Source organism: Sphingomonas sp. Sphisp66, from assembly GCF_047324325.1.
Lineage (GTDB): Bacteria > Pseudomonadota > Alphaproteobacteria > Sphingomonadales > Sphingomonadaceae > Sphingomonas.
In genome coordinates this window covers 2,501-58,048 of the sequence record NZ_CP168508.1, presented here as the reverse complement: position 1 = coordinate 58,048, position 55,548 = coordinate 2,501, and the positions used below count along the sequence as shown (strand labels likewise).

At 66.1% G+C, this 55,548-nt stretch carries 51 protein-coding genes, 1 tRNA gene and 2 rRNA genes (1 of these 54 running past the window's edge); 22 read left to right on the top strand and 32 right to left on the bottom strand.

The window, feature by feature from the left end:
- The 4 genes in view from ACEN8G_RS00285 to ACEN8G_RS00270 are tightly spaced (at most 48 nt apart) and all read left to right on the top strand, a layout consistent with a single transcriptional unit that may run on beyond the window.
- Window positions 1-268: the 3' portion of an NAD(P)H-dependent flavin oxidoreductase gene (locus tag ACEN8G_RS00285; RefSeq protein WP_413415691.1), read on the top strand. It extends 767 nt beyond the left edge of the window; only the last 268 of its 1,035 coding nucleotides appear in the window; its start codon lies beyond the left edge, outside the window; the stop codon is at window positions 266-268.
- Window positions 269-277: 9 nt separating this feature from the next.
- The gene (gene gloB, locus ACEN8G_RS00280; RefSeq protein ID WP_413415692.1) at window positions 278-1,000 is read left to right on the top strand and encodes a hydroxyacylglutathione hydrolase; all 723 of its coding nucleotides are present in this window, start codon (window positions 278-280) and stop codon (window positions 998-1,000) included.
- Window positions 1,001-1,048: 48 nt separating this feature from the next.
- A complete protein-coding gene (locus tag ACEN8G_RS00275) occupies window positions 1,049-1,447 on the top strand; it encodes a hypothetical protein (RefSeq protein ID WP_413415693.1) in 399 nt (132 codons plus the stop codon).
- Between the two features lie 11 nt (window positions 1,448-1,458).
- Window positions 1,459-1,866, top strand: coding sequence for a DUF6491 family protein (locus ACEN8G_RS00270; RefSeq protein WP_413415694.1), 408 nt, complete (start codon window positions 1,459-1,461; stop codon window positions 1,864-1,866).
- A gap of 93 nt (window positions 1,867-1,959) precedes the next feature.
- Here ACEN8G_RS00270 and hslU read toward each other — a convergent pair whose 3' ends face one another.
- From hslU to hslV, 4 genes are all read right to left on the bottom strand, one after another.
- Window positions 1,960-3,252: an ATP-dependent protease ATPase subunit HslU gene (hslU, locus tag ACEN8G_RS00265; protein ID WP_413415695.1), complete on the bottom strand. Its 1,293-nt coding sequence runs from the start codon at window positions 3,250-3,252 to the stop codon at window positions 1,960-1,962.
- A 61-nt stretch (window positions 3,253-3,313) separates the two neighbouring features.
- On the bottom strand, window positions 3,314-4,426 hold the full coding sequence (locus ACEN8G_RS00260) for an FAD-dependent oxidoreductase (protein ID WP_413415696.1): 1,113 nt from the start codon (window positions 4,424-4,426) through the stop codon (window positions 3,314-3,316).
- A gap of 259 nt (window positions 4,427-4,685) precedes the next feature.
- On the bottom strand, window positions 4,686-5,054 hold the full coding sequence (locus ACEN8G_RS00255) for a hypothetical protein (protein WP_413418009.1): 369 nt from the start codon (window positions 5,052-5,054) through the stop codon (window positions 4,686-4,688).
- A 19-nt stretch (window positions 5,055-5,073) separates the two neighbouring features.
- The gene (gene hslV, locus ACEN8G_RS00250; protein WP_307119656.1) at window positions 5,074-5,625 is read right to left on the bottom strand and encodes an ATP-dependent protease subunit HslV; all 552 of its coding nucleotides are present in this window, start codon (window positions 5,623-5,625) and stop codon (window positions 5,074-5,076) included.
- Between the two features lie 259 nt (window positions 5,626-5,884).
- Here hslV and ACEN8G_RS00245 point away from each other — a divergent pair, with 259 nt between their 5' ends.
- On the top strand, window positions 5,885-8,842 hold the full coding sequence (locus tag ACEN8G_RS00245; protein ID WP_413418011.1) for a TonB-dependent receptor domain-containing protein: 2,958 nt from the start codon (window positions 5,885-5,887) through the stop codon (window positions 8,840-8,842).
- Between the two features lie 77 nt (window positions 8,843-8,919).
- Window positions 8,920-10,728, top strand: a complete 1,809-nt coding sequence (locus tag ACEN8G_RS00240; protein ID WP_413418013.1) for a family 43 glycosylhydrolase — start codon at window positions 8,920-8,922, stop codon at window positions 10,726-10,728.
- An 18-nt stretch (window positions 10,729-10,746) separates the two neighbouring features.
- Here ACEN8G_RS00240 and ACEN8G_RS00235 read toward each other — a convergent pair whose 3' ends face one another.
- The gene (locus tag ACEN8G_RS00235; RefSeq protein WP_413418023.1) at window positions 10,747-11,640 is read right to left on the bottom strand and encodes a neutral zinc metallopeptidase; all 894 of its coding nucleotides are present in this window, start codon (window positions 11,638-11,640) and stop codon (window positions 10,747-10,749) included.
- Between the two features lie 116 nt (window positions 11,641-11,756).
- Here ACEN8G_RS00235 and ACEN8G_RS00230 point away from each other — a divergent pair, with 116 nt between their 5' ends.
- The 3 genes from ACEN8G_RS00230 to ACEN8G_RS00220 are packed head-to-tail and all read left to right on the top strand — an operon-like array spanning window position 11,757 to window position 14,352.
- Window positions 11,757-12,896 (top strand): patatin-like phospholipase family protein, encoded by a 1,140-nt coding sequence (locus tag ACEN8G_RS00230; RefSeq protein WP_413418015.1) that lies wholly within the window; start codon window positions 11,757-11,759, stop codon window positions 12,894-12,896.
- A gap of 9 nt (window positions 12,897-12,905) precedes the next feature.
- A complete protein-coding gene (locus tag ACEN8G_RS00225) occupies window positions 12,906-13,691 on the top strand; it encodes a 3-hydroxybutyrate dehydrogenase (RefSeq protein WP_413418017.1) in 786 nt (261 codons plus the stop codon).
- Window positions 13,692-13,725: 34 nt separating this feature from the next.
- Window positions 13,726-14,352 (top strand): DUF4893 domain-containing protein, encoded by a 627-nt coding sequence (locus ACEN8G_RS00220; RefSeq protein WP_413418019.1) that lies wholly within the window; start codon window positions 13,726-13,728, stop codon window positions 14,350-14,352.
- Window positions 14,353-14,414: 62 nt separating this feature from the next.
- Here ACEN8G_RS00220 and ACEN8G_RS00215 read toward each other — a convergent pair whose 3' ends face one another.
- A complete protein-coding gene (locus ACEN8G_RS00215) occupies window positions 14,415-14,768 on the bottom strand; it encodes an endonuclease domain-containing protein (protein ID WP_413418021.1) in 354 nt (117 codons plus the stop codon).
- Between the two features lie 245 nt (window positions 14,769-15,013).
- On the opposite strand from ACEN8G_RS00215, the gene ACEN8G_RS00210 reads away from it, so the two are divergent.
- The 4 genes from ACEN8G_RS00210 to sugE all read left to right on the top strand — a co-directional run bounded on the left by ACEN8G_RS00210 (window position 15,014) and on the right by sugE (window position 17,730).
- Window positions 15,014-16,321, top strand: a complete 1,308-nt coding sequence (locus tag ACEN8G_RS00210; RefSeq protein ID WP_413419125.1) for an amidohydrolase — start codon at window positions 15,014-15,016, stop codon at window positions 16,319-16,321.
- Window positions 16,322-16,333: 12 nt separating this feature from the next.
- Entirely contained in the window at window positions 16,334-16,771 is a 438-nt protein-coding gene (locus ACEN8G_RS00205) for a hypothetical protein (protein WP_413419127.1), read from the top strand.
- Between the two features lie 133 nt (window positions 16,772-16,904).
- Window positions 16,905-17,291 (top strand): NAD(+)--rifampin ADP-ribosyltransferase, encoded by a 387-nt coding sequence (gene arr / locus ACEN8G_RS00200; protein ID WP_413419129.1) that lies wholly within the window; start codon window positions 16,905-16,907, stop codon window positions 17,289-17,291.
- A gap of 118 nt (window positions 17,292-17,409) precedes the next feature.
- Window positions 17,410-17,730, top strand: coding sequence for a quaternary ammonium compound efflux SMR transporter SugE (sugE, locus tag ACEN8G_RS00195; protein WP_413419131.1), 321 nt, complete (start codon window positions 17,410-17,412; stop codon window positions 17,728-17,730).
- Here sugE and dmeF read toward each other — a convergent pair.
- Both dmeF and ACEN8G_RS00185 read right to left on the bottom strand, forming a co-directional pair.
- Window positions 17,727-18,632 (bottom strand): CDF family Co(II)/Ni(II) efflux transporter DmeF, encoded by a 906-nt coding sequence (gene dmeF, locus ACEN8G_RS00190; RefSeq protein WP_413419133.1) that lies wholly within the window; start codon window positions 18,630-18,632, stop codon window positions 17,727-17,729. The genes sugE and dmeF overlap by 4 nt on opposite strands.
- A gap of 8 nt (window positions 18,633-18,640) precedes the next feature.
- Window positions 18,641-18,916, bottom strand: a complete 276-nt coding sequence (locus tag ACEN8G_RS00185) for a metal/formaldehyde-sensitive transcriptional repressor (RefSeq protein ID WP_413419135.1) — start codon at window positions 18,914-18,916, stop codon at window positions 18,641-18,643.
- Window positions 18,917-19,007: 91 nt separating this feature from the next.
- On the opposite strand from ACEN8G_RS00185, the gene ACEN8G_RS00180 reads away from it, so the two are divergent.
- Window positions 19,008-19,886 (top strand): LysR family transcriptional regulator, encoded by an 879-nt coding sequence (locus ACEN8G_RS00180; protein WP_413740705.1) that lies wholly within the window; start codon window positions 19,008-19,010, stop codon window positions 19,884-19,886.
- On the opposite strand, the gene ACEN8G_RS00175 is transcribed toward ACEN8G_RS00180, so the two are convergent.
- From ACEN8G_RS00175 to ACEN8G_RS00160, 4 genes are read right to left on the bottom strand one after another with little or no spacing between them, the layout of a single operon-like run.
- Window positions 19,798-20,394 (bottom strand): hypothetical protein, encoded by a 597-nt coding sequence (locus tag ACEN8G_RS00175; RefSeq protein ID WP_413417369.1) that lies wholly within the window; start codon window positions 20,392-20,394, stop codon window positions 19,798-19,800. The genes ACEN8G_RS00180 and ACEN8G_RS00175 overlap by 89 nt on opposite strands.
- The gene (locus tag ACEN8G_RS00170) at window positions 20,385-20,594 is read right to left on the bottom strand and encodes a cold-shock protein (RefSeq protein ID WP_413417371.1); all 210 of its coding nucleotides are present in this window, start codon (window positions 20,592-20,594) and stop codon (window positions 20,385-20,387) included. The genes ACEN8G_RS00175 and ACEN8G_RS00170 overlap by 10 nt, the downstream gene beginning before the upstream one ends.
- A complete protein-coding gene (locus ACEN8G_RS00165) occupies window positions 20,588-20,872 on the bottom strand; it encodes a hypothetical protein (RefSeq protein ID WP_413417373.1) in 285 nt (94 codons plus the stop codon). The genes ACEN8G_RS00170 and ACEN8G_RS00165 overlap by 7 nt, the downstream gene beginning before the upstream one ends.
- Window positions 20,869-21,042, bottom strand: a complete 174-nt coding sequence (locus ACEN8G_RS00160) for a hypothetical protein (protein ID WP_413417375.1) — start codon at window positions 21,040-21,042, stop codon at window positions 20,869-20,871. Before ACEN8G_RS00160 ends, ACEN8G_RS00165 begins: the two co-directional genes overlap by 4 nt.
- Before the next feature lie 230 nt (window positions 21,043-21,272).
- On the opposite strand from ACEN8G_RS00160, the gene ACEN8G_RS00155 reads away from it, so the two are divergent.
- On the top strand, window positions 21,273-22,397 hold the full coding sequence (locus ACEN8G_RS00155) for an alpha/beta fold hydrolase (RefSeq protein WP_413417377.1): 1,125 nt from the start codon (window positions 21,273-21,275) through the stop codon (window positions 22,395-22,397).
- A 166-nt stretch (window positions 22,398-22,563) separates the two neighbouring features.
- Here the strand turns inward: ACEN8G_RS00155 and ACEN8G_RS00150 are convergent, their stop codons facing one another.
- The 3 genes from ACEN8G_RS00150 to ACEN8G_RS00140 all read right to left on the bottom strand — a co-directional run bounded on the left by ACEN8G_RS00150 (window position 22,564) and on the right by ACEN8G_RS00140 (window position 24,764).
- Window positions 22,564-23,517 (bottom strand): cation diffusion facilitator family transporter, encoded by a 954-nt coding sequence (locus ACEN8G_RS00150; protein WP_413417379.1) that lies wholly within the window; start codon window positions 23,515-23,517, stop codon window positions 22,564-22,566.
- Between the two features lie 9 nt (window positions 23,518-23,526).
- On the bottom strand, window positions 23,527-23,877 hold the full coding sequence (locus ACEN8G_RS00145; RefSeq protein ID WP_413417381.1) for a hypothetical protein: 351 nt from the start codon (window positions 23,875-23,877) through the stop codon (window positions 23,527-23,529).
- Window positions 23,878-24,017: 140 nt separating this feature from the next.
- Window positions 24,018-24,764 (bottom strand): Bax inhibitor-1 family protein, encoded by a 747-nt coding sequence (locus ACEN8G_RS00140; RefSeq protein WP_413417383.1) that lies wholly within the window; start codon window positions 24,762-24,764, stop codon window positions 24,018-24,020.
- A 95-nt stretch (window positions 24,765-24,859) separates the two neighbouring features.
- Between ACEN8G_RS00140 and thpR the strand changes: the two genes are divergently transcribed.
- The gene (gene thpR, locus ACEN8G_RS00135) at window positions 24,860-25,396 is read left to right on the top strand and encodes an RNA 2',3'-cyclic phosphodiesterase (RefSeq protein ID WP_413417385.1); all 537 of its coding nucleotides are present in this window, start codon (window positions 24,860-24,862) and stop codon (window positions 25,394-25,396) included.
- 13 nt (window positions 25,397-25,409) lie between these two features.
- Here thpR and ACEN8G_RS00130 read toward each other — a convergent pair whose 3' ends face one another.
- On the bottom strand, window positions 25,410-27,713 hold the full coding sequence (locus tag ACEN8G_RS00130) for an ATP-binding protein (RefSeq protein WP_413417387.1): 2,304 nt from the start codon (window positions 27,711-27,713) through the stop codon (window positions 25,410-25,412).
- A gap of 176 nt (window positions 27,714-27,889) precedes the next feature.
- Here ACEN8G_RS00130 and ACEN8G_RS00125 point away from each other — a divergent pair, with 176 nt between their 5' ends.
- Entirely contained in the window at window positions 27,890-28,741 is an 852-nt protein-coding gene (locus ACEN8G_RS00125; RefSeq protein ID WP_413417389.1) for a DUF2306 domain-containing protein, read from the top strand.
- 15 nt (window positions 28,742-28,756) lie between these two features.
- Here ACEN8G_RS00125 and ACEN8G_RS00120 read toward each other — a convergent pair whose 3' ends face one another.
- Window positions 28,757-30,040, bottom strand: coding sequence for an alginate export family protein (locus tag ACEN8G_RS00120; protein WP_413417391.1), 1,284 nt, complete (start codon window positions 30,038-30,040; stop codon window positions 28,757-28,759).
- A gap of 817 nt (window positions 30,041-30,857) precedes the next feature.
- Between ACEN8G_RS00120 and ACEN8G_RS00115 the strand changes: the two genes are divergently transcribed.
- Window positions 30,858-31,169 (top strand): hypothetical protein, encoded by a 312-nt coding sequence (locus tag ACEN8G_RS00115; RefSeq protein ID WP_413740704.1) that lies wholly within the window; start codon window positions 30,858-30,860, stop codon window positions 31,167-31,169.
- 87 nt (window positions 31,170-31,256) lie between these two features.
- Here the strand turns inward: ACEN8G_RS00115 and ACEN8G_RS00110 are convergent, their stop codons facing one another.
- From ACEN8G_RS00110 to ACEN8G_RS00100, 3 genes are all read right to left on the bottom strand, one after another.
- On the bottom strand, window positions 31,257-31,721 hold the full coding sequence (locus ACEN8G_RS00110) for a low molecular weight protein-tyrosine-phosphatase (RefSeq protein WP_413417393.1): 465 nt from the start codon (window positions 31,719-31,721) through the stop codon (window positions 31,257-31,259).
- A gap of 23 nt (window positions 31,722-31,744) precedes the next feature.
- Complete coding sequence (locus ACEN8G_RS00105) at window positions 31,745-32,242, bottom strand: superoxide dismutase family protein (RefSeq protein WP_413417397.1); 498 nt, start codon at window positions 32,240-32,242, stop codon at window positions 31,745-31,747.
- Window positions 32,243-32,333: 91 nt separating this feature from the next.
- Window positions 32,334-33,374 (bottom strand): hypothetical protein, encoded by a 1,041-nt coding sequence (locus tag ACEN8G_RS00100; RefSeq protein WP_413740703.1) that lies wholly within the window; start codon window positions 33,372-33,374, stop codon window positions 32,334-32,336.
- A 239-nt stretch (window positions 33,375-33,613) separates the two neighbouring features.
- Here ACEN8G_RS00100 and ACEN8G_RS00095 point away from each other — a divergent pair, with 239 nt between their 5' ends.
- On the top strand, window positions 33,614-34,492 hold the full coding sequence (locus ACEN8G_RS00095) for a hypothetical protein (protein WP_413419412.1): 879 nt from the start codon (window positions 33,614-33,616) through the stop codon (window positions 34,490-34,492).
- A 341-nt stretch (window positions 34,493-34,833) separates the two neighbouring features.
- On the opposite strand, the gene ACEN8G_RS00090 is transcribed toward ACEN8G_RS00095, so the two are convergent.
- Together ACEN8G_RS00090 and ACEN8G_RS00085 are read right to left on the bottom strand one after the other, a co-directional pair.
- Window positions 34,834-35,736 (bottom strand): hypothetical protein, encoded by a 903-nt coding sequence (locus tag ACEN8G_RS00090; protein WP_413416839.1) that lies wholly within the window; start codon window positions 35,734-35,736, stop codon window positions 34,834-34,836.
- Between the two features lie 274 nt (window positions 35,737-36,010).
- Complete coding sequence (locus tag ACEN8G_RS00085; protein ID WP_413416837.1) at window positions 36,011-38,437, bottom strand: HEAT repeat domain-containing protein; 2,427 nt, start codon at window positions 38,435-38,437, stop codon at window positions 36,011-36,013.
- A 348-nt stretch (window positions 38,438-38,785) separates the two neighbouring features.
- Between ACEN8G_RS00085 and acnA the strand changes: the two genes are divergently transcribed.
- Complete coding sequence (acnA, locus tag ACEN8G_RS00080; protein ID WP_413416835.1) at window positions 38,786-41,458, top strand: aconitate hydratase AcnA; 2,673 nt, start codon at window positions 38,786-38,788, stop codon at window positions 41,456-41,458.
- A gap of 326 nt (window positions 41,459-41,784) precedes the next feature.
- Window positions 41,785-44,802 carry a TonB-dependent receptor plug domain-containing protein gene (locus ACEN8G_RS00075; protein WP_413416833.1) on the top strand — a complete coding sequence of 1,006 codons (3,018 nt, stop codon included), beginning with the start codon at window positions 41,785-41,787 and terminating at the stop codon, window positions 44,800-44,802.
- 94 nt (window positions 44,803-44,896) lie between these two features.
- On the opposite strand, the gene ACEN8G_RS00070 is transcribed toward ACEN8G_RS00075, so the two are convergent.
- Genes ACEN8G_RS00070 through ACEN8G_RS00060 form a run of 3 tightly spaced genes read right to left on the bottom strand, consistent with a single transcriptional unit; the run spans window position 44,897 to window position 47,662 of the window.
- Window positions 44,897-45,364 (bottom strand): FKBP-type peptidyl-prolyl cis-trans isomerase, encoded by a 468-nt coding sequence (locus tag ACEN8G_RS00070; RefSeq protein WP_413416831.1) that lies wholly within the window; start codon window positions 45,362-45,364, stop codon window positions 44,897-44,899.
- Window positions 45,365-45,373: 9 nt separating this feature from the next.
- Window positions 45,374-46,243 (bottom strand): S-methyl-5'-thioadenosine phosphorylase, encoded by an 870-nt coding sequence (gene mtnP, locus ACEN8G_RS00065; protein ID WP_307119619.1) that lies wholly within the window; start codon window positions 46,241-46,243, stop codon window positions 45,374-45,376.
- A gap of 3 nt (window positions 46,244-46,246) precedes the next feature.
- Complete coding sequence (locus ACEN8G_RS00060) at window positions 46,247-47,662, bottom strand: amino acid permease (protein ID WP_413416829.1); 1,416 nt, start codon at window positions 47,660-47,662, stop codon at window positions 46,247-46,249.
- Window positions 47,663-47,965: 303 nt separating this feature from the next.
- Between ACEN8G_RS00060 and ACEN8G_RS00055 the strand changes: the two genes are divergently transcribed.
- The gene (locus ACEN8G_RS00055) at window positions 47,966-48,490 is read left to right on the top strand and encodes a rhodanese-like domain-containing protein (RefSeq protein WP_413416827.1); all 525 of its coding nucleotides are present in this window, start codon (window positions 47,966-47,968) and stop codon (window positions 48,488-48,490) included.
- Here the strand turns inward: ACEN8G_RS00055 and ACEN8G_RS00050 are convergent.
- The 7 genes from ACEN8G_RS00050 to ACEN8G_RS00020 form a co-directional block, all read right to left on the bottom strand.
- Window positions 48,379-49,278 (bottom strand): hypothetical protein, encoded by a 900-nt coding sequence (locus tag ACEN8G_RS00050; protein ID WP_413416825.1) that lies wholly within the window; start codon window positions 49,276-49,278, stop codon window positions 48,379-48,381. The two genes, ACEN8G_RS00055 and ACEN8G_RS00050, sit on opposite strands and share 112 nt — an antisense overlap.
- A gap of 102 nt (window positions 49,279-49,380) precedes the next feature.
- A complete protein-coding gene (locus ACEN8G_RS00045) occupies window positions 49,381-50,136 on the bottom strand; it encodes a LytR/AlgR family response regulator transcription factor (RefSeq protein ID WP_413416841.1) in 756 nt (251 codons plus the stop codon).
- Complete coding sequence (locus ACEN8G_RS00040) at window positions 50,136-51,239, bottom strand: sensor histidine kinase (RefSeq protein ID WP_413416823.1); 1,104 nt, start codon at window positions 51,237-51,239, stop codon at window positions 50,136-50,138. The genes ACEN8G_RS00045 and ACEN8G_RS00040 overlap by 1 nt, the downstream gene beginning before the upstream one ends.
- Window positions 51,240-51,323: 84 nt before the next feature.
- The gene (locus ACEN8G_RS00035; protein ID WP_413416821.1) at window positions 51,324-52,139 is read right to left on the bottom strand and encodes a glutaminyl-peptide cyclotransferase; all 816 of its coding nucleotides are present in this window, start codon (window positions 52,137-52,139) and stop codon (window positions 51,324-51,326) included.
- Window positions 52,140-52,286: 147 nt separating this feature from the next.
- A tRNA-Met gene (locus ACEN8G_RS00030) sits at window positions 52,287-52,363 on the bottom strand.
- A gap of 72 nt (window positions 52,364-52,435) precedes the next feature.
- Window positions 52,436-52,550 (bottom strand): 5S ribosomal RNA (gene rrf, locus ACEN8G_RS00025).
- Window positions 52,551-52,651: 101 nt separating this feature from the next.
- A 23S ribosomal RNA gene (locus tag ACEN8G_RS00020) occupies window positions 52,652-55,443 on the bottom strand.
- Window positions 55,444-55,548 lie beyond the last annotated feature (105 nt).

Sequence of the window (55,548 nt, the reverse complement as noted above, 5' to 3'; positions counted from 1 at the left end):
CTTCACCAATCTCTTCTCCGGACGCGAGGCGCAGGGGATCGAGAACCGGCTGATGCACGACCTGGGGGCAATCCGCGACGAAGTGCCCGCCTTTCCCTATGGCTCCAATGCGCTGGCGCCACTGCGCGCGCATGCGGAGGCCGATGGCCGCGGCGATTATTCGCCGCTCTGGGCCGGCACCGGAGTGGCGCGCGTGCGGGCGATGGGTACCGAGGAACTGGTCGCCCGGCTGATCGAAGAACTGGCGCATGGGCATGCGCGCGCCTAATCTGGGTTCATGCTCCAGATCGTCCGCATCCCCGCCCTCAGCGACAACTATATCTGGCTGGTCCATGATCCCGCTTCCGGCGAGACGATCGTGGTCGATCCCGCCCAGGCCGAGCCGGTGCTCGAGGAGGCCGATGAGCGCGGCTGGACGATCAGCGCGATCTGGAACACCCACTGGCATCCCGATCACACCGGCGGCAACGCCGCGATCAAGGCGCGCACCGGCGCCGTGGTGATCGCTCCCGCGGCCGAGGCGGCGAAGATCCCCACCGCCGACCGGCTGGTCGGCGAAGGCGACACGGTGCGCATCGGCGACCGCGTCGCGACGGTGCTCGAAGTGCCGGCCCATACTGCCGGCCACATCGCCTATCATTTCGCCGGGGACAGCGCGATCTTCGTCGGCGACACGCTGTTCGCGATGGGCTGCGGTCGGCTGTTCGAGGGGACCGCGGCGCAGATGTTCGCCAACATGCAGCGCCTCGCGCAGCTGCCGGGCGAGACCGCGGTCTATTGCGCACACGAATATACCCAGTCGAACGGGCGCTACGCGCTGGTCGCCGAACCCGACAATGCCGCGATCCGCGAGCGGATGGACGCCGTCAACCTGGCCCGCGCGGTAGGCGAGGCTACGGTGCCGACGACGATCGCGCTCGAGCTGGCGACCAATCCCTTCCTGCGCGCGGAAAGCGCCGGGCAGCTCGCTGAACGGCGCGCCGCCAAGGATGCTTTCTGATCGACGGCGCGCTATAGTCGCCCGGTCGGGGGCGACAGGAGAATGAACATGGTCCGCTTCGCCATTCCCGCCGCCCTGGCCCTCATCCTCGCCTGTACCGCCAATGCCGCATTGCCCCAGCACGGCGGCGACCGCAGCGAGGATGCGAAGATCACCCGGCAGCTTGCCGGCATGAATCCCGGCAAGCCCCAGGACTGCCTGCCGCGCGACCGGTACAACGGGATCGAGGGCTATAGCAGCACCATCCTGTTCATCGGCGGGCCGAAGAAGATATGGCGCAACCAGCTGATCGGCGCCTGCACGGGTTTGTCGCGCGACGACCTGCCGGTGATCACCAGCCCCTCGGGCCGGATGTGCCGGGGCGACCGGGTGGAGACGCGCTCGCGTATCGGTGGGATGAGGACCGGCGCCTGCGCGCTCGGCAGCTTCGTGCCCTACAGCAAGTGAGGAGCAGGATGATGCGCAGTCTTTTCCTTGCCGCCCCCGCGGCGCTCGCGCTGGCGGGCTGTGCCGCGAGCAGTGAAATCCAGGCCTCGCAGGCAGCCGAGGCACAGAAGGATCTTGCCGCGGTGCTGGAAGGCCGGGTCGCCGGTGCCCCGCGCGACTGCATCTCGGTGACCGATTCGGACAGCCCGCAGATAATCGACAGCCAGACGATCGTCTACAAGCCGCTGGGCAGGACGGTGTGGCGCAACGACCTTGGCAGCAGTTGCCCGGGCCTGCGCCCCTACACCACGCTGATCGTGGAAGTGCATGGATCGCAGCTCTGCCGGAACGACCGCTTCCGCGTGCTCGATCCGGGATCGACCATCCCGAGCGCCTATTGCATGTTCGGCAAGTTCACGCCCTACGAGAAGGCGAAGTAGCGCCGATATTGTCATCCCGGCGCAGGCCGGGATCTCAGGCGACGGCGGGAAAAGAGCCGCCCGAGATCCCGGCTTTCGCCGGGATGACCGAAGTTACAGCACGTACCGGCTCAGGTCCGTGTTCCGCGCCACGGCGGCCAGCTGCTTGTCGACATAGTCGCCGTCGATCACCAGCGTCTCGCCCTTGCGGTCCTCGGCGCCGAAGCTGATGTCCTCGAGCAGCTTCTCCATCACCGTCTGGAGCCGGCGGGCGCCGATATTCTCGATCTCGGCATTCACTTCGGCGGCGATGCGCGCCACGGCGCGGATGCCGGTTTCGGTGAAGTCGATCTTCACGCCCTCGGTGCCGAGCAGTGCCGCATATTGCTGGACCAGGCTCGCCTTGGTGTCACTGAGGATCGCAACGAAATCCTCCTCGGTCAGCCCCTTCAGCTCGACACGGATCGGCAGGCGGCCCTGAAGCTCGGGAAGCAGGTCGCTCGGCTTGGCGACATGGAAGGCGCCCGAGGCGATGAAGAGGATGTGATCGGTCTTCATCGGACCGTACTTGGTCGCCACCGTGGTGCCCTCGATCAGCGGCAGCAGGTCGCGCTGCACGCCTTCGCGGCTCACCGAACCGCCACGCACGTCGCTCACTGCGATCTTGTCGATCTCGTCGAGGAAGACGATGCCGTTCGCCTCCGCATCCGCCAGCGCGACGCGGCTGACCTCGTCCTGGTCGAGGCGCTTGTCGGCCTCTTCCTCGACGAGCTTCTCCCAGGCGGCACGGACATTGAGCTTGCGGCGCTTGAGCGGCGCGCCGCCCAGGCCCTTCATCATCTCGCCCAGGTTGATCATCTGCATCGGCGCGCCGGGGATCTCGAACGGCGCCGCCGAGGCCTGCTCGACCTCGATCTCGATCTCGCTCGTGTCGAGCGAGCCCTCATGGAAGCGCTGCCTGAACGCCTCGCGGGTGGCGGTGGACGAATCCTTGCCGGTCAGCGCGTCGAGCAGGCGGCCCATCGCCGCTTCCTCGGCCTTGTCCTTCACCGCGGCGCGGCGGCGCTCCTTCTCGAGCCGGATCGATTCCTCGACCAGGTCGCGGGCGATCTGCTCGACGTCGCGGCCGACATAGCCGACCTCGGTGAACTTGGTCGCCTCGACCTTCACGAACGGCGCGTCGGCGAGCTTGGCCAGGCGACGGCTGATCTCGGTCTTGCCGCAGCCGGTCGGCCCGATCATCAGGATGTTCTTGGGCGTGACCTCGTCGCGCAGGTCGGCGGAGAGCTGCTGGCGGCGCCAGCGGTTGCGCAGCGCCACCGACACGGCGCGCTTGGCGTCCTTCTGGCCGATGATGTGCGCGTCGAGGGAGGCGACGATCGCCTTGGGCGTCAGATTCTCGTTCATTTGGGGAAATGGGTTCTCTGGTTCGTTTCGATCCCCGATGTTGGGGGCCGGCCCCGCCGCTTCAAGCCGTGCAGCGCATGTCGGCGAAGAAGGCCCGGTGGCGCTCGAGGATCTTGGCGATCCGATCGGGCTGGGGCGTGGGGTCCCACTCACCATGCTCGAAGGTGCCGCCGCAGATGATGCCGTCGGCGCGCGGGAACATATAGCCCATGCGGCCGGCAAAGGCATATTGCACTTCGGGCTGCGGGAGCAGCACGGCAAGCTGGCCGCGCACCGGCTCGATCTCGGTGTCGCCGAACAGCTTGCCGGCTCCGAGCCCGGTGCAGTTGAAGACGAGGCGTTCCGGCAGCGCCGCGACATCGGCGGGCGTGTCGAACCCGCGTACGACGAACTTCCCGCCGGCCAGCTGGACGTCGCGCATCAGCTGGCGAAGCAGATGGCCGGTCTCGGCATACATGGTCGAGAAGCGGCGGACGCGGCGGACCGGAAAGGGATGCTCGCCGGGGCCGAGGATCGCGGGATCGACCTCATAGGCATTCTCGGGATCGGGCTCGGCGGCATCCTCCGCCGGATCGTCGCGCAGCTGCAGATAGGTGGGCAGCCAGCGTATGCCATATTCCTCGCCGGTCATGATCTGGAAGCGGCGCCAGCTATAGTCCATCGCCGCCTTGAGCTGGCCCAGCCAGGCCGGCGTGACCATGCCGTCGGTGTAGAGGCCGGCCGGATGCCACTGGCCGCCGGCGATGTTCGAAGTGGTATGGGGCGGCAACTGGGCCGCATAGAGGGTCACCGCGAACCCCGCCTCCTGGAGCAGCCGCGCGGTGGTCAGCCCGACGATCCCCGAGCCAAGCACCGCGACCGGACCGCTGTGCCCGGGCAGGCCCAGGTCGAGCGCCAGGCGCGAAGTGCCCCAGCTCAGGGTGATGCCCGAGCCGCCATGGCCGTAATTATGGACGAGCCGCTTGTCGCCCAGCGCCTCGCCGCGGACGACGAAGCCGGAGGGGCGATAGGGGCGCAACCCCGCGACGGTGCGGATGACCCGGGCGGGCGAGACGTTCACGGCCGGCAGGCAGCGCGTCGGGCCGGCAAGCCGCGGCCGGGCCGTGGTCGCCGAGCAGGCGGGCAGCGCCATCGCAGCGGCGGAGGCGATCAGCGGGCGGCGGGCGATCTGCATCGGCCCAGCCTAGGGGCCGCCGGGCCCGGCTCAACCTCGATTTGCTTGGGAGAGGCATGAGCTGGGCTCATGGGCACCAATCCGTCATGCCGCCGTCAAATCCGTCTAACAGCGCCAATCCGCCCCACGCCAAATCCGTCATCCCGGCGAAAGCCGGGATCTCAGGCGACGACGCGGGACAAGAGCCGCACGAGATCCCGGCTTTCGCCGGGATGACGAGTGGGGAGCAAGGGATGAGGGATATGAGGAAGCGTGAGGGCTAGCGCGCCTCTCCCAGCCAACCCTCCGCCTCCTCCATCGTCATGAATATCCGCATCCGCGGATGCGTCTGGGTACGCTCGGCCTGGAGCTTGTTCAGCGCGCTGCCCACCACCGAAGCCGCACGGCCCGAGGTGAGCGTCAGTCCCGCCTCGGCGATGCTCGGCAGCAGGTCGGCGACGTCATTGGCCTGGACCGGGAAGGCGCGCGAGTCGATCAGCACGTCATAGTCGCTGCGGATCGCGCGCACTTCCTGCGCCTTGGCACCGGCGGCCGCCGCGAAGGCATGGACCGTCTCGACCGTCCAGAAATCGCGGATCTCGACCAGGATGCGGTTGCGGTCGGCGTCATAGTCCATGCGGAACGTCATGCCGCCGCCGTTGCAGGCGTCAGTTCGCGCTGTCCAGCACTTCCACCGTCAGGCGATCGTTGGTGTAGACGCACAGCTCGCCCGCGATCTTCATCGCGGCCCGTGCGATCTTCTCGGGATCGCTTTCGTAATCGACCAGCGCGCGCGCCGCGGCCAGGGCGAAATTGCCGCCCGATCCGATCGCCGCCACGCCGCCCTCTGGCTCAAGCACGTCGCCATTGCCGGTGACGACCAGAGTCACTTCGGCGTCGGCGACGATCAGCATCGCCTCGAGGTTGCGGAGATATTTGTCGGTCCGCCAGTCCTTGGCGAGCTCAACCGCGGCCCGCAGCAGCTGGCCGTTATGGCGCTCCAGCTTGGCCTCGAGCCGCTCGAACAGGGTGAAGGCGTCGGCAGTGGCGCCGGCAAAGCCCGCGATCACCTTGCCGTCGCCCAGCGGCCGCACCTTGCGGGCGTTGGGCTTCATCACGGTGTTGCCGGCGGACACCTGTCCGTCACCCGCAATCACCACTTTGCCGGATTTGCGCACGGAAAGGATCGTCGTGCCGTGCCACGCGTTTGTTTCGCTCATGGCGCCGATATGGGGAACACCCCGCCTGCGCCGCAAGAGGGACTCCCGATGACCGGTCGATCGCGCCAGCCGGGGACGAGTGTTGCATGCGAGACACATCGCAGTGCAGCAAAATTCGCCCCCGACAACGCTGACGCAAACATGGGATTGACAGTTACATGTAACCGGTTCCAGGGGACGTTTCTGTCTGCGAACGAAAACAAGAACAATGCAGACCCGAGCTTGTAACCGATTACAGCCTTGGGCTGGGGAGGAATGAATGGCGATTTTCAATTCGAAGCGTGGCGTCCTGACGCGCGGCATCTCGGCGACGGCGATGGCCGCCGCGACCGTTTTCGCGGCCGGCGCCGTGCTGGTGCCGACCATGGCGTCGGCGCAGGTGAGCACCGCCAGCCTGAGCGGCCGGGTGATCGGTACCGACGGCAATGCCGCGGGCAGCGCCCAGGTGACCGCGCGCAGCATCGCGACAAACCAGACCGTGCGCGCCGCCAGCGACGCGAATGGCTATTACACGCTCACCGGGCTGCGCCCGGGCGAGTATGAAGTGACCGCGACGGCGGGCACCGAGACGGTCAGCCAGAACGTCATCGTCAGCATCGGCCAGTCGGCCAGCCTCGATCTCGCCATCGGCGCCGCCGCCGCCCCGGCCGAGGTGCCCGAGGGCCAGATCGTCGTCACCGGCCTGCGTGCCCGCGAAGTGCGCACCAGCGAAGTCGCGACCAATGTCAGCACCACGCAGATCGAGCGCCTGCCGCAGACCGACCGCAACTTCCTGTCGTTCGTCGCCCTCGCGCCGGGCGTGAAGTATAATGACAGCGAGACCGACAAGGGCTTCACCTCCGGCGCCTCGACTGCCAGTCAGGTCAACGTCTTCATCGACGGTGTCAGCCTGAAGAACCAGGTCCGCGAGGGCGGCATCGCCGGCCAGCAGAACAGCCGCGGCAATCCGTTCGGCCAGCTCGCCGTGCAGGAATTCCGCGTCCTCACCCAGAACTACAAGGCCGAGTATGAACAGGCCGGCGCGGCGATCGTGACGGCACTCACCAAGTCCGGCACCAACGAGTTCCACGGCGAGATCTTCGGCCAGTACACCGACAAGGGACTGAGCGAGAAGGCGTATCTCGACAAGCGCAACAACCGCCCCGAGCCGGCGTTCGAGCGCAAGCAATATGGCGTGTCGCTGGGCGGCCCGATCATCAAGGACCGGCTGTTCTTCTTCGCCGCCTATGAAGGCAATGACCAGAACCGCGCGTTCAACGTCGACAGCACCGGCTCGGCCGCGGCGATCCAGCAGTTCGAGCAATATTCGGGCCGCAAGCTGAGCGAGTTCGAAGGCTCGTTCGTCAGCCCGTTCCGCGGCGATTTCTATTTCGGCAAGCTGACCCTGACCCCGGACGATCGCCAGACTTTCGATCTGTCGTTCAGCCGCCGCCAGGAATCCGACATCCAGGGCTTTGGCGGCAACACCGCCTATGAGAATGCCGAGAACAAGAAGAACAAGGTGGATACCTACCTGTTCAAATGGGCGTACAATGGCGACGACTTCACCAACGAGTTCAACGCCAGCTACCTGAACTATAATTTCAACCCGACCTCGCTGCACCCCGAGCTGCCCTCGTACGAATATGCGAGCGTGATCCTGTTCGGCGGCAAGGACTCGACCCGCAACGAAACCCAGGCCAGCTATACGCTGCGTGACGACTTCACCTTCACGGGCATCGACGGGCACGCGTTCAAGTTCGGCGCCCGCGTCGAGGTGACGGACATCCAGTTCGACAACAACGCCTATCTGCAGCCGCGCTACACCTTCCGCATCGACGATGCCGGCACGCCGGCGGACACGAGTGACGACACCAACTTCTCGTTCCCGGCGGAAGCGCGCCTGGGCCTGGGCAGCGGCCAGATCCGCGCGTCGAACACCCAGATCGGCCTGTACCTGCAGGACGACTGGAACATCACCGATCGCCTGCAGCTCAACCTCGGCGTGCGCTGGGACTACGAGACCAACGGCTTCAACAACCATTATCGCACGCCCGCTGCGGCCGCGGCGGCGATCCGCTCGCTGCCGGCAACCTTCTATTTCAACCCCGAGAACTACATCACCGACGGCAGCAATCGTAAGCCGTTCGGCGGGGCAATCGCACCGCGCTTCGGCTTCTCCTGGGACATCAAGGGCGATCGCTCGACGGTGATCTTCGGCGGCGCGGGCCGCTATTACGATCGCAACAACTTCAACAACACGGTCGACGAGCTGTCGCGCACGATCAACCCGATCGGCGTATTCCGCTTCTCGGCGAACGGCCTGCCGCGCTCGGGCCTGCCGACCGTGATGTGGAACCCGGCCTATGCCACCCGCGAGGGCCTGCTCGCCCTGGCAGCGAGCTCGACCAGCGGCCTGCCCGAGCTGTTCGCGGTGAAGAACAACGCCAAGCCGCCGGTGAACGACCAGTTCTCGCTCGGCGTGCGCCAGCGCTTCGGGGTGTTCGAGGCCTCGATCACCGGCTCGTACCAGCGTGGCCGCAACGGCTATACCAACCTGTTCGCCACCCGTCAGAACAACGGCCTGGGCAATTGCTGCAACACCTCGACCGTCGTTCCGTTCGGCTACAGCAACGTGATCATCGGCTATGACGGGCTGGATACGCGCTACAAGGCGCTCTTCTTCACGCTCGACAAGAACTATACCAAATCGTCGGGCTGGGGCCTGAACATCGCCTACACGCTCTCCAAGGCGGAGCAGAATGGCGGCGACCTGTTCAGCCTCGATGGCCTGACTCCGGACGGTTATGGCTGGCGTCCCAAGGCCGGCGACGAGCGTCACCGGATCGTGATCTCCGGCATGGTCGATCTGCCGCTGGGCTTCCGCTTCTCGACCCTCACCACGCTGAGCAGCGGTGCCGCCTATCAAATCACCGACGCGACCCGTGGTTCGGACAGCGGTGCGGCGGCGCTCAGCGCGGCCTATCCGGAGAAGAACTGCATCAAGGGCCTGTTCGCCTTCTGCGAAGTCAATGTGTCGCTCGCCAAGACCTTCCCCGTCTTCGGCCGCGACAATGTCGAGGCCGCAGTCGATGTCCTCAATCTGTTCAACAACAAGAACTTCAAGGACTTCGACACTTTCATGAGCGCAACCGACCCGCTCGAGCCGGGCCGGATCGGCGCCAACACGCTGACGCTGCCGCGTCGCATCCAGTTCCGCCTGGGCTACAAGTTCTAAGCCTGGTTCGAACGGTCACTTTCAGGGGGAGGCGAGCCGGCAGGCTCCCCTCCCCCTTTTCATTCCGGGGAAGATAGATGCGTATCCTGTTCTCGCTTGGCGCCGGCCTGCTCGCCCTCGGCACCGCACAGGCGCAGGAGACGCGCCAGACCTATGCCAACCCGATCGATATCGATTACCGCTACAATTTCGAGCAGGTGAACCAGGGCGTCTCCTATCGCACCGGCGCCGATCCGGCGGTCGTCACCTTCAAGGGCAAATACTATCTCTTCCAGACGCTGGCCGACGGCTACTGGTCGTCGAGCGACCTGGTCCACTGGACCTTCATCACCCCAAGCCGCTGGCCGTTCAACTCGATCGTCGCGCCCGCGGTGTGGAGCGATGGCGAGCGCATCCTGATCCAGCCCTCGATGACCCGGGCGGAATCGATCCTGTCGACCAGCGATCCCGACAGCGGCAAGCTCGACTTCTTCGTGCGCCGTATGCCCGAGCTGGTCGATTCGGTCGGCGAGGGCCATGTCCCCGCCCCCGGCGAGGACAAGGTCCCGCCCGGCCCCTGGGATCCCGCACTGTTCAAGGACGATGACGGCAAATGGTACCTGTACTGGGGCTCGTCCAACGTCTTCCCGCTCTACGGGATCGAGATCGCGTTCGAGGACGGCAAGCTGGCCTACAAGGGCAAGCCCAGGCCGATGCTCGCCCTGCATCCCGAGCAGCATGGCTGGGAACGGTTCGGCCAGGATCATTCGGGCACCCTGCCCGACGGCACGCCGATCAAGCCCTTCATGGAAGGCGCCTGGATGACCAAGGTGGGTGGCCGCTACTTCCTCCAGTACGGCGCGCCGGGCACCGAATATAACGCCTATGCCAACGGCACCTATGTCTCGGACAAACCGCTCGGGCCGTTCGAGTACGCGCCGTGGAACCCCGTCGCCTACAAGCCCGGCGGCTTCGTTCAGGGCGCCGGGCACGGCTCGACCTTCGAGGACGTCCACGGCAATTGGTGGAACACCGGCACGCCGTGGATCGGCCATAACTGGACCTTCGAGCGGCGCATCGGCATGTGGCCGGCGCGGTTCTGGGCGGACGGGCAGATGGCGGTCTCGACCCGCTTCGGCGACTTCCCCCACTATGCCCCGACCGGCAAGGTCGAGGATCCGGAGAGCCTGTTCACCGGCTGGATGCTGCTTTCGTACAGGAAGGCGGCGGTGGCCTCCTCGACCTCCGCCGAGTTCGCCGCCGACCGCGCGACCGACGAGAACCCGCGGACCTTCTGGGTGGCCGGCGCCAACAAGCCGGGCGAGACGCTGACCGTCGATCTGGGCGGCGCCAGGACGCTGCGCGCGGTGCAGGTCAACTTCGCCGACTACAAGGCCGGCCGCTTCGGCGACGCGCCCGACATCTACACCGAGTTCGAGCTGCAATCCTCGCTAGACGGCAAGAGCTGGAACCCGCTGGCAAGGACCGAGGCGCCGCGCCGCGACCGGCCCAACGCCTATTTCCAGCTGCCGGCGCCGGTGCGGGCGCGGTTCGTCCGCTATGTCCATGGCCATGTCGGCGGCGCCAACCTCGCGATCAGCGACCTGCGCGTGTTCGGCAATGCGGACGGCAAGGCGCCCGCCACGCCCACCGGCGTGACCGCGAAGCGCGACGGCGACGTCCGCAACGCGCGCGTAACCTGGAAGCCGGTCAGGGGTGCCGTCGGCTACAATATCCTGTGGGGCGTGCGCCCCGACCGGCTGACGCTGACCTATCAGCGCTGGGCCGACCAGGGCACGGCGCTCGACCTCCGCGCGCTCAATGCCGGGGTCGGCTATTGGGTCGCGGTCGAGGCGTTCGACGAGAAGGGCGTGTCGAAGCGCTCCCGGCCGGTGCGCATCGACTAGCCCCGGCGCCCGGCCTCCTCAGATAGCGCCCGAGAAGGTGTCGCACTGGCCGGGGTCGCCGCTGTCCAGCCCCTTCTTCAGCCACTTCGTCCGCTGCGCCGAGGTGCCGTGGGTGAAGCTCTCGGGCACCACCGTGCCCTGCATCTGGCGCTGGAGCGTATCGTCGCCGATCGCATTGGCCGCGGTCATGCCTTCCTCGATGTCGCCCGGCTCGATCCGGTCCTTGTTGCGCGCCGCCCAGACCCCGGCGAAGCAGTCCGCCTGCAGCTCGAGCCGCACCGACAGCGCATTGCCCTCGGCCTGGTTCGCCCGGGCCTGCAGCCGCGACACCTTCTCCGAAGTGCCGAGCAGGTTCTGGATATGGTGGCCCATCTCGTGGGCGATCACATAGTCGCGGGCGAAGTCGCCCTTGGCGCCGAAGCGCTGCTCCAGCTCCTGGAAGAAGCTGGTGTCAAGGTACACGCCATTGTCCGCCGGACAGTAGAACGGCCCGACCGCCGAGCTCGCCGCGCCGCAGCCCGAATCGACATTGCCCTGATAGAAGCGGATCCGCGCCGGCCGGTAGCTTTGCCCCGCCTCGCGGAAGATCGTATCCCAGGTGGTGTCGGCAAGCCGCATCACCCGACAGGATTCGAGCCGCGCGCCGGTGCATACCTGCTGGCCGCTCTTGCCCGCGGTCGGCGACTGGCCGGTGCCCGCCCCGCCGCCACTGCTCAGCAGCCCGCCGCCTCCGCCGCTCATCGCGAACCAGGCGATGGCGATCAGGCCGATGATCGCGATGCTGCCACAGCCCATGCCGCGGCCGAGCAGCAAGGGCAGCAGCCCGAGCAGCCCGAAGCCACCACCGCCGCCGCCACCGCCGCTGCCCAGGTCGTCGGCATTGTCGGTAGGGTCGATATCGTCGAGCCGCATGGCGATCCTCATTATTTAGCCATCGCAACAATGCCCGAACTGGCGTTGCGTTGCACGCGCAAGCCATACCAAAATGTGCACTTCCCTCGGCCCCGGCTTTCGGCCACAGCACCGCCATGGCAGACGCCGAGTCACGTCCCCGCCGCCAAGCCCCCGGCCTGCCGCTGCCGGATACGGTCGCATTGGTCCTCCAGGGCGGCGGCGCGCTCGGCGCCTATCAGGCCGGCGTGATCGAGGAGCTCCACACCGCCGGCATCGAGGTCGACTGGGTCGCCGGCATCTCGATCGGCGCGGTCAACGCCGCGCTCTTCGCCGGCAACCCGCCCGAGCAGCGCCTCGCCGCGATCCGCACCTTCTGGGAAGACGCCACCGCCGCGCTCCCCGATTTCTCGCTGCCGATGCACGACGCCGCGCGCGAGCTCAGCCATGAATGGGCCGCCGGCCTGGTCATGCTCGGCGGCGTCCCCGGCTTCTTCCGCCCGCGCCTGCTGCCCCCGGCCTTCGCGCTTCCCGGCACGCCCGAGGCGCTGAGCTTCTACGACACCTCGCCGCTGCGCGAGACGCTCGACCGGCTGGTCGACTGGGACCTGCTCAACAACGGCCCGGTCCGCCTCTCGGTCGGCGCGGTCGACATCCAGAGCGGCAATTTCCGCTATTTCGACACGCGCGACGAGAAGCTCGACGCGCGCCACATCATGGCCTCGGGCGCCCTACCCCCCGGCCTGCCCCCGGTCGAGATCGACGGCTGCTGGTACTGGGACGGCGGCCTCGTCTCCAACACCCCGCTCACCCATGTCCTCGACCGGCAGGACGCCGAGACCCTGATCTTCCAGATCGACCTGTTCCCCGCCGCCGACGAGCTGCCCCGCACGATGACCGACGTCATCGCCCGCGAGAAGGAGATCCGTTTCTCCAGCCGCACCCGCAGCGTCTCGGACGAGCGGATGCGGCTGCGCCAGGAGCGCCAGATGGTCTGCCGCCTGCTCGACAAGCTGCCGCCCGAGCTGATGGACGATCCCGATGTCCAGGCGGTCCGCGCCCGGGTTTCCGAATATCCGGTCAGCCTCGTCCAGCTGATCTACCGCGCCAATGCCTGGGAAGGCGGCGCGCGCGACTTCGAATTCTCGGCGCGCTCGATGCACGAGCATTGGCAAGCCGGCCGCATGGCCGTGGCCGAGACGATGGCGAACGCCCAGATCGTCGCCCGCAACATCCTCGACGGCCACACCGCCGCCTTCGATCTCACCCAGCGTTAGGAGTATTCGATGTTCCTCAAGGGCAAGTCCGCCATCATCACCGGTTCCACCTCGGGCATCGGCCTCGCCTATGCCAAGGCGCTGGCCGCCGAGGGCGCGAGCGTGATGATCAACGGCTTTGGCGACGCCGCCGCGATCGAGAAGGAGCGCGCCGCGCTCGAGGCGACCAGCGGGGCCAAGGCGCTCTACGACGCCGCCGACATGACCAAGCCGGACCAGATCGATGCGATGGTCCGGCGCTGCCATGACGAGCTGGGCGGGCCGCACGTCATCATCAACAATGCGGGCATCCAGCACGTCGCGCCGATCGAGGATTTCCCGGTCGAGAAATATGACGCGATCATCGCGATCAACCAGTCCTCGGCCTGGCACATGACGCGCGCCGCGGTGCCGTTCATGAAGGCGCAGAAATGGGGCCGGATCATCTCCACCGCCTCGGCGCATAGCCTCGTCGCCAGCCCGAACAAGAGCGCGTACGTGATGGCCAAGCACGCCATCGCCGGCCTGACCAAGACGATCGCGCTCGAAGTCGCCACCTATGGCGTCACCGTCAACTGCGTCTCGCCGGGCTATGTCTGGACCCCGCTGGTCGAGAACCAGATTCCCGACACGATGAAGGCGCGCGGCCTCACCCGCGAGCAGGTGATCAACGACGTGCTGCTCGATGCGCAGCCGACCAAGCAGTTCGTCACGTCGGAACAGGTCGCCGCGCTGGTGCTTTTCCTTTGCCGGGACGAGGCGGCACAGATTACCGGTGCCAATTACTCGATCGACGGCGGCTGGACCGCCGCTTAAGGCGACGGCTTGGCGCCTGAAGAAGGGAAGAGGCATGAAGGGGATCCCCGCCGCCGCGGCATTGCTCGCGATCGGCCTCACCACCGGCTGCAGCGTCTATCGCGACGCCACCGCCACGCGCCCGCCCGCCGGCTGGAGCTGGCGCAAGGTGATGTCCGAGGCGGATGCCGACCGCATCCGCCAGTGGCGCCGTGCCTGGGACGATGGTCTCGCCCCCGCCAAGGCCTCGGCCCCCGCGGCGATCGCGGCGGATCCCAAGCTGTTCGATCCCGACGTCGCGCTCGCCCATGCCCTGCCGCCGGCGGGCGACTATCGCTGCCGCACGGTGAAGCTCGGCTCGCAGCAGCCGATCACGCAATATTTCACCGCCTATCCCGCCGGCCAGTGCCGGATCACCGTGCAGGGCAAGGAGACGCATTTCGTCCGGCTCGACGGCCAGCAGCGCCCCGACGGGCTGATCTACATGAACACCGATGCCCGGGCGATGTTCATCGGCGTCATGGTCCTCGGCGACGAGACCGCGCCGCTGCGTTATGGTGTGGATCGCAAGCGCGACATGATCGGCTATATCGAGCGTATCGACGAAAACCGCTGGCGCCTGGTCCTCCCCTATCCCGGTTTCGAATCCAAACTCGACATCATCGAGCTCACCCCGGCCTGAAAAAATCCTCCCTCGCGAAGCGGGAGAGGGGGACCATTCGCGAAGCGAATGGTGGAGGGGGCCTATCGGCCGGACACCACGTCGAGAATGTGCCGCAACACAGCGTCCAGATCCCGCAGCACCTCGGCGGCGGGGACGCGCAACACGCCCACGCCAAGCTCCACCAGCCATGCTTCCCTGGCCGCATCCCGCGCCGGTTGGTCGCCCCGGCCATGAATCTCCCCATCCACCTCGACACATAGCCTCGCCCTGGCGCCGTAGAAGTCGAGTACATAGGGACCGGCGGGATACTGCCGGCGAAAGCGCACGCCCGGTACCTTGCGCAGCTCTTGCCACAGCAGCACTTCGGGCAGCGTCATCTCGCGCCTAAGTCGCTTGGCCGCTCGCTTGCCGCCCGACCAGCCCTTCAGCTCCATCGGTGTTCCCCCTCCACCACAGGCTACGCCGGCGGTCCCCCTCCCCCGCTCTGACGAGCGAGGGAGGATTTGATACACCAAAAATTCCTCCCTCGCGAAGCGGGGGAGGGGGACCGTTCGCGAAGCGAATGGTGGAGGGGGCCTCGCCGCAAGCGAATAGCCCCACGGGCACGCAAACCCCACCCGACGGGTTTGACACACCTCCATCCCCAAGCGACATTCCTCGCTCCATCAGGGGGAACCATATGCTTCGGTCGCTTCTTCTCGCCACTGCGATGACCTTCACCACGCCTTCCATCGCCGATCCGGTGCACGACGCGACCCAGGCCGCGCTTCCCCAGCTCATGGAATTCTACCGCGACTTCCATGCCAATCCCGAGCTCAGCACGCATGAGGTGAAGACCGCCGCCAAGCTCGCCGAGGAGGCGCGCAAGGCCGGCTACAAGGTCACCGAGAAGGTCGGCGGCACCGGGGTGGTCGCGGTGCTCGAGAACGGTCCCGGCCCGGTCCTGCTGATCCGCGCCGACATGGACGGCCTGCCGGTGACCGAGGCGACCGGCCTGCCCTTCGCCTCCAAGGTCCGCACCACCAATGACGAGGGGATCGAGAGCGGCGTGATGCACGCCTGCGGGCACGACACCCATATGGCCAGCTGGATCGGCACGCTGCGCAACCTCGCCGCGATGAAGGCGAAGTGGCGCGGCACTGTGGTGATGATCGCCCAGCCGGCCGAGGAGCGCGGGCTCGGCGCCCGGGCGATGCTCGACGACGGGCTGTTCACCCGTTTCCCCAAGCCGCAATTCGCCCTGGCCTTCCACGACAGCGCCGGTGCCCCCGCCGGCCAGATCGGCGTCACCCCCGGCTATGCGCTCGCCAATGTCGATTCGGTCGACATCACGGTGAAGGGCGTCGGCGGGCACGGCGCCTATCCGCAGACCACCAAGGACCCGATCGTCCTCGCCGCGCGCATCGTCGGCGCGCTGCAGACCCTGGTCAGCCGCGAAGTCGATCCGCAGGAAGCCGCGGTGGTCACCGTCGGCATGATCAAGGGCGGCTCGACCCACAACATCATCGGCAGCGACGTGACGATGCTGCTCACCGTGCGCAGCTTCAAGCCCGAGGTGCGCAAGCTGCTGCTCGACGGCATCGCCCGCATCGCCAGGGGCGAGGCAATTGCCGCGGGTGTGCCCGACGATCGCATGCCCGAGGTCAAGGTCCGCGACAATTTCACCCCCGCCACCTTCAACACCCAGCCGATCACCGACCGGATGAAGACGCTGTGGACCGCGCGCTTCGGCAAGGACCGGGTGGTCGAGACCAAGGCGGTGATGGGCGGCGAGGATTTCAGCCGCTACTGGCTCGCCGACAATTCGATCCAGAGCCTGATCTTCTGGGTCGGCGGCGTGCCGGCCGACAAATGGGCGGCGTCGGACAATGGCAAGAAGCCCCTGCCCTCGCTCCACAGCGCCTATTGGGCACCCGATGCCGAGGCGGTGGTCGGCACCGCGACCGAGGCGATGACCGCGGCGGCGCTGGATATCCTCAGGAAATAGTCTCTCCGCGCCATGCCTCTTTTCAACCGGCGCCGCTGGCCGGCGCCGTCGCCGTTCCTGAGTGCCGCGCTGACCGGCGCCTATGTCGGCATCGCGCTGCAAATGGCGCTGGGCCTATCGACGGAGTCCCTCCCCGACTGGTCAGAGATCTGGGCGGTACCGCTCGTGCTCTTCTTGTACGGGCTGTTCGCGCTGCCTTTCGTCTCGCTGGGCCTGGCCCTGTGCGGCATCCCTGCCGCCCGCCTGCTCCATCGCTGGCGTGACCGCCCCTGGATGGGGCTGGTTGCGGCGGTCTCCGGCGCGCTCGCCGGCAAGCTCGCTTATTATGCCGTGGATCACCTGCTGTTCTTCGGCAACTACCGGCTCTGGTCGATCGAGCCCCTCGATCTCGGCCTGTGCTACGGCATCCCGACAGGCCTCGCCTGGTGGTGGTTCAAGCGCAACGATTGAGGGATGCGAGGCACGGCCGAGTCGTCGCGGCCTCTTCCCACTATCATTGTCTAACCCGGAACCGGGATTGCGGCAAGCCGGGGTCCCTGTTGCATATGGCTGCCCTCGATTCGCAGACGAGGAGCAACGGCACATGATGTACTATCACGGTACCCGCGCGGACCTGGCTCCCGGCGACCTCATCGCGGCGGGCCATGCCTCCAACTATGGCGCGCGCAAAGCCAATCCCTGGGTCTATTTCGCCGGCACGCTCGAAGCCGCGATCTGGGGCGCGGAGCTGGCGCAGGGCGAGGGGCGTGAGCGCATCTACATCGTCGAGCCGACCGGCGAATTCGTCGACGATCCCAACCTCACCGACCAGAAATTCCCCGGCAATCCCACCCTTTCCTACCGCTCGCGCGCGCCGCTGCGCGTCACCGGCGAAGTCGAGCAATGGCAGGGCCATGCGCCCGAACAGCTACAGCACATGAAGGACGCGCTCGCGCGGCTGAAGGCACAGGGTATCGAAGCGATCGACTGACCCGCCTTGATCCGGTCGCCGCGCCGCCCTAGATCACCGGCGCGGCGACCACGTTCCCGTCTCCCACGCGGAGGGTCAAGACCGGGACGGCCCGGCAGCTCTGTTCAAGGAGGCTGCCATGGTGTGGTTCATTCTCGTGATTGCCGGTCTGCTCGAAGTCGTCTGGGCCTTCTTCATGAAGCAGTCCGAAGGCTTCACGAAGCTCGTCCCCTCGATCGTCACCCTGGTCACCATGGGCGCCAGCTTCGGCCTGCTCTCGCTGTCGATGCGCAGCCTGCCGCTCGGCACCGCCTATACGGTATGGACCGGCATCGGCGCGGTCGGCGCCTTCGCGGTGGGCGTCATCGTGCTCGGCGAGCAGGCCAGCCTGATGCGCCTCGGCGCCGCCGCGCTGATCGTCTCGGGCCTGGTGCTGATGAAGCTGTCCACCGCGAACTAGGGCCGGCACTCCACGGTGAGGTGCGCCAGCTCGCGCACCGGCGCCAGCCGCACGCGGACCGTATCGGCATCCATGCCCGCCACGCAGACGATCGCCGCCCGCGCCTCGGGCCCGACCCGCCAGACATGCAGGTCGAGTATCCGCACGTCGCCGAGCAGTCCGCGCACCTCCCCGGCGACGTGCGCGTCGGTCCGGTCGAGCAGCACCGCCGCGGTGTCGCGCATCAGGGTCCAGGACCAGCGCGCGATCACCACCGCGCCGACGATCCCCATCGCCGGGTCCATCCAGCCCCAGCCCAGGTACCGCCCGGCGAGCAGCGCCGCGATCGCCAGCACCGAAGTCAGCGCATCGGCGAGGACATGGACATAGGCCGAGCGGAGGTTGTTGTCGTGGCCGTGATGGTGGTGATGCCCGTGATCATGCCCGTGATGATGATGATGGTGCCCGCCCGATAGCAGCGCCGCGCTTACCAGGTTCACCGCCAGCCCCAGCACCGCGACGATCGCCGCTTCGCCGAACGCCACCGCGGTCGGCTCGAACAGCCGCAGCACCGATTCCACCCCGATCCCCAGCGCGATCAGCCCCAGCACCATCGCCGAGGCGAAGCCGGCCAGGTCACCCACCTTGCCCGTCCCGAAGCTGTAGGCGGCGTTGCGCGCATGCTTCTTCGCATAGGAATAGGCGATCGCGGCCACCGCCAGCGCCCCGGCATGCGTCGCCATGTGGAAGCCGTCGGCGAGCAGCGCCATCGATCCGGTCCAGTATCCGGCGACGATCTCGCCGACCATCATCACCGCGGTCAGCGCCACCACCCACAAGGTCCGCCGGGCATTCTCGTCATGCGCGGCGCCCAGGAAGACATGCTCGTGCGCAAGCGCTTCGATCTCGGAAAGGCTGGCCATGGGGAATCCTATTTCGAATAGCGGCGGATCACCGCCAGCAGCTCTTCTGCCCCCTGCGCACGCTCGGCATCGCTGAGGCCCGGTGCGGCGACATGCGCATCGAGGTGATCGGCGATAATCGCGTCGAGCAGCCCGTTCACCGCGCCGCGCACCGCCGCGACCAGCTGCAGCACCTCGGCGCAGCCCGCCTCGCCCTGCAGCGCCCGCTCGACCGCGCCGACCTGCCCGCCGATGCGCCGCACCCGCGCCAGTAGCGCGGCATTGTCATGGGATAGATGTGCCATATACCCCTACCCCCTATAGGTATATCAGCCCAACGTAAACCCATCGCCCCATCTGGCGTCCGCCATTAGCTGAACTTATGCTCGCGCCCCGATGGTCCGCCCCCACCTCCCCCTCAACGCCCTGCGCGCCTTCGAGGCGTCGGCGCGGCACCAGAGCTTAACCCCCGCCGCGATCGAGCTGTGCGTGACCCAGGCGGCGATCAGCCACCAGGTGAAGGGGCTTGAGCAGCGGCTAGGCGCGCAGCTCTTCCGCCGCCTGCCGCGCGGACTGGCGCTCACCGACGAGGGGCTGGCCCTGCTCCCTGCGCTCGGCGACAGCTTCGATCGCATAGCCGAGCTGGTCGAGGGAATCGCCAGCGGCACTGCGGCGCAATTGCTCTCGGTCGCCGCGGTCGGCACCTTCGCAACCGGCTGGCTGCTGCCGCGCCTGCCCGGCTTCCACGCGGCGCACCCGCGCATCGACCTGCGCCTGTTCACCAACAACAACCGCGTCGACCTGGCCGGCGAAGGGCTCGACTATGCGATCCGCTTCGGTGCCGGCGCCTGGCACGGCACCGAGGCGGTGCCGCTGATCGAGACGCCGCTCACCCCGCTCTGCACGCCCGAACTCGCCGCGCGCCTCGCCATCCCCGCCGACCTGCTGACCCTGCCCTTGCTGCGCTCCTACCGCGCCGACGAATGGCCGCGCTGGCTGGCCCAGGCGGGCATCGCGCCGCCGCCGCTGCGCGGGCCGGTGTTCGACAGCTCGCTGGCGATGGCCGAGGCGGCGATCCAGGGCGCCGGTGTCGCGCTCGCCCCGCCGGCGATGCTCACCCGCCATCTCGGCGAAGGCCGGCTCGTCCGCCCCTTCGATCTCGAAGTCAGCACCGGCCGCTACTGGCTCACCTGGCTCCAGTCGCGCAGCCCGAGCCCGGCAATGGCGGCGTTTCGAGAGTGGATACTGGCGGAACTGCCAACCCCGCCTCGCTGAGCAGCCGCGCCGCCAGCGCCCGATAATAGAGGCAGATGTCGAGCAACTCGCGCGCCGACGGGTCGAGCCGCTCGCCCACCGCGACGCGGAGCAAAGTCCCACCGCCGGCGCCGTGCCAGCCGATTGTCATCACCGCGCCGCCGCGTGCGTCGCCCCGCCGCACCAGCCCACCGCAATGGAACAGGCAGTCGCGCGTGCGCCCCAGCGCCAGCAGCCGCGCCCGGTCAGGGTCGGCCACGTCCAGCGCCTCGCGCAGCCGCGCCACCAGATTGGCGGTGTGCCGCTCCTGCTCGGGCAGTGCGATTCCCCGCGCCGCAGCGATCGCCAGCACGAGCAGCTGGAGGAAGCGGTCGAGCTCGCGCAGCCCGTTGCCGATCACCTTGGCGCGGTACGGCCCGGCGATCGTCCGCGCCGCGCCGGCATCGAGTCCCCGCCCCAGGAACTGTGCCCCGCGCTCCAGCGTGACATGCGCGCGGGCGAGTTCCCCGCCCCAGCCGCTCAGCCGCAAAGCTTCAGGTCGTGCGCACAGGTCTGGCCACGCGCGTCGGTGCGCAGCGCATAGGTGACGCGCTGGTGCGGCTCGAGCCGGTCGAGTCCGCAGACCCGCAGCGCGCTTTCATGGACAAAGGCATCCTCGCCGCCCTTGTCCGCACGGATCACGCCGAAGCCGGCGGAGGCATGGTAGAAATAGACCGTCCCGCTCAGCATGCGGCAGCCTTGCGCGCGGCAATCGCCTGCTCCACCGCGGCGAGCCCTTCTGCGCTGGCCACGGCAAGGTCGAGCGGTCGCCCGCCCAGCGCGGCGTCATGCCCGTTGAGGAAGCTCGTCGCCGCATCCCGGCCCAGCGCCTCGAAGGCCAGGCGCGCAGCCCGGCCCTGCCGCTCGGCGGACTCGGGATCGAGCCGGACCGTGTTGAACTGCTTGCGGAAGGGCTTGGCCGGAGTCCGCGCTTCCTCGGCCACCACGGGCGAGTTCGCCTCGCTCATTGGGCAGCCAGGATCGGCTGGTTCGCAGCCAGCAGCGTCCGCAGCCCGGCGATCCGCTTCGCATAGCCGCGTGCCAGTCCTTCATGGGCATGACGCGCCTCCACCGATGCGGCGGCGCTTGCGCGCATCAGCGATATCTGGTGGCGGTGAAGGAGATAATTGAGATCCATGATGTGCCTCCGCAGCCTGTAAGCGGGAGCGCACAAGTCTCTCAGCCGCGGGCGCCTACATGTCGGAACTGCTCGCGATGGCTTGGTCATAGCATGCTACCGACGCAGGAGATAGCGCGCGCTGCGCCCGCGCCTGGAAATAGATCGTTCCGCAAGCGATGGATCGGGAGCTTGCAGGTTGAGGGCGTCCGGCCAATCTGAGATAACGCTGCGACCAAAGGAGGCCCGACATGCTGCGCATCCTCTTGTCCGCGATCCTGTTCCTCGTCGCCCTGCCCGCCACCGCGCTGGCCCAGAGCCCCGGCACGCTGATCTCCGCCGATCCCGTGCCCGGCGGTCCCGAGGCGAGCCGGTCCTGGCGCATCGCCTATTGGACCAGCGACGCGCGCGGCCGGGCGATCCGGGTCACCGGCATGGTCGTCGCCCCGCGTGATCGCGCGCCCGCGCCCCGCCGGGTGATCGCCTGGGCGCATGGCACCTGGGGCGTGGTAGAGCGCTGCGCACCGTCTCTGAGCGCGAACTTCTGGAGCGCGACGCCCGCCCTTACCGACATGCTCGCCCGCGGCTATCTCGTCGTCGCGCCGGACTATCCCGGCCTCGGCTCGCCGATGCCGCATCCCTATCTGGTCGGGACCGACACCGCACGCTCGGTGCTCGACGCGGTCCGCGCCGCCCGTTCCCTGCCCGAGGCCGGTGCCGGCCGCGACTTCGCGGTCTGGGGCGAATCTCAGGGCGGCCATGCCGCGCTGTGGACCGCTACCGAAGCCGCCCGCTACGCGCCCGAACTCCGCCTGGTCGGCACCGCCGCCGCCGCGCCGCCCACCGACCTCCCGGCCAATCTCCGTTCGGGCAGCGACCTCAATGTCCGCGCGATGCTCGCCGCCTATGCCGCCTATAGCTGGTCGGAGCATTTCGATCATCCGCTCTCCAGCCTGTTCAACAAGACCAATGCCGGCGTCGCCACGCGGCTGGCACGCAACAATTGCGTCGAACTCGGCAAGAACCCGCGGATCGGCACGATCCTCGGCATCCTCTCGATCCGCAATGCGCTGCGCAGCACGGACATGGGCCGGATCGAGCCCTGGGCCGGCATCGCCCGCGCCAACAGCGTCCTCCCGCGCGCCGTGCCCGGCCCGCTGCTGATCGCCCAGGCCAGCGACGACACGGTGGTCGCCCCCGCCGTCACCCGCAGCTTCGCCGTCCAGCGCTGCCGCACCGGCGCGCCACTGCGCTATGTCGCGCTGCCCTCGGGCGGCCATGCCGGCGTCACCCGCGGCAGCGCCGCCGTCACGCTCGACTGGCTCGACGCGCGCTTTGCCGGCGAACGGCCCTCCAGCGATTGCGGGCGGATTTAGAAACTTCCCCTCCCTGCAAGGGAGGGGCTAGGGTGGGTTAGAAAAGGTCGGGCTCGATGCCCGGCCTTTTCTCTATTCAACGTCACGGTTGGCTGGGCTCGCTGCGCTCGCAACCCACCCCCGACCCCTCCCTTTCAGGGAGGGGAGCACGTCTGAAGCCAGAAATTCACCCCATCGCAACCGCGTCCACCGCATCCTCGCGCTTCTCAGGCCGGATATAGATCGAGCTGAGCTTGGGCTCCTGCGCCTTCAGCCGGTGCTCGAGCCGCTCGATCAGCGTCTCCGCCTCGCCCATCGGCAGCGCGTCGGCAAAGTCCGCGCTCACCGCGACGAACACCCGGTCGGGCGCGGTGTGGATGGTGCGGACATGGTTGACATGGGTGATGCACGGCTCGGCCTCGAGCAGCGTGCGGATCGCCGCGATCATGTCCGGGTTGGCCCGCTCGCCGATCAGCAGCCCCTTGGCTTCGCGGGCGAGCAGCATCGCCACGCCGGCCAGGATCACCCCGATCACGATCGAGGCACAGCCGTCGATGCGCGGATCGCCCCAGTGATGGCTCGCCCATACGCCCGCGCCGGCCACGACCAGCCCGGCCAGCGCCGCCGAATCCTCGAACAGCACGATGAAGCCAGACGGGTCCTTGGATTCCTTGATCGCCTGCCACCAGCCGAGATCGCCCTTGCTCCTGGCGAACTCGCGCATCGCGATCCACCAGCTCGTCCCCTCCAGCGCGAAGGCGATGGCGAGCACGACATAGTTGATCAGCGGGTCGCGCAATTCCTCGGGCGCGGCGATGTGCTTCCAGCCTTCATAGACCGACACGCCGGCACCCAGCCCGAAGATCAGGATGGCGACGATGAAGGCCCAGAAATAGAGTTCGCGACCATAGCCGAAGGGATGGTCGGCGTCGGGCGGCCGCTTGCCGCGATATTGCCCGTAGAGCAGGAGGCCCTGGTTGCCGGTGTCGACCAGGCTGTGCACGCCCTCGGTGAGCATCGAGGAAGAACCGGAAATCGCGGCCGCCACGAACTTGGCGACCGCGATCCCGAGATTTGCGGCCAGCGCCGCATAGATGACGATGTTGGCGCGCCAGCCTGACGCTGCGGGCGAGGCCGCCACTGGCCGGCCTTAGCCGAGGCCGATCTTCGACAGGATCCTGCCGACCACGCCCTTGTCCTCGCCGCCCTTGGCGAGCCTGGCTTCCTTCTTGGGGTCATAGCCCGAGCTTTCGGGAAGCTCGCTGGCGCTGTGGCTGTGCACCGGCTGGGTCGAAGCGGGCGGGTCCGACGCGTCCATCGACTCGTCGAGCGCACGGTCGAGCCGTGCCTCCTTGCTTTCCGGATTGCGGTAGAGCCGCTCGACGATCGACTCGTCGGTGCCTGCGTCCGCCGACTGGGCCGGCGTGCGCTTGGTCTCTTCATCCGGTCCCGGTGCCACCGACATGCGGTCCAGCGCCGGGTCGATCGGGTTCGCGTTCATGGTCACTCTCCTGAGCGTTGCCCTGATGTAACGAACACAATTCGATTCCCGTTCCCGCAGGCGACGCGGCCCGGGCGCAAAAGAAAACGGCCCGGCGAGTTTCCCCGCCGGGCCGTGATTTCGTGTTCCGTTGCCGGAACTTAGTTCCGCTGGCTGCCGAACAGACGGAGCAGGAACAGGAACATGTTGATGAAGTCGAGGTAGAGCGTCAGCGCGCCCATCACCACGGCCTTGCCCTGCATGTCGGTGCCGCCGACATAGGCATACATGCTCTTGATCTTCTGCGTGTCATAGGCGGTCAGGCCCGCGAACAGCAGCACGCCGATCGCGCTGATCGCCAGGCTCAGCGGTCCCGAGTTCAGGAACAGGTTGACGATCGAGGCCACGATCAGGCCGACCACGCCCATGATCAGGAACGTGCCGAGGCCCGACAGGTCGCGCTTGGTGGTGTAGCCCCACAGGCTCAGGCCGGCGAAGCCCGCTGCCGTGGCGAAAAACACCTGCGCGATCGAGGTATCGGTATAGGTGAGGAAGATCGTCGAGAGCGACAAGCCCATCAGCGTGGCATAGGCCCAGTAGAGCGCCTGCATCGCCGGGGTGGAGAGGCTGCGCTGTGCGAAGCTCATCACCAGCACGATGCCGAGCGGCGCCAGCATCACGATGAAGCCGAGCGCGTTGAGGCTCTGCCCGCGCGCGGTCTGGGTCAGCATCACGTCGATCGCGCCGCTCTTGGCGAAGACGAGCGCGACGATGCCCGTCAGCAGCACGCCCGAAGCCATGTAGTTGTACACGGACAGCATGTACGACCTGAGCCCCGCGTCGCGCGCTTCCGCGCCCGCGCCGGCCCTATAGGGCGCGCCCGTCCGGGGATCCGACCATTCAGCCATTTCAAAACTCCTTTGCCCGGCACCTGCCGGATAGGTGTAATATCGCCCTGATACGGGGTGTTTTCAAGCGAAACCCGGGCGGCTAGTCCCTGTGTATGATCCGCCTGTTCGTCGGCCTGCGCCTTCCCGCCCCCATCCGCGCCCAGCTGCTCGCGCTCGGCGGCGGCATCCCCGGCGCGCGCTGGCAGGACGAGGAACAGCTCCACATCACCCTGCGCTTCATCGGCGACGTCGACGAGCGCGCCGCCGAGGATGCAGCGCTCGCGCTCTCCGCGGTGCACTGGCCACCGGTCGAGATCGCGGTCGAGGGTGTCGGCACCTTCGACAAGCGCGGCCGCATCCACACCGTCTGGGCTGGTATCCGCCCGCGCGAGGCACTCTCCGGGCTCCACCGCAAGATCGACCAGGCGCTGGTCCGCGCCGGCCAGGAGCCCGAGCGCCGCGCCTATCTCCCGCACGTCACCCTCGCCCGGATGAACAGCCCCGCCGAAGCCGCCGACCGCTTCCTCGAGGCGCATGCCGGCCTGGCGAGCCCGGCCTTCACCCTCGACCATTTCTACCTGTTCGAGAGCAGCCTCGGCCACGAGGGCGCGCGCTACGAGGCGGTGGAGCGGTACCGGCTGGACGGCTGACGCCCCGCCCGAACTACCGCCGCTTCGCCTCCAGCACCGCGCGCACCTTCCGCGCCAGCTGCTCGCGCGTGTACGGCTTGGACAGCAGCTCCACCCCGGCGTCGAGCCGCCCGTCATGGACGATCGCGTTCTCGGTATAGCCCGAGGTGAACAGCACCCGCAGCTCCGGCAGCCGCGCCCGCGCCACCCGCGCCAGCTCGGGGCTCTTCAGCGTGCCCGGCATCACCACGTCGGTGAACAGCAGGTCGATCGCCACCCCGCTCTCGATCACGCTCAGCGCGCTCTGCGCGTCGTTCGCCCGCAGCACCGTATAGCCGAGCTCGCCGAGCAGCTCGACCACCGTCGCCTGCACGTCGGGATCGTCCTCGGCGACCAGGATCGTCTCGGTGCCGCCGCGCATCGCCACCGTCTCGGGCGAGGCGACCAGCACCTCCTCGCGCTTGCGCACGCGCGGCAGGTACAGCTTCACCGTCGTGCCGTGGCCGATCTCCGAATAGATCTTCACATGCCCGCCCGACTGCTTGACGAAGCCATAGACCATCGACAGCCCCAGCCCCGATCCCTGTCCCTCGGGCTTGGTCGAGAAGAAGGGCTCGAACACCTGCTCGATCAGCCCGGGATCGATGCCGCTGCCGGTGTCGGTCACCGCCAGCATGACATATTGCCCCGCCGGCACGTCCGCGAGCCCGCGGGTGTAATCGTCGTCGAGCGAGGCATTGGCCGCCTCGATCGTCAGCTTGCCCGTCCCCTGCATCGCGTCGCGCGCGTTGATCGCCAGGTTGAGGATCGCATTCTCGAGCTGGGCCGGATCGACCTGGCAGTTCCACAGGCCTCCGGAGGTGATCACCTCGATCCCGATCGCCTCGCCCAGCGCCCGGCGCAGCATGTCGTCCATCCCGCCCAGGAACTTGCCGACATTGAGCACCCGCGGCTCGAGCGGCTGGCGCCGGCCGAAGGCGAGCAGCTGGCTGGCCAGCTTCGATCCGCGCTGCACTCCGGCCAGCGCGTTCGCCACCCGCCGCTCGGCCTTGTCGCTGCCCTGCACGTCGCGGGCGAGCAGCTGGAGATTGCCCGAGATCACCTGGAGCAGATTGTTGAAGTCGTGCGCCACGCCGCCGGTCAGCTTGCCGATCGTCTCCATCTTCTGCGCCTGGTGGAGCGCCGCGAACGCTGCCTCGCGCTCCGCCACCGCCTCGGCGACCCGCGCCTCGAGCCGCTCGTTGAGCACGCGCAGCTCCTCCTCGGCCTGAGAGCGCCGCACCAGCTCGCGCTCCACCGTCTCGAACAGCCGGGCATTGTCCATCGCCAGCGCCGCCTGCCCCGCCAGGCTCACCAGGCTGGCCTCCGCCGCCGCGCCGAACCGGCCCGGCTCGGGATGGCCGTAGAGCAGCCCGCCGATCACGTTGCCCGAAGGCGTCCGCACCGGCACGGCGAGATAGGAGCGCACCGGCAGATGCCCTTCGGGCATGCCCAGGAACGGCCCGCTCTGGCCATAGCGCGGATCGACCGTGATGTCGTCGACGCGGATGATCCCGGTGCCGGCAAAGGTCGGCTCGAACAGCCGGGTGATCCGCGGCATCGGGAACTTGTCGAAGGCCGATCGCGGCGCCCCGGCCAGGGCGTAGAGCATGTAGCGCTCGCCCTCGGTCTCGTCGGTGCTGTTGTAGAAGAAGGCGCCGAACTTCGCCCCGATCAGCGCCACGCCCGCGTCCACCGCGGTCTGCGCCACCCGCGCGCTGTCGCGCTCGCCGGTGATCGCCGCGCCCGCCTGGTTGACCACCTCCAGCGTGCGCCTTTTCTCCTCCAGCGCCTCGATCGCAGCGTGCTCGCGCTGCTGGGTATCGTAATGCTCGGTGCGGTCGGCGCTGGTGCCGAAGATGCCGAGCACGCTGCCGTCCTCGCCGCGGATCGGCGTCATCGCCAGGTCGACGCGGATGTCGATCTTCTCGCCGCTGCCGCGCACGCTCTGCACGTGCAGCCCGGGCCGCAGCACCGGCTCGCCGGCATAGGCCCGTTCGAAGATCGCGCCGACATCCTCCCACACCTTGGGCCAGCTATGGCGATAGGAGCGGCCGAAGATGCGCTTGTTCTCGTCGCGATAGGCGTCGAGGATCAGGTCGTTGTAGAAGAAGAGATAGTCCGGCCCCCAGGTGACGAAGGCCCGTTGCGGCGAGGCAAGCATCAGGTCGAGCGCGACGCGCAGCTCGCGCGGCCAGCCCGTGATCGGCCCCAGCTCCGGCACCGCAAAGCCCGGCGCGCGCAGCATCTCCCCGGTTTCGCCGCCATGGCCGGGCCAGGCGGTGTCGGCATTGCCCATCCATGCTCCCCATAGGCCCCCGCCCGGCATGGTTTATACAGCGAAAGCCAAGCAGGAAAAGACAGCGAAAGCGCTCGCGGGCAAGGGTTTGGAACGGCAGGCTAGCACCATTTACAGTGTCCCCCGCCGCCCCGGCGCGATACAGGGCGGGGCAGAGACCAGGACGGAGGCGCGGCATGGCGACACTGGCGGATGCCATCCCGGAACGGGCACCCCGCGGCACGCTCGAGGCGGCGCTGCGGGGCGCGGCGATCCTGCTCGTCGCGGCGAGCTGGCTGAGTGCCGCGCTGTTCGGCGCCTATATCCTCGCTTTCTATGGCGGCACCCTGGCGGGCGGCGCGCCCGATCGCTGGAACGAGAACCTGCCCCGCCTGCACGAGGCCGCGACGCCCTTCGCCACCATCGCGATCGGGGCGCATTTCGTCACCGGCGGCATCCTGCTGCTGCTCGGGCCCATCCAGCTGATCGCGGCGATCCGCAACCGCATCCCCGCGCTCCACCGCTGGCTCGGCCGGCTCTACGTCCTCGCCGCCGCGATCGCCGGGCTGGGCGGGCTCGGCTTCATCCTGGCCAAGGGCACGGTGGGCGGCCCGGCCATGGACATCGGCTTCGGCCTCTATGGCGCACTGATGGTGCTGTGCGCCGCGCTCGCCTTCACCAATGGCCGCGCCCGCCGGATCGAAGTCCACCGCGCCTGGGCGATCCGGCTGTTCGCGCTGGCGATCGGCTCCTGGCTCTACCGGATGGAATATGGCTTCTGGTTCCTGCTGTTCGGCACGGCGGGCCATACCTCCGATTTCCGCGGCGGCTTCGACCTGGTGATGGACTTCGCCTTCTATCTGCCCAACCTCGCCGTCGCCGAGGCATTCATCCGCGCCCGCCGCGCCGATGCCGCGCCTGCGCTGCGCATCGGCGCAGTGGCGGCGCTGCTGGCGGCCAGCGCCTTCATCCTCCTCGCCACCTGGCAGTTCGCCACCCAGATGTGGCTCCCCGGCATGGCGAGCGGGCTGAGCGCGCTCGGCGGCTGACGCGGGAACCGCCGGCTAGAAGCTCGCGGTCAGGTTCAGCGAGCCGTACAGGGTGGTGCCGCCGCGATTGGCATTGGGCGCCTCTTCCAGGAACCGCCCCTTGGCAAGCACCACCGCATCCGCCTCGAAGCGCAGCGCGGCAGGCCGCACCCACCAGCGCAGCCTTGCGTCCCATTGATGCCCCGCGAAACGCCCGGACCGGCCGGTCGCGTCGCGGACGCCGGTGGTGGAGAAGCCGTCCCTCGGTTCGGCCAGCCAGAGCGCATGATAGCTGACAAGGCCGTCGAGCCGCTTCGACGGCGTCACCTCCACGCGCATCCCCGCGGAGGAGATGTTGGCGCGGCCGACCGCATTGTAGAGGCCCGACGGCGCGAGATCGGCGCGGCGCATCCCGAACAGCGTGTCGAAGCGTCCATAGCGGTTGCCGGGGCGGTCGCCGCTGGCGCGGTCATATTCGACGGCGATCCGCGGACGCCAGCCGGTGGGGAAGGTATATCCCGCATCGCCATGGACGAACCAGGCGGACACCGGAAGCGTCGCCGCATTCGCCGCGGTCGAGGCGCTGATCCGCCCCGACTGGTAGAATGCCTCGACCTCGGCATCGAGCTTCCCCGGAGCGGAATCGCGCAGCACGCGCCCGCCATAGGTATTGAGCGAACGGTCGCGCGTCGGCCGGCCCGGCATGTCGCGTTCGCCCAGATGGTAGAAGCTGCCCTCGAGCAGCACGGGACCGAGCGCGCGGGCCTTGGCCACCGTGCCGCCCCACAGCACCAGGTCGAAGCCTTCGCGATCGGGGGCGACGGCGTTGTGCCGCAGCGACGCAGCATCGTCAGGCCGGCGCTGTTGCGGCAGGACGTAGATCAGGCTCGCCGTCACGCCACCTTTGGCGCTGATCTCGGCGTCGAGCCCGGTATAGCCGTTGGTGGTGTTGCGATAATCGTCGGCGGCGACCAGCCGGCGCGAGCCGATGTTCAGCAGGAAGCGCCCGCCCCGGATCACGACCTTCGATCCGCGCCCGAGCGAAACCGCGCCCGAGGCATAGGCCTGCACCAGCTCGAGCGTATTCGTTTCCCCGGTCGTCACCGGCGTCCCCGCATCGCCGCCATAAACCCGGCTGTCCCAGAGCTCGGCCGCCAGGATCACGGGGCCGCTGTCATATTTGGCCAGCAGCGTGGTGCGCAGATTGACCAGGTCGTCGTCGCGATTGAAGCCGGCACGCGGCTGGTTCTCGATCGCTTCGTAGCGGATGCGGACGGTGCCCGATACGTCGAGATCCTGCGCGAGCGCAGGTGCCGGCAACAGGGTCAGGGCAAGGAGATATCGGGGAAGATGCACGCCATTGCGTCCGCTTCTGGAGTTGGACGCGATACTTTGGCTGACGCCTCATGGGGAGACCGCCGCCCCCATGCGCCCGCAATTCCGGGTCTTTGCGGCGCAAGTCAAGCGGGCTGAGCCTCCCAATCCGTCATCCCGTCCTCCCCCGTCATCCCGACGAAAGTCGGGATCTCAGGCAGCAGCGCGGGACAGGAGCCGCACGAGATCCCGACTTTCGTCGGGATGACGAAAGGGTTCAGATGGTCGCGCTTTGGCGAAGACTGACTGCAAAGCATCCTAGCCCTAGTGATCAAGCGCTTCTGATATACGTGTGGACATCTCGCCGCCCCAGGCTTGAACAAGGATCAATTCGTTCTGATAATCTCATTCGACATCACTTCGGAGGCGTCTATGCGAGCGCGCACCCACAAAGTCCTTGGATGGCTTGCCGCCGCGGTCCTCGCCGTACTTGGCGTGATCGGTGCATTCATAACTGATGCGCAGCGCGGCCCAATTTTAAATGCGCTAAGCCAACCTATATGGGCGGTGCCTGCGGCGCTTGTAGTCTTAGCTTGGCTGGCAATATGGCTTCGAACCCGCCCTGTTCCCGATACCGCGGGGAAAATAGAAATCGAGAACATACCTATCGAAAGCTCCTCTGCAGCTGACGGGTACGGCTATTCAGCTAGTGGAGATGCAAGGATTACCGTTTTCGGTGGCACCTCCACAAAAAATAGTCGGGCCGGAGTCCACGCTACCGATCGAGCGCAGATCGAAACGCACGGGTTAAGGGTAGAGGGCAATGGACGAAAATAAACAGGGTCCAGTTTACTTGAATTGGAAATCCATATTGGGAGATATGTGGGCCAAATATGACGGCAGGAAATCAGGCACTCCCAGCTCCACGCGGATCAGCGGAAACGTAGATTACATCTCTGTTGGCTGTGTCGCAGAAGGCAATGGCGGAAATGGGATGACGTTTGAAGGTAATGCGAACAGCATTATTATCGGCGGAAATATCAGGAACAATCGAGGCACCGGCATCCACGCGAGCGACTCGTCTTCCGTAACCGCCATTGACACGAACGTTGAAGGGAACGGCCACGAGAAATAATCCGTGGCAGTCGGTAGGTAGCCAGCTTGATCCTAGTCTCATGAGCTTCCGGCTCAGGGGTCTGTCGCGCATGCCGCAATTTGGGCACTATCGGGCGCGCCCGAGCCGCGCCACCAGCGCCTCCGCCGCGGCACTGACATCGGCCCAGGTCACGTCGAAGTCCCGGTCCTCGCCATAATAGGGATCGGCGACCGAGCTGCCCTCGCGTCCCGCGACCTGGTCCATCAGCAGGCCCAGCTCTGCGCTCGCATCCGCCGGCGCGATCGCCTGGAGGTCGCGCAAATTCTGCCGGTCGAGCGCGAAGACGAAATCGAAGCGGCGGAAGTCCTCGGGCCGCACCTGGCGGGCGCGTAGCCCGGAAATGTCGGTGCCGTGCCGGCGCGCCGCCGCCTGTGCCCGGCGGTCGGGCGAGTCGCCGGCATGCCAGCCGCCGGTCCCCGCCGAATCCACTTCGATATCCAGCCCGGCCTTTTCCGCCGCCGCCCGCAGCGCGCCCTCGGCGAGCGGCGAGCGACAGATATTGCCCAGGCACACGAACAGGACCGACGTCACCTTACCTCCCCCCGTCCGCGCGATCACATCGCGTGGAAGACGCCGCAGGCGATGCGCCCGCCCGAATTGCCCGAGGGGTCAGTCTTGTAGTCGTCGGCATTGGCATGGACGACCAGCGCGGCGCCGTCCTGGTCGAGCAGCCCTGCATAGGTGCCGCCCGGCAGCGTGAAGATCGTGCGGTCGCGGCCGTCATCGCCCACCGAGAGGTTGGGCATGTCGCCGGCATGCGGGCCGGCGGGGTTGTCCTTGCCGTGCTGGTGGCCGGTCGGGTTCCAATGGCCGCCGGCGCTGGCGAAGTCCGGGCCTTCGCACTTGCCGACGGTGTGGACATGGGTGCCGTGCACGCCCTTGGTCATGCCGTGCACCTCGACCATCACCCGGATCGCGCCGTCCACTTCCTCGGCGATCGCCTTGCCGACATCGGTGCCGTCGGCCATCTTCAGGTCGGCCTGGGCGCGGAAATGGCCGGCCATGTAGCGCGCATTCTTCTCGGGCTTCGCACAGCCCGTCACCGCCAACATACTCGCCACAATCAGCAAACCGCGCATCGCCCGCACTCCGGATAAATGTTCCCGTCACGTAATGGCTGTCGGCGCGGCCGGTTCCAAGGGGTCAGCGCAAACATTCTCCGTCCGTCTTGCCGGAGACGCTGCCTACCCCAAGGATGATCCGCGCCCGCCGCTCGAAGGTCAGCGCCTGCCAGCGCCCCGAATTGCCGATCGCGGTGCGGCTCCGCAGGAAGGTGAGGTGGAGCATCTCGTACTGCTCCGGATCGATCCGCCGCTGGTCGAGCAGGCATTGCCAGCGGTCCAGGTTCCACGCCCAGTCGCGCTGCACCCCGTCCTGGTCGATGCTCCGCGCCAGCGCGCCGTACCAGGCGAAGATCGCCCCCAGCCGCTCCCAGCGCTCGCCCTCGGGCATGGCGGCGAGCTTGCGCCGCAGCCGGGCGAGGTCCTCGTCGAGCGGGAAGCCGCCCTGCTGCACCTTGGTATCCACCGCCCAGCGCACCTTCCGGCGCGTGATCGGCCCTTCGGGGAACACCCGCAACAGGTCCTGCCGCACGTCCTCGAGCAGCACCAGATAGGTGTCGAGCTGCACCTGCAGCATCGCGTCGCTCTCGAACAGCGCGTTGAACTCGCCCCAGAGCACCGGGTTGAGCTTGCCGTCGCTGCCATGCGCCGCGAGGATCTTCTCCCGGCACTTCGCCTTCACCGGCACCGCCAGGCAGTCGCGCGAGAAGACCAGCCGGCCATAGACCGGCATCAGCGCCTTGCGCGCGCGCCGGAAGCTGCCGCCCCGCGCCTTCCTCCACGCCTTCAACAGCGGCTGCAGGCTGCCCGTCCCGAAATTCCACTGCGCCATGCCGACCGAGACCAGCTGGCTGTCGAAATTGCCCACCGGCATCGCCCAGCAGCCCATCGTCTCGGGGATCGAGGTCTCGTGCATCTGCGCGAAGATCGCCGCCCGGTCGAGCCCGATCCCGCCCAGCCGCGCGGCACTGTCGGCGTCGATCGCCAGGAAGGGCAGGTCCGCCACTTCGCGGCAAGCCGGCCGCGCGGGCGGCACCGGTGCGACGGGCGCCGCGACCTGCGCCGCCGCCGGCACCACCCCCGCCGCCAGCGCCACCAGCACCCCCGCAACCAAGCCCCGCATCCCCATGCCCGTCTCCTCGCCGCGGATACTCCCCCGCCCGGCCCGCCACCGCAAGCGCCCCGAAACATGGTTACCCGTGCGGGCCCCTCGGACGGATTTCCCTAGGGAATCCGACATTTGCTGCTACTCAAAATGGCGAATTGCGGAATCCCCGGACTAGCTGCCGGCGTTCGCAGCGGCAAATATCCGCCCGAAGCATGTCGATCCGCCTGCCTCTCGATCCCCCGCCGATCCGGCTCATGACCCGCTTGCTCGCCGAGCTGCAGACCACTGTGCTCGCCCGCGCGATCCGCATGTTCGACGGTGACCTCGACCGGGTGACGATCTTCGCGGTGATCGCCCGCGACACCTATCCGTTCGACGCGCGCGCCGGCCTCGCCCCCACCGTCTCGGCCCATTCGCTCGCCATGTCGCTGTCGCGCCCGTACGAGACCGTCCGCCGCCACGTCCATGCGCTGGTCGATGCCGGCTGGTGCAGGCGCGGCGCCGACGGCGTCCATGCCAATCATGCCGAGATCCAGTCGCCCGACCTGACCGCGTTCCTCACCCTGGTCCACGACGCCGCCGTCCGCTTCGTCGCCGACATGGCCCGCGCCGGCGTGCCGATGCCCGAGGTCGGCACCGTGCGCCCCTATCACCACGCCGCCGGCGTCCAGGCCGCGATCGACCTGATGCTCGCGGTGATCGACACCAATCGCCGCGCCCATGCCGACTGGCTCGAGCTCGTCCTGTTCTCGACGATCTACGCGGCCAATTCGCGCCTCCTCAACGCCGATCGCGAGCTCGCCTGGCATTATGCCGATGGCCGCAAGGAGCCCCCTTCCCACCTGCGCCAGCCGGTGCGCACCAGCGCCGTCGCCCGCGCGCTCGGCCTGCCCGAGGCGACCGTCCGCCGCCGCCTCGTCCGCCTGCTCGACGACGGCCGGGTCGAGCGCGTCGGCAAGAAGCTGCTGGTGTCCGAGGCCTGGCTCAACCGGCCCGAGGCGATCGAGACCAGCACCCGAAGCTTCTCCACCGTCCGGCTGCTCCTCGCCCGGCTCGGGGTGAACGGCTTCCCGCTCCACGACCCCGCCCGCGCCTATCTGACCGGCCGTCCCGAGCCCGTTTCCTTCGACTGATCGCATCCGGCGCCCGCCGGCGCGCCACTTCCGCCAAAATGGGCAGCGACTCGCTTGAGGGCAGTGCCGCGCGCGCCAATAGCCGGCCCAAATCGAGGGACTCGGGCGGCATGACGTCGCTCCCCAGAGGCAAGGCCGCCGTCCCAATGCGGCGGCCAAGCGGGCTGTCGGGCTCCCACCCGTCGGTCACCATCGGTGGGCGCGGGCTCCGGCCCGCGCCCTTACCGCGCCACCGTCCCGGACTCCCCCCACGCCCTTCCTTTTCCCCGGCGAAGGCCGGGGCCCAGACTTGAAAGTCCGGCGGAGACCGGGCCCACCCGTCGGAAAAGAAAAGCCGCCATCTATCCCCCCGAACACCCGGTGATCCGCGGAAGCACGGCAGGCGGCGGCGCCACCACTTCCTCCTCACAGTCCTCCCAGTCTTCCCCCTCGCCCCGCTCCCCGGCCTCCGCCGCCCGCGCCGCTTCCCGATCGGAGTCCTCCGCATCCTCCGCGGCCTTCATCGCCCGCGCCCGGTCGATCATCTCGAGCTTCTTCAGGATCGCGGCATTGGTCTCCTCCGCGGTCGCCCGCGTCTCGAAGATGCCGCCCGCGGCCCGCGCCGCCGCATGGGCGATATCGATCAGCTCGCCTTGGCTGGCCCCTTGCGCCGCCTGGCCGGGCCGCCCGCGCGCGAGCAGGAACTTGAGCAGCCCGTCCGAATAGCGCCGCTTGCGCGAGACCTCGACGCCGTCCTTCCACACGATCTCTTCCCAGCCCTCCACCGCGCGCTCCCAGGCCGCCTGCTCGAGCGTCGGCACGCTCTCGTCGAGCGCCTTCTCCCAGGCCGCGGCGAACTTCGCATCGCGCCGCCGCATCCGATAGGCCGACTGGTTGGAGATATGCGCCCGCGCACAGGCATCGCGCACGCAGCCGGTCTCGCCGAGCGCCCGCAGGAAGATGCGCGTGCGGATCTCGGTCCAGCCGTCATGTCGCTTGCGATAGTCGCCGAACATGCCGTCGCGCCGGCCGGCCCGCGCCGCCGCCCCGGAGAGCCGCGCCACCCGCTCGGCCCCGGCCCGCGCCACCGCCTTCTCCCAGAGCCGGGCAAAGTCCGCGTCCCGCTTGCGCACGCCATAGGCGCCGGCGACGCTCATCCCCGTCTCGCGGCACGCCCGCCGCACCGACCCATGCGTCGCGAGCCCGCGCAGAAACGCCTCCCGCACCGCCCCCGACCAATATTGCCGCCCGAATTCGCCCGCCATCCGACTCGCTCCGCTGCTGCAGGAGCGGAGTCAGTTATGGGGGATTTTCCTATTTTGGAAGAACAAATGTGGAACATATTTTAGGGACAGCCCGCTGTCGGCCCCATCGCGAGTCATTCAACTGTCCGCAGCAGCTCCTGGAAGCAGTCAGGCATCGTTCGCAACTTATACAACTCCAGTTCACGGGCAAACAGATCGAGATGATCGGTGACACTGGACCCTAATTTATGTCGGCCTTCAATTTAGACCGGTGGATGGACTTAGAGATCAGCGCTCAGCGCTCAGCGCTAGCCACGCGGCGAGCTGTCGCACGATCGTATGCTAGCCCAAGATCTAACCAGTGGGTAACGATATAATATTTACCTCCAGAATCAGAACGATAGGCATTCAGAATTCGAGACACCCTCGTTCGGGTTACACTCATAGGTACCTTCTTCGCGGTCTGCCTCCGGATTTCGCTGTCTTCGCTCAGTAGCAGGTCAACGATCTCAGTGTCCTTCATCGACGCAAAGTCCTTTGCGGTCATCACCTCAATTATCTTGCCTTTCATGTACGCCGGAATTTCAAATGCCAACAATTCTGCTGACGTTCTGCGATTTAATTTTAGTATAATCCGCGCAGCTTCGATGAAATCGGCGTAATAATCACCTCTATCTACAGCATTGATCCGCGAAAGCGGTGTCCGAGCGATTCTCGGGATATCCTCGAACTCGGAAAATGCCTTAAAATATGCAATTACAGAACTTGATGGACCTATCTCACGATTATCAAGAACTGATCGAATGAGCGATAGATCGTTGCGATCCAGCTTGCGTGCAATGACATCAAGCGCCTTAGTAGTAAGTTCACGCTCCTTTGCCTTCACGGGATCGGAGTTTCCAATCCTAAGCGACAGTAGCCCCGCCGCTCCGGCCGGCAGCTTGATCCCGTCTGGCCAATTGGTCGCGACATATTTCTCGAAACCGTCGGCCAAATCAGCGCGCAGCATTGCCGGATACTCGGCGATCCTTCGCGCAGCGAGCGTGCGATAGGCGACCGCCCGGTGTGAGGGGGAGCCGAGTAGAGCCTCAAGTGAGGCCTGCGACATCGAGCGCATCCTGTCGGCGGCGTAGGCGTCGAAAAGCGCGAGGCCTGCAGTATCCTGCGAACCTATTAGACCGAAAACACCCCACCCAGGCTTAGCCTTCCCGAGAATCTTCTCGGCTTCGTCGAGAGACGGCGATTGGCCCATTCGATCGAGTGCGCGAAGCGCGGCGTATCTCACGATGGGTGCAACATCCGATTGAGCGCGTTCTAGAGTCGCCATGTCAACGGCATCACGTTCGCTCAGCTCGCCCAAAACAGCGGCCCGCACCTCCGCGGATCGATGGTCGAGCCCTGCCTCTAACTCCTGGACTGAGATTAAACTGAGATGTGAAAGCACCTCGCTCAAAACGTCGACATCGAGAGTTTCAAAAGACCTCCGGAGAACGAACTTAATTGCGTCCTGACCGCTTGAGCGCAGAAGCATCTTAACCGCAGTCTCGATTGCCTGCGTCAACGTCTCCCTATCCGAGCGATCAATCTCGCGCTCCACGCAAGGCAGCTCACGAGCACCACCGAGATCCCGGAGGTACCTAAGCGCTGCTATCTTGACCTCGATTGGCTTTCCCTGACCAAGCCATTCACCCTCCACCAGATCTTCCTCGCCCGACTCAGACTCCCCGATAGACACCTGCAGTAGGCGCATCGCTTCGATTGCACCGGCGGCTTCAGCGGGCGCCGAGAAGCGGCTGATATTTATGAGCAGACCGCCTCTGCCTTCATTCAATTCCGTCAGCCAAGTCCAGATGGGCACATTTTGATCACGCAGGTGACCAAGTCCCGACTCCAGTAGTCCAAACATTTCCATGATCGATAGGTCCGACTGCTTCCTCGCCGCGTAGATTAGGTTCGCGTCGTGGACGCCCAGCGACTGCTTGTCATTGTTTGAACCGGCGTACGCACTCGCAATCAATCGCAGGCGAGCGATATCGAGCGAGCCAAGCCCTATTTCCGTCTGCAACCCCGTCGCAGCCGCGCTCAGGAACTTTGCGTCAGGGAAGTCCCCCTCTCCAACGTCGGCCGGAACCGGATCTACTTCCGACGGTTGCCGCTCCTTGATGATAAGGCGCTCTTCTTGGGCTGCCGTGGGTTGGTGCAAAATGTTTATCACGTGTGTCGAGAGGAACTCGCGCACTTTCGCCGCGAACTCCTCAACTTGGCCAAAGGTGCCATAGAGGAAGCTTTTCTCCGTCTTCAGCTTCTCCTGAAACGCCAAGACCTTCTGCAAATCCTGGCCCGGGTCGCGCATTTGATTGGCTTCGACGCTCTTGAAGAACATCGCCATCAGCGGGCTACCGGTTCTCGCGTGTCGTTCGCGAGAGAGCTCGAATTCTTCCTCAAATCCCGACGTGTAGGGACCGCCTATAGATGGCCTTGATCCCCAGCTTGACCAGATTGCCCCGATAAAGAGGTCGCAGGTCTCCATCTCTGCGTTGATAGTCGCCTGGGGCCTGCCGTTGCCCGACAGCGTGTCCTCCCAACCGATCAACTCAAGCCTGCCCCCCATCGGCATGGCAACCGACTTGTTGACTTCCTTCGCCGCCGCGAATGCTGCCCGTCGTTCTTCCTCTAGACCGCCAGGCGAAGCGATGAATGCGCGAATGAGCTTAATGTCCATGATCACATTTGAGCCGGCGCATTATGGCGAGGTCAACCCAAAGGATCGATCATTAGAAGATTTGTCGGCCAGTCCTCGCTTAGTTCGAATCGCCCAGCCACCGGGAGCTTCACCCATGCGTTTTCGCGGTTCCAGGAGTTGAAAGCAGGCCGTCCGCTATTTGCCCAATCTCTCCATTCAAATTCCATCGCCACCTCTGCACCCGCCTCCCCTTCCCCTCCCCCTCCCGCGTGCTAGCGGCACCCGCGAATCTTCGCATTCGCAGCACTCCGGTGCGCCCGCGCGGCCCTGTACGGGAGCCACGTCCCCCGAGCGCCCGGCCGGACAAAAGAAAGGACCCCGCGCCTCATGACCGCGATCGGCAACGATACCCTCGGCACCCGCGACACGCTCACCGTCGGCACCGCCAGCTATGACTATTTCTCGCTGCCCAAGGCCGCGAAGAAGCTCGGCGACATCAGCCGCCTGCCCTTCTCGATGAAGGTGCTGCTCGAGAACATGCTGCGCTTCGAGGACGGCGTCACCGTCACCAAGGACGATGCCCAGGCGATCGTCGACTGGCAGAAGGACGCGCGCTCGAACCGCGAGATCCAGTATCGCCCGGCCCGCGTGCTGATGCAGGACTTCACCGGCGTGCCCTGCGTGGTCGACCTTGCCGCGATGCGCGATGCGATCACCAAGCTCGGCGGCGATGCGCAGAAGATCAATCCGCAGGTCCCCGTCCACCTCGTCATCGATCACTCGGTGATGGTCGACGAGTTCGGCACGCCCAAGGCGTTCGAGGACAATGTCGCGCTCGAATATGAGCGCAATGCCGAGCGCTACGAGTTCCTGAAGTGGGGCTCCAAGGCGCTGAACAACTTCTCGGTCGTGCCCCCGGGCACCGGCATCTGCCACCAGGTGAACCTCGAGTACATCTCGCAGTCGATCTGGTCGTCGGTCACCGGCGACGGCGCGACGATCGCTTATCCCGACACGCTGGTCGGCACCGACAGCCACACCACGATGGTCAACGGCCTGGGCGTGCTCGGCTGGGGCGTCGGCGGCATCGAGGCCGAGGCCGCGATGCTCGGCCAGCCGGTGTCGATGCTCATCCCCGAGGTGGTCGGCTTCAAGCTGACCGGCAAGCTCGGCGAGGGCATCACCGCGACCGACCTGGTGCTGACCGTCACCCAGATGCTGCGCGCCAAGGGCGTCGTCGGCCGCTTCGTCGAATTCTACGGCCCGGGCCTGCACGCGATGACGCTGGCGGACCGCGCGACGATCGCCAACATGGCGCCCGAGTACGGCGCGACCTGCGGCTTCTTCCCGATCGACGACAAGACGCTCGATTACATGCGCCTCACCGGCCGTCCGGACGAGACCGTCGCGCTGGTCGAGGCCTATGCCAAGGCGCAGGGCATGTGGCACGACGTCACGGCCGAGGAGCCGATCTTCACGGACACGCTGGAGCTCGACATGAGCAGCGTCCGCCCGAGCCTCGCCGGCCCGAAGCGCCCGCAGGACCGGGTCAGCCTCGACAGCGTCGACGAAGTGTTCAACGGCGACCTGACCAAGGTCTACAAGAAGGACCATGCGGTCCGTGTGGACGTCGAAGGTCGCGACCACGACATCGGCGACGGCGACGTGGTGATCGCGGCGATCACCTCGTGCACGAACACGTCCAACCCCTCGGTGCTGATCGCGGCCGGCCTCGTCGCCCGCAAGGCGCGCGAGAAGGGCCTGACCCGCAAGCCCTGGGTGAAGACCTCGCTGGCGCCGGGCTCGCAGGTGGTGACCGACTATCTCAACAAGACCGGCCTGTCCGAGGATCTCGACGCGATCGGGTTCAACCTGGTCGGCTATGGCTGCACCACCTGCATCGGCAATTCGGGCCCGCTCGCCGAGCCGATCTCGGCGGCGATCAACGGCAACGACATCGTCGCCGCCTCGGTCCTCTCGGGCAACCGCAACTTCGAGGGCCGCGTGAGCCCCGACGTGCGCGCCAACTTCCTCGCCTCGCCGCCGCTGGTGGTGGCCTATGCGCTCAAGGGCACGGTGACCGAGGACATGTACGAGACGCCGATCGGCCAGGGCTCGGACGGTGCGGACGTGTTCCTGAAGGACATCTGGCCGTCGAACGAGGAAGTCGCGGGGCTGATCACTGCCAACATCGACGACAAGATGTTCCGCTCGCGCTACGCGAACGTGTACGCCGGCGATTCGCACTGGCAGAAGATCGACGTCACCGGCTCGGACACCTATTCGTGGCCGACCAGCTCGACCTACATCCACAATCCGCCCTATTTCGAGGGCCTTACGATGACCCCCGCCCCGGTCACCGACATCCTCGAGGCCAAGCCCCTCGCCATCCTCGGCGACTCGATCACCACCGACCACATCAGCCCCGCCGGCTCGATCAAGGCCGACAGCCCCGCAGGCACCTTCCTGCAGGAGCATCAGGTCTCGAAGAAGGACTTCAACAGCTACGGCGCACGCCGTGGAAATGACGAAGTCATGGTGCGCGGCACGTTCGCCAATATCCGCATCAAGAATGAAATGGTGCCCGGCATCGAAGGTGGCATGACCCGTTACGGTGGTCAGGTAATGCCGATTTACGACGCCGCAATGCGTCACAAGGCCGATGGCACTTCGCTCGTCATCGTCGCGGGCAAGGAATATGGCACCGGCTCGTCGCGTGACTGGGCGGCCAAGGGCACCAACCTGCTCGGCGTCCGCGCCGTCATCACCGAGAGCTTCGAGCGCATCCACCGTTCGAACCTGGTCGGCATGGGCATCCTGCCGCTGCAGTTCGCCGAGGGCGTGACCCGCGAGACGCTGAAGCTCAAGGGCAGCGACACCTTCACGATCAAGAACGTCGCGGGTCTCCGCCCGCGTCAGGACGTGGAAGTCGAGCTCACCCGTGAGGACGGCACCAAGGAAACCTTCCTCACCCGTTGCCGGATCGATACCGTCAACGAGCTGGAATATTTCCTCAACGGCGGCATCCTGCACTACGTGCTGCGCAAGCTCGCCGCCTGATCGGTACAACAGGAACAACGAGGGGAGGGCGGCGACGCCCTCCCCTTTTTTGTGCCTTGAGCAGGCGGCCTGGAGGTCGGCGACCGGTACCCGCAGGGCCGGACGGCGCCTGGATACAGCGGAGCTCGCGCGCCGCCTCGCATGTGTTGCTTTTCAGAAACACACAATCGAGAAACAGAGGAGCAACAATCGGAGGCGCTTTACACAAATCAGACACTCTCACATCCTCACCGCAGCTTCGCCATCAAGCCCCAGGGGATGGGGCGACGAAGATCAGGGAAATTCCACCGACTGCCTTGGGCAGATCCATGGAGAGTGAGGAACTAATGAAGAAGACTCAGATCGCGCGCCTGCGCACCGGAGCGGCGCTGTCCGCATTCGTGCTCGCCGGCTCGCTGTTTGCCGCGCCCGCCTTCGCGCAGGACACGCCGGCCACCACCACCGCGCCCGAGACCGAGGCCCCCGCCAGCGATGGCGAGATCGTCGTCACCGGCACCATCTTCCGCCAGTCGGACACCCACACCGCATTGCCGGTGACGGTCATCACCGCCGAGAATCTGGAGCGGGCCGGCATCACCAACGTAACCGACGCGATCCGCTCGGCCTCGGCCGACGGCGCCGGCTCGATCGGCAACGGCTTCACCAGCGGCTTCTCCGCCGGCGGCGCCGCGGTTTCGCTGCGCAACCTCGGCGTGTCGTCCACGCTGATCCTGGTCGATGGCCTGCGCTCGACGAACTTCCCGCTGAGCGACGACGGCCACAATTCCTATGTCGACCTCAACAGCATCCCGATGGCCAACGTCCAGCAGGTGCAGGTCCTCAAGGACGGCGCGTCCTCGCTGTACGGCGCGGACGCGATCGGCGGCGTGGTCAACATCATCACCCGCAAGACGATGACCGGGCTCGAGGCCAGCATCGAAGGCGGCGCCACCGAGAAGGGCGACGGCGCGAAGTACCGCGCGAAGCTGCTCTTCGGCTATGGCGACTATGACACGCAGGGCTTCAACATCTATGTCGGCGGCGACTATGAATATGGCGGCCGCATCTCGGCTGCCTCGCGTGGTTTCCCGTTCGACACGCTCGACCTTCGCGGGATCGGCGGCAACGACAACAACCGCGCCGACGATACGCTCAACACTCCTACAACCGATGCGATCGTCACCCGCACGACTCAGACCGACCTCAACAATCCGCTCGCGGGTTCGGTAGCGAACGCCACCACACCGGCACTGTTCACCTCGCTGACGCCGCTCGCGAATTGCACCTATGGCACCTATTCGGAGAATGGCACGCAACGCGTCGGCACCGCCTGCAAGCATGACAACACCCGCGAATATGCGCAGATTGCGCCGCTGCAGGAGCGCTATGATGCCGTCGCACGGGCAAGCTTCCGCCTGGGTGACAATGTCGAGGGGTATATCGCCGGAAGCTTCGCGCACAGCCGGGTGGATATCATCTCGCCGCCGCGCTCTGTCCGTCAGAACCAGGCATATGGCGGCTCCCCTTCGACCTCCACGACCAACCCCGGCATCGTGCTGCCGGTCTATATCTGCTCCTCGGGCGTGAATTGCGCGACGGCTGCCGATCGCAAGCTCAATCCGAACAACCCCTATGCCTCCGCCTACGCCGCCGATCCGGCCAATGGTGCTGCGCGCCTCTATTATCTGTTCGGCGACGTTCGTTCGGGCAGCACGCGCACCAACGAAGTGTATCGCGTGACCGGCGGTCTGCACGGCACCATCGCCGACGCCTGGAACTGGAATGTCGAGGCGGGCTATTCGCGTGCGGACCTCAACCTCACCCAATATGGCTGGGCCAACCTCAACGGCCTGATCAAGGCGATCAACACCGGCTCGTATAATTTCGTCAATCCGAGCCTCAACTCCGCTGCGGTTCGCAACTCGGTGCTCCCGCCGATCACCGCCCGCTCGAATTCGAGCGAGCTGACCGTGGACGCGTCGCTCAGCCGCAGCCTGTTCACGCTGCCTGGCGGCGATCTGCAGATGGCCGTCGGCGGCCAGTATCGTAAGGAAAAGCTGACCAACAACAGCGCCAACCCGAACCTCGACATTCCGGGCCTGTCGACCGCACAGGCGTATGGCGATCGCTCGGTCTGGGCGGGCTATTTCGAAATACAGGCGCCGCTGCTGGACTCGCTCAGCGTCAACCTGTCCGGCCGTTACGATCACTATTCGACCGGAATCGGCCGCTTCTCGCCCAAGGCGACCGCGAAGTTCCAGCCGATCAAGCAGCTCGCGATCCGCGGCACCTATTCGGAGGGCTTCCGCGCACCGACCTTCGCTGAATCGGATCCGCGCAGCTCCTATTCGGGCTTTGTCGGTTATACTCCCGTTGCCCCCTTCACCACGGTGCACGCGGGCAACCCGAGCTATATCGCTCCCTACAGCCTGGGTCGCGGTTATGTCGGCAACCCCGCGATCAAGCCGGAGACTTCGCGCAGCTTCACGCTGGGTGCGATCTTCGAGCCGACTCCCTGGCTGAGCTTCACGGCCGACTATTTCAATGTGAAGAAGTCGAACCTCATCGTCACCGGACCGAAGACCTCGGACGCCATCGCCGCCTATTACTCGGTTGCGGGCCAGTCTTTTGCCTCGGCAGCAGCAGCCGCCGCCGCTGGATGCGCCAAGGTTGCCGCCGTCGGCGCCGGCTATTCGTGCGAGGTGGTCGATGGAGCGGACCCCTCCGCTCTCAACGCGCTGCCGCGCCTGCTCGTGGTCAACGCGCCCTATGTGAACACGGCCTATTCGATGATCGCCGGGCTCGAGTTCACCGCGGACGCTCGCATCAAGTTCAGCGAGAACTTCCGCTGGGAGAGCCGGATCGATGTGCAGGAGACGCTGAAGTACGATCTCCATCCCGGCGGCGGAGACCCCGTGCAGCGCTATGCCGGCACGGTGGGTCCGGAGGATCTGTCGTCGGGCGGCGGCACCCCGCGCTGGCGCGGCAACTGGCAGAACACGTTCACGTTCGACCAGTTCTCGCTCAGCACGACGACCTATTTCACGGGTTCGATGAAGGCAGTTGCGGCTGACCAGGCGAGCTCGATCAAGGGCGACATTTCGTGCAACTCGGCCATCTACAAGCCGACCACCGGCACGGCCAGCTTCTGCCGTATCAACAGCTTCGTCTACACGGACGTGAACCTGACGGTGAAGGTCAACGACCAGTTCAGCTTCTTCGGTCTGGTCGGCAACGTGACCAACTCGCATGCGCCGCTGTTCGCGAACACGGCCTATCCGAGCCAGGTCAACACCCTGACCTCGTGGCACGCCGCAGGCCTGATCGGCCGGACGTTCCGGGCGGGCGCGAACATCAAGTTCTAAACGGGGCAACAAAAACTAGGGGCGGTACCTTCGGGTACCGCCCCTTTTTTTGTGCCTGGTCCGGGCGAAGATGCACCCGGAAAATCTCTCCGGCTCAGCCGGCAGCAGGGACGTCGAGCAGCTCGATCCTGAACAGCAGGGTGGCCCCGCCGGGGATCGGCCCCTTGCCCTCGAAGCCGTAGCCGAGGTTGGCCGGGATCGCGACTTCGAACGTGTCGCCCACGCCCATCAGCGGCACGGCGACCTGCCAGCCCTTGATCAGCCTGGCGAGCGGGAAGGTCGCGGGCTCGCCGCGATCATAGGAGCTGTCGAACTTCTCACCGTCGATGAAGGTGCCGGCATAGTGCAGCGTCACCGTGTCGGCGACGGTCGGGTGCTTGCCCGAGCCATCGCCCTTGATCCGCCGCCAGCGCAGCCCCTCGGGCGTGCTGTGCCAACCTTCCGCACCGTTGAGCTTGGCGAGCGCCAGCATCTGCTGGCTCTGCCAGGCCATGTCCTGCGAGCGATCGGGCGCGGGCGCGTCCTGCGCGGCGAGCAGGGCAAGGGCAGCAAGAAACGACATGTTCGATCCTCAGTTGGAGAGAGCGCGGCCGGCAACGGCGTCAAGCTTGCGCAGCAGATGCGGGTCGCGGGCATTGGGCGCGGTGATCAGCGCGAAATCGAGGCAGGTATCGATCGGCGAGGCGGGGCGCTCCTCGGGCAGGTTCCTGAGCAGGTGCATCACCAGCTTGCGCGCCTTGTCGGCATTGGTGCCGAGTTGGGCGATCACCGTGGCGACGTCCACCGCCTCCTCGCCTTCGCGCCAGCAATCATAGTCGGTGACCATGCCGACCAGCGCATAGGGCAGCTCGGCCTCGCGGCACAGCTTCGCCTCGGGCATGCCGGTCATGCCGATGATGTCGCAGCCCCAGCTGCGATAGAGATTGCTCTCGGCGCGGGTCGAGAATTGCGGGCCTTCCATCGCCAGATAGGTGCCGCCGACATGCGTGGTCGCTCCCGCCGCCTTGGCCGCATCCGCCGCCAGCGCGGAGAGACGTGGACAGACCGGATCGGCCATCGAGACGTGCGCGACCATGCCTGCGCCGAAGAAGCTCGAGGGCCGGCCCTTGGTCCGGTCGATGAACTGGTCGGCGATGGTGAAGGTGCCCGGCGCCCGCTCCTCGGCCAGCGAACCGACCGACGATATCGCCAGCACGTCGGTCACGCCCAGGCGCTTCAGCACGTCGATATTGGCGCGGACGTTCAGGTCCGACGGCGAGATGCGGTGGCCACGGCCATGGCGCGGCAGGAACACCACACGGACATGGCCGACCCAGCCGACGAAACAGTCGTCGGAGGGCTTGCCCCAGGGGCTTTCGGTCGAGAGCCACTCGCCATCCTCGATGCCCTCGACATCGTAGAGACCCGATCCGCCGATGATCCCGATCGTCCAGCCAGCCATCACTTACCCCTTTGCTGCGTTGCGGCGTGCATAAGCGAAGTAGACGACCAAACCCAAGAGGTTCCAGCAGCCGAACCAGATCTGCGTCTTGGTCGGCAGGCTGATGAACAGATAGAGGCAGCCCAGGATCGCCCCCAGCCCGACCACCCAGGGAAGCGGCGTCCGGAACGGGCGGACCATGTCCGGCGCGCGGCGGCGCATGACGAGCAGGCACAGGCCCACAGCGGCAAAGGCAGTCAGCGTGCCGGCATTGGCCAGCGCGGCGATCTCGTCGATCGGCAGGAAGGCGGCGAACACGCTGACCACGCAAGCGGTGAAGATGGTGATGCGCACCGGCGAGCCGCGACGCGAGACCTTGGCCAGGCTCTTGGGCAGCATGCCGTCGCGCGCCATCACGAAGAAGATGCGGCTCTGGCCGAACAGGAAGCCCAGGATCACCGTGGGCAGCGCGACGATCGCGCTCAGCGCCAGGAACTTGGCGACGCCCGGCTGGCCGATCTCGCGCAGGATCAGTGCCAGCGGCTCAGGGCTGTCGGCAAAGCGGGTATAGGAAAGCGCGCCGACCGCGGCGAGCGCGACGACCATGTAGATGATGACGCAGACGACCATCGATCCGACGATGCCAATGGCAAGGTCGCGCCCGGGGTTCTTCGCCTCTTCCGCCGCGGTGGAGATCGCATCGAAGCCGTAGAATGCGAAGAAGATGATCGCAGCCGCGGCCATCACGCCGCGCTCCACGCCACCATCGCTCATGTGCTTGGCGAAGCCGAAGGGTGCGAAGGGATCGAAATTGGCGGCGTTGAAATAGGGTAGTGCCACCGCGACGAAAACAGCGAGCGCGATCAGCTTCACCACCACCAGGAACGCGTTTATCGTCGCGCTCTCGCGGGTGCCGGCGATAAGCAGCCCCGAGACCAGCCAGACCACGAACAGCGCCGGCACGTTCACGCCCCAATGGGCGATCTGCCAGCCCGCCATTTGCGGCCCGTGGGTGAGCTCCACCGGCACGCCCAGCCCGGTCAGGAAAGGAGTCGCATAGCCCGACCAGCCCACCGCGACGGTAGCCACCACCAGGGTATATTCGGCGAGCAGGCTCCAGCCCACGACCCAGGCGACGATCTCGCCAAGCGAAGCATAGCTATAGGTATAGGCGCTGCCCGAGGCCGGGATCATCGTCGCCAGCTCGGCATAGGCGAGCGCGGCGCAGGCACAGATCGCCCCGGCAACGACGAAGGACAGGATCACCGCCGGCCCTGCGCGGTCCGCGCCGACGCCGATCAGGGTGAGGATGCCGGTCCCGACGATCGCGCCGACGCCAAGCGCGACGAGGTGCGGCCAGGACAAGGTGCGCGCGAGCCGATGCTCGGGCGGACGATCCTCGTCCGCGACGATCTGCTTCAACCGGAACAGGCTGGCCATCTGACATCCCCTCTCTCTTGGCCGAGAGGTGTAGCGCGATGTGAAGCATGCGCAACTTTGTTTCGCGCCGCGTCCGGGGCTTCCAATGTAGGATTTTGCGTGGTTACGTCCTCGGCATGACGCCCGACTCCTGCCTCGCCCGTTTCAGCCGGCGGCGGGCCAGCGGCGGCAAAGTGAAACCATGTTGGTCGACTCCCTTCACTTTGGCCGGGCGAACCCCGCGCGAGGACAAGGCATTTGTTCAGCGAAGGTGCAGCCGCTCGGGGCGATCGTTGCGCGTCCGACTGGCCTGGGAGAATGCCGATGATGCTGCTCACCGCCCTCGCGCTAAGCCTCGCCACGCCGCAGGAGGCGCCCGCCAATCCCCAGATCGATTACGCAGGCTTCACCACGCTCACGCGCGATGTGCGCGGACTGCGGGCCAAGCGGCTACTGTCCTTCGAACGCTTCCAGGCCATGGCGGGCCAAAAGAACGCGCTGCTGCTCGACGCCCGCTCGAGGGACGCCTTTGCCCGCGGCCATATCAAAGGCGCGGTCAACCTGCCGCTCACCGACTTCACCGCGGAATCGCTTGCGGCGGTGATCGGCCCCGATCGGGGCCGTCCGGTGCTGATCTACTGCAACAACAACTTTTCCAACCATCGCCCGCCGGTGCCGCTCAAATCGGCGCCGCTCGCGCTCAACATCCAGACCTTCATCAACCTGGTCGGCTATGGCTATCCCAATGTCTGGGAGCTTGGCGAGGTGGTCGACTTCGACGATCCGGGGGTCGGCTGGACAGCCTCGCCGGCCCTGGCCTCGGGCCTGGGCGGCGACGGCGCGAACTGATCGACGAGCAGGCGCCAGCCTGCGGCCTCGCGCTGCCAGACGCGCACATAATGGCCGATCAGCGTGTCGCCCGCGGCATCGACCCGGCCATAGCTATAGGCGAGGTCGCCCGCGGAGGACTGGCCACCACCGAGCCGCTTGCCGACGCCCTTGGGCCCTCGCCTGGCAAGGGCGATGCCCACCTCCCCGATCGCCGGCGGCCCTCCCGGGCGCAGCACGCGGCCGTCGGCGGCAAGGAAACCGCCAATCGCCGTCACGTCGGCGTCGAGCCGCTGCTCGACCGTGGCAAGATCCTCTTCCCCTGCCACTGCCGCGCCGGTGCCCATCCGCTCGACTCGCGCCGGCATCGCTACCTCGCCCCGCCCGAAGGGGCCGCTGCCCGAATCGATAAGCCAGCGCCATTTGCCGTCGGGGCTCCGCCGCCAGATCGTGAAGAACTGGCCATGCGCGACATGATCCCCAATACGCATGACATAAGGCCCGGTTGTGAAGCCCAGATCGCCGGAACGCGCGATCCCCGCCGCCTCGGGCTGCCATTCCAGCCTGGCCCCGGGCGGATCGACCTGCGTCGCGAGCTCGGGCGGTGCCGGGCGCGGTGCCGGAGATATCAGCAGCCCTTCTGGCGCGACATGCGCGCGGAACGCAGGCGTGATCCCCTGGGCCGCGGCATCGGCGGCGAACTCTCGCTCGGCGGCGACCAGCGTGTCGAAGTCATCCTCGGCTGCGGGGCCATTGGCGATGGTCAGCAAGGCTGTGGCGGCAAGCGCCCAGGTCTTCAGGTTCGACAATATCCGCTCCCTGGCGAGTCCCCCTCGCCCATTCGAACCGATAGGCGCGGCCGGCCTTTTCGCTTCCTCTTTGCGATCGGCTCGGACAGCGCTGCGACGAGCCTAGAGCTTGAGGGCGGCCTCCACAGCGTCCTGGTAATTCGGCCCCACCTGGAGCACCGCACCGTCAGACAGCACGACCCGCAGGGCGCCCTTGCCCGGCCGCTCGACACCCACCACCGCGCCGATCCGCACGATATGGGAGCGATGGACGCGCAGCATCGTCGCCGGGTCGAGCCGCTTCTCGATGTCGTTCATCCGGGCCCGCAGGATGTGGCTCTTGAGCGAGGTGTTGAGCAGCACATAGTCCCGCGCCGCCTCGATCCAGTCGATCGTCGAGATGGGCACCAGCACGGCACCCTGGCGCCCCGGCACCCAGATGCCCTGGTCATAGGGCGATTCCGCCGGCGCGACGGCAGCAGCAGCGAGCGGCGTGGCCCGTGCCTCCATGTCGCGCAGCGCACGCCGGCGACGGGCCCGCTCCACGCCGAGCTTGAGACGGTCGAAGGCCACGGGCTTCAGCAGATAGTCCGCCGCTTCGACGTCGAAGGCATCGGTGGCGAAACGGTCGAATGCCGTGACGAAGATGATTTCCGGACGGCTCTCTCCCGGGCGCAGGGCGCGGGCGACGTCCATGCCGCTACGCCCCGGCATCTGGATGTCGAGGATCACCAGGTCCGGCTCGAGCGCCCGGATCTGCTCCGCCGCCTCGACGCCGTCACAGGCGGTACCCGCGACAATGACGTCCTCGATCCCCTCGAATCCCGCTTTCAGCCTGTCGAGCGCCAGCGGTTCGTCATCGACCAGCAATACCCGCATCACTCCGCAGCCTCCGCTCTGTGCGCGCGATGAAGCGGCAGCGTCATCGATGCGACGAAGCCGCGTTCCCGCGCCGTGGCGATCAGCGCGCCCTCGCTCCCGTAAAAGGCTTCGAGGCGGTGACGGACATTGGCGAGGCCAAGGCCGGTACCGCCCTTTGCGCCGCCGCCAAAGGCTTGCCCACCGTCGTCCTCGACGCAGAGGTGCAGCACCGCCGGCTCGGCAGCCGCCGCGCGCACCACGATCCGCACCGCCCGGCGCGACGGCGCGACGGCATATTTGACGGCATTCTCGATCAGCGGCTGCAGGATGAAGCTCGGCACCAGCGCGTCGAGCAGTTCGGCCGGGCAGACGAACTCGGCGTCGAGCCGGTCGCGGAAGCGCACCGCTTCGATCTCCAGATAGGCCTGGAGCGTCGCGAACTCCTCGTCCAGCGTCACTTCGCGCTGCGGATCGGCCTCGAGACTGGCGCGCAGAAAGTCCGAGAGCTTGCCGATCATGCCCTCCGCCTCGTCGTTGCGGCGAGTGATGACCAGCGAGGAAATCGCGTTGAGCGTGTTGAACAGGAAATGCGGATTGAGCTGGAAACGCAGCGCCGCGAGCTGGGCCTGCTGCGCAGCGCTCTGCGCCGCGGCGAGTTGGCGCTCGCGCTCCTGCGCCACCATGCTGCTGAACACCAGGCCGAGCCCGGAGGCGTAGAGGCCATAGACCAGGATGAACGGCATCAGCCCGAAGACGAACTGGCGCCATATCGGCACCGCAGCCAATCCGCCCGCCGCGCGCAGCTGGTTGACGAATATTGCGTCGAGCCAACCATGCACCAGAGCGAGGGTCAGGGTAAGCGCAGCCGCGGCCAGTATCGGCGGGCGCGCATCCCAGCGCTCCACGCCCATCAGCGCGATTGCGATGATCGCGGAGAAGACCAGGCCGACCGCGAACGTCTGGGCCAGCAGCAGCACCAGCGCCATCGAGAACGGGTTACCCGCTGCCAGCCCCGGCATCGTCCAGAGCACGAGCGCGACGCACCACAGGGCCAATGCCAGCAGCGTCGCCGCGCGCACTTCGCGCCTGTGGCGCAGGCCCGTTGTCTCTTTCAGCCCCATTTCCCTCGCATAGCAGGATGTGCAGGGCGCGGCGTCCGATTTGGTCGCCGCCCGATCCGGTTTGAACGCAAAATGGACCGGCGCTCAGCCAGCGCAGGTCGTCAGCCGCGCCGCATCGGCATTGTTGGTCACCGCCGCGCCCTGCTTCACTTCGTAGAGCTGCGGCCAGCGCTTGCCGGTGGCGAACACGCGCTTGCCTGCGGCGTCATAGGCGATGCCGTTGGGCACATCGTCGACGCCGCGATTCTTCGGCCCAAGCGCGCTGACGTCGAGGAAGCTCGCCACCTTGCCGGTAGCCGGATCGATCCGCGCGACCAGGTTGCTCTGCCAGATATTCGCCCAGATCTCACCGTCGATCCATTCGAGCTCGTTGAGCTGCTTGACCGGGCAGCCATTGGCGGTGACCTTGAGCGTCGAGACCTGCTGCATCGTCTTCGGGTCGAGGAAGCGCAGTTCGTCGCTGCCATTCGACATGATGATGTTCTTGCCGTCCTGGGTCATGCCCCAGCCCTCGCCCTGGTAGGCGAAGGTATCGCCAAGCGTCATGTCCTTGAGATTGTAGGTGAAGCCAGTCTGGTCCTTCCAGGTCAGCTGGTAGAGCTTGTCGCCAAACGCGACGATGCCTTCACCGAAATAGGGCGCCGGCAGATCGACCTGCTGGCTTACCTTGCCGGTCGCCGGATCGACCTTGCGGATAAAGGATGTCCCTTCCTCGCCCGTGCTTTCGTAGAGCGCGCCATCCTTGAAGAAGAGCCCTTCGGTGAAGGCGGTCGGATCATGAGGATGCGTGGCGGTGACCGTCACGGCATAGACCGGGATCCCGGTCGTGCGCAGGAAAAGGAACCATACGCCCGCGGCGAGCACGGCGAGGGCGGCAATTGCGAGGAGGATGCGCTTCATCGCGGCGGAGAAAGCCGTGCAGCGGCGCTGCTGTCAACGGCGAAGCCGCCAGCCTGCCCGGCGAAGCGCCTCGAGCGATGTGCATTAGGCACAAAAAAGCCCGCCAGCCTGGGTGCTGACGGGTGCGTTGTGGTATTGCGGGGCCATTGGTTGCGGGAGTAGGATTTGAACCTACGACCTTCAGGTTATGAGCCTGACGAGCTACCGGGCTGCTCCATCCCGCGCCAATGGATTGGCGGGAGAGCCCCGCAAAGGAAACAAAGTGAATGGGTTCTTCCCGACGCACCGGCTTCAATGCCTGGCGACGACCTACTCTTCCATCGCTTAAGCGATAGTACCATCGGCGCTGTCTGGTTTCACGGCCGAGTTCGGGATGGGATCGGGTGGGTCACAGACGCCATAGCCACCAAGCAATGAAGCCGGTGCGGCGGGAAGTTTTTCAAACCGTGCAAAATCAAGACCGATGAACATCCATCCAATGAAAGCCAGAGCTGTCGTTGATGGTGGGACTCATCAAGTGCGAATAGGACAATTAGGACCGGTTAGCTCCATACGTTACCGTACTTCCACATCCGGCCTATCAAGGTCGTGGTCTTCGACCGTCCTAAGAAATCTTATCTCGAGGGAGGCTTCCCGCTTAGATGCTTTCAGCGGTTATCCCGTCCATACATAGCTACCCTGCTGCGCCGTTGGCACGACGACAGGTACACCAGAGGTATGTTCAACCCGGTCCTCTCGTACTAGGGTCAACTCCTCTCAAATTTCGACGCCCACGGCAGATAGGGACCAAACTGTCTCGCGACGTTCTGAACCCAGCTCACGTACCACTTTAATTGGCGAACAGCCAAACCCTTGGGACCTGCTCCAGCCCCAGGATGTGATGAGCCGACATCGAGGTGCCAAACAACCCCGTCGATATGAGCTCTTGGGGGTTATCAGCCTGTTATCCCCGGCGTACCTTTTATCCGTTGAGCGATGGCCCTTCCACGAGGGACCACCGGATCACTATGACCGACTTTCGTCTCTGCTCGACTTGTCAGTCTCGCAGTCAGGCTGGCTTATGCCATTGCACTCTAACAGTCGGTTTCCAACCGACCTGAGCCAACCTTCGCGCGCCTCCGTTACTCTTTAGGAGGCGACCGCCCCAGTCAAACTACCCGCCACAGAGGGTCCCTGAGCCAGTTTCATGGCTCGAGGTTAGACATTAAAAAACAACAGGGTGGTATTTCACCTATGGCTCCACGTCAGCTGGCGCCAACGCTTCAAAGCCTCCCACCTATGCTACACAGTTATTTTCCAATGCCACTCTGAAGCTGCAGTAAAGGTGCACGGGGTCTTTCCGTCTAACCGCGGGTACTCCGCATCTTCACGGAGAATTCAATTTCGCTGAGCATGTCCTGGAGACAGTGGGGAAGTCGTTACGCCATTCGTGCAGGTCGGAACTTACCCGACAAGGAATTTCGCTACCTTAGGACCGTTATAGTTACGGCCGCCGTTTACCTGGGCTTCATTTCGGAGCTTGCACCCCTCCACTTAACCTTCAGGCACCGGGCAGGCGTCAGACCCTATACGTCGTCTTGAAGCCGACTTAGCAGAGCCCTGTGTTTTTGCTAAACAGTCGCTACCCCCTGGCCTGTGCCCCCTCAATCTGCTTGCGCAAAATGAGGGCCTCCTTCTTCCGAAGGTACGGAGGCAATTTGCCGAGTTCCTTCAGGACACTTCTCTCAAGCGCCTTGGTATACTCTACCTGACCACCTGTGTCGGTTTCGGGTACGGTCTATACGGTGGGGCTATTTCCCGGGACAGCTTCGAAGCATGCTCAATCCGATAAGAGCATACAACACACGCCATCCGTCACACACCACCAGGCCCACGAATATTAACGTGATTCCCATCGACTACCCCCTTCGGGCTCGTCTTAGGGGCCGGCTCACCCTGCGCGGATTAGCCTTGCGCAGGAACCCTTGGTCTTTCGGCGAAAGGGCATCTCACCCTTTTTATCGCTACTCATGTCTGCATTCGCACTTCCGATACCTCCACGACCCATTACCAGATCGCTTCACAGGCTTACGGAACGCTCCGCTACCGCGTGTACAAAGTACACACCCTAAGCTTCGGTGCACGTCTTGAGCCCCGTTACATCTTCGCCGCAGGAACCCTTATTTAGACCAGTGAGCTGTTACGCTTTCTTTAAAGGATGGCTGCTTCTAAGCCAACCTCCTGGTTGTTTTGGGATTCCCACATGCTTTCCCACTTAGACGTGACTTGGGGACCTTAGCTGTAGGTCAGGGCTGTTTCCCTTTTGACGACGGACCTTAGCACCCGCCGTCTGTCTCCCGGATATCACTCCTAGGTATTCGGAGTTTGGTTAGAATTGGTAGATCTCGCGACCCCCGCATCCATCCAGTGCTCTACCCCCTAGGGTGTTCGTCCGAGGCACTACCTCAATAGTTTTCGCGGAGAACCAGCTATTTCCCGGCTTGATTGGCCTTTCACCCCTAAACACAACTCATCCGGTAACTTTTCAACGTTAATCGGTTCGGACCTCCAGTGGGTGTTACCCCACCTTCATCCTGGTCATGCCTAGATCGCCGGGTTTCGGGTCTAATACACCAAACTTAGTCGCCCTATTCAGACTCGCTTTCGCTGCGCCTACACCTATCGGCTTAAGCTTGCTTGGTACATTAAGTCACAGACCCATTATGCAAGAGGTACGCTGTCACCCCATGAAGAGGCTCCAACTGCTTGTAGGCAATCCGTTTCAGGTACTGTTTCACTCCCCTCATCGGGGTGCTTTTCACCTTTCCCTCACGGTACTAGTTCGCTATCGGTCGCATACGAGTATTTAGGCTTAGAGGGTGGTCCCCCTATATTCAGACAGGATTACACGTGTCCCGCCCTACTCTAGTCTTCTAACATCACTTTCGCATACGGGGCTGTCACCCGCTATGGCCGTCCTTTCCAGAACGTTCTGCTAGTTGAATTAGAAGCACTGGCCTGGTCCGCGTTCGCTCGCCACTACTAACGGAATCTCGGTTGATGTCTTTTCCTCCGGTTACTGAGATGTTTCAGTTCGCCGGGTTCGCTTCACGAAGCCTATTTTATTCAGCTAAGTGATACCTTTTTCCAATTACCCTGACCGTCATTGCTGACGAGCAAGATAATCGGATTAGGTGGGTTTCCCCATTCGGAAATCGTGGGATCAAAGCTTGCTCACAGCTCCCCCACGCTTATCGCAGCGTGCCACGTCCTTCATCGCCTGTATGCGCCAAGGCATCCACGAATTGCCCTTACCTCACACTTGAGAGTCCACACCACCAACGACAACACTGGATCAGCCCAAAGGCTGACACGAAACTCGGCAGAGCAGTGTGTCGCAGTATCTTGGTGTGGATGTTCATTTCTCAGC

Coding starts and splice junctions, on each gene's coding strand:
- gloB (WP_413415692.1), top strand. CDS start 278: ATGCTCCAGATCGTCCGCATCCCCGCCCTCAGCGACAACTATATCTGG.
- ACEN8G_RS00275 (WP_413415693.1), top strand. CDS start 1,049: ATGGTCCGCTTCGCCATTCCCGCCGCCCTGGCCCTCATCCTCGCCTGT.
- ACEN8G_RS00270 (WP_413415694.1), top strand. CDS start 1,459: ATGCGCAGTCTTTTCCTTGCCGCCCCCGCGGCGCTCGCGCTGGCGGGC.
- hslU (WP_413415695.1), bottom strand. CDS start 3,252: ATGAACGAGAATCTGACGCCCAAGGCGATCGTCGCCTCCCTCGACGCG.
- ACEN8G_RS00260 (WP_413415696.1), bottom strand. CDS start 4,426: ATGCAGATCGCCCGCCGCCCGCTGATCGCCTCCGCCGCTGCGATGGCG.
- ACEN8G_RS00255 (WP_413418009.1), bottom strand. CDS start 5,054: ATGACGTTCCGCATGGACTATGACGCCGACCGCAACCGCATCCTGGTC.
- hslV (WP_307119656.1), bottom strand. CDS start 5,625: ATGAGCGAAACAAACGCGTGGCACGGCACGACGATCCTTTCCGTGCGC.
- ACEN8G_RS00245 (WP_413418011.1), top strand. CDS start 5,885: ATGGCGATTTTCAATTCGAAGCGTGGCGTCCTGACGCGCGGCATCTCG.
- ACEN8G_RS00240 (WP_413418013.1), top strand. CDS start 8,920: ATGCGTATCCTGTTCTCGCTTGGCGCCGGCCTGCTCGCCCTCGGCACC.
- ACEN8G_RS00235 (WP_413418023.1), bottom strand. CDS start 11,640: ATGCGGCTCGACGATATCGACCCTACCGACAATGCCGACGACCTGGGC.
- ACEN8G_RS00230 (WP_413418015.1), top strand. CDS start 11,757: ATGGCAGACGCCGAGTCACGTCCCCGCCGCCAAGCCCCCGGCCTGCCG.
- ACEN8G_RS00225 (WP_413418017.1), top strand. CDS start 12,906: ATGTTCCTCAAGGGCAAGTCCGCCATCATCACCGGTTCCACCTCGGGC.
- ACEN8G_RS00220 (WP_413418019.1), top strand. CDS start 13,726: ATGAAGGGGATCCCCGCCGCCGCGGCATTGCTCGCGATCGGCCTCACC.
- ACEN8G_RS00215 (WP_413418021.1), bottom strand. CDS start 14,768: ATGGAGCTGAAGGGCTGGTCGGGCGGCAAGCGAGCGGCCAAGCGACTT.
- ACEN8G_RS00210 (WP_413419125.1), top strand. CDS start 15,014: ATGCTTCGGTCGCTTCTTCTCGCCACTGCGATGACCTTCACCACGCCT.
- ACEN8G_RS00205 (WP_413419127.1), top strand. CDS start 16,334: ATGCCTCTTTTCAACCGGCGCCGCTGGCCGGCGCCGTCGCCGTTCCTG.
- arr (WP_413419129.1), top strand. CDS start 16,905: ATGATGTACTATCACGGTACCCGCGCGGACCTGGCTCCCGGCGACCTC.
- sugE (WP_413419131.1), top strand. CDS start 17,410: ATGGTGTGGTTCATTCTCGTGATTGCCGGTCTGCTCGAAGTCGTCTGG.
- dmeF (WP_413419133.1), bottom strand. CDS start 18,632: ATGGCCAGCCTTTCCGAGATCGAAGCGCTTGCGCACGAGCATGTCTTC.
- ACEN8G_RS00185 (WP_413419135.1), bottom strand. CDS start 18,916: ATGGCACATCTATCCCATGACAATGCCGCGCTACTGGCGCGGGTGCGG.
- ACEN8G_RS00180 (WP_413740705.1), top strand. CDS start 19,008: ATGGTCCGCCCCCACCTCCCCCTCAACGCCCTGCGCGCCTTCGAGGCG.
- ACEN8G_RS00170 (WP_413417371.1), bottom strand. CDS start 20,594: ATGCTGAGCGGGACGGTCTATTTCTACCATGCCTCCGCCGGCTTCGGC.
- ACEN8G_RS00165 (WP_413417373.1), bottom strand. CDS start 20,872: ATGAGCGAGGCGAACTCGCCCGTGGTGGCCGAGGAAGCGCGGACTCCG.
- ACEN8G_RS00160 (WP_413417375.1), bottom strand. CDS start 21,042: ATGGATCTCAATTATCTCCTTCACCGCCACCAGATATCGCTGATGCGC.
- ACEN8G_RS00155 (WP_413417377.1), top strand. CDS start 21,273: ATGCTGCGCATCCTCTTGTCCGCGATCCTGTTCCTCGTCGCCCTGCCC.
- ACEN8G_RS00145 (WP_413417381.1), bottom strand. CDS start 23,877: ATGAACGCGAACCCGATCGACCCGGCGCTGGACCGCATGTCGGTGGCA.
- ACEN8G_RS00140 (WP_413417383.1), bottom strand. CDS start 24,764: ATGGCTGAATGGTCGGATCCCCGGACGGGCGCGCCCTATAGGGCCGGC.
- thpR (WP_413417385.1), top strand. CDS start 24,860: ATGATCCGCCTGTTCGTCGGCCTGCGCCTTCCCGCCCCCATCCGCGCC.
- ACEN8G_RS00130 (WP_413417387.1), bottom strand. CDS start 27,713: ATGGGCAATGCCGACACCGCCTGGCCCGGCCATGGCGGCGAAACCGGG.
- ACEN8G_RS00125 (WP_413417389.1), top strand. CDS start 27,890: ATGGCGACACTGGCGGATGCCATCCCGGAACGGGCACCCCGCGGCACG.
- ACEN8G_RS00115 (WP_413740704.1), top strand. CDS start 30,858: ATGGACGAAAATAAACAGGGTCCAGTTTACTTGAATTGGAAATCCATA.
- ACEN8G_RS00105 (WP_413417397.1), bottom strand. CDS start 32,242: ATGTTGGCGGTGACGGGCTGTGCGAAGCCCGAGAAGAATGCGCGCTAC.
- ACEN8G_RS00100 (WP_413740703.1), bottom strand. CDS start 33,374: ATGCGGGGCTTGGTTGCGGGGGTGCTGGTGGCGCTGGCGGCGGGGGTG.
- ACEN8G_RS00095 (WP_413419412.1), top strand. CDS start 33,614: ATGACCCGCTTGCTCGCCGAGCTGCAGACCACTGTGCTCGCCCGCGCG.
- ACEN8G_RS00090 (WP_413416839.1), bottom strand. CDS start 35,736: ATGGCGGGCGAATTCGGGCGGCAATATTGGTCGGGGGCGGTGCGGGAG.
- ACEN8G_RS00085 (WP_413416837.1), bottom strand. CDS start 38,437: ATGGACATTAAGCTCATTCGCGCATTCATCGCTTCGCCTGGCGGTCTA.
- acnA (WP_413416835.1), top strand. CDS start 38,786: ATGACCGCGATCGGCAACGATACCCTCGGCACCCGCGACACGCTCACC.
- ACEN8G_RS00075 (WP_413416833.1), top strand. CDS start 41,785: ATGAAGAAGACTCAGATCGCGCGCCTGCGCACCGGAGCGGCGCTGTCC.
- ACEN8G_RS00070 (WP_413416831.1), bottom strand. CDS start 45,364: ATGTCGTTTCTTGCTGCCCTTGCCCTGCTCGCCGCGCAGGACGCGCCC.
- mtnP (WP_307119619.1), bottom strand. CDS start 46,243: ATGGCTGGCTGGACGATCGGGATCATCGGCGGATCGGGTCTCTACGAT.
- ACEN8G_RS00060 (WP_413416829.1), bottom strand. CDS start 47,662: ATGGCCAGCCTGTTCCGGTTGAAGCAGATCGTCGCGGACGAGGATCGT.
- ACEN8G_RS00055 (WP_413416827.1), top strand. CDS start 47,966: ATGATGCTGCTCACCGCCCTCGCGCTAAGCCTCGCCACGCCGCAGGAG.
- ACEN8G_RS00045 (WP_413416841.1), bottom strand. CDS start 50,136: ATGCGGGTATTGCTGGTCGATGACGAACCGCTGGCGCTCGACAGGCTG.
- ACEN8G_RS00040 (WP_413416823.1), bottom strand. CDS start 51,239: ATGGGGCTGAAAGAGACAACGGGCCTGCGCCACAGGCGCGAAGTGCGC.
- ACEN8G_RS00035 (WP_413416821.1), bottom strand. CDS start 52,139: ATGAAGCGCATCCTCCTCGCAATTGCCGCCCTCGCCGTGCTCGCCGCG.